This window comes from Streptomyces sp. NPDC093065 (assembly GCF_044754585.1).
In the GTDB taxonomy this organism is placed as follows: Bacteria; Actinomycetota; Actinomycetes; order Streptomycetales; family Streptomycetaceae; genus Streptomyces.
The window spans coordinates 170512-226813 of sequence record NZ_JBIVPJ010000012.1; the positions used below are offsets into that span (position 1 = coordinate 170512).

General features: G+C 72.9%; 50 protein-coding genes and 2 riboswitches (2 of these 52 running past the window's edge). Of the genes, 19 read left to right on the forward strand and 31 right to left on the reverse strand.

All coding sequences use genetic code 11. The annotated features are described in order from the left end of the window. Both ACIQFU_RS21870 and ACIQFU_RS21875 read left to right on the forward strand, forming a co-directional pair. Positions 1–814 carry the 3' portion of a DUF58 domain-containing protein gene (locus ACIQFU_RS21870; protein WP_402553666.1) on the forward strand. The gene continues 551 nt to the left of window position 1, outside the view, so only the last 814 of its 1365 coding nucleotides appear in the window; its start codon lies beyond the left edge, outside the window; it ends in the stop codon at positions 812–814. A 342-nt stretch (positions 815–1156) separates the two neighbouring features. Then, complete coding sequence (locus tag ACIQFU_RS21875) at positions 1157–3499, forward strand: DUF3488 and DUF4129 domain-containing transglutaminase family protein (protein ID WP_402553757.1); 2343 nt, start codon at positions 1157–1159, stop codon at positions 3497–3499. A gap of 167 nt (positions 3500–3666) precedes the next feature. On the opposite strand, the gene ACIQFU_RS21880 is transcribed toward ACIQFU_RS21875, so the two are convergent. The 3 genes from ACIQFU_RS21880 to ACIQFU_RS21890 all read right to left on the reverse strand — a co-directional run bounded on the left by ACIQFU_RS21880 (position 3667) and on the right by ACIQFU_RS21890 (position 5911). Beyond that, the gene (locus ACIQFU_RS21880; RefSeq protein ID WP_007448475.1) at positions 3667–4071 is read right to left on the reverse strand and encodes a spore wall synthesis complex protein; all 405 of its coding nucleotides are present in this window, start codon (positions 4069–4071) and stop codon (positions 3667–3669) included. Positions 4072–4347: 276 nt separating this feature from the next. Beyond that, the gene (locus ACIQFU_RS21885) at positions 4348–5175 is read right to left on the reverse strand and encodes a methyltransferase (protein ID WP_402553667.1); all 828 of its coding nucleotides are present in this window, start codon (positions 5173–5175) and stop codon (positions 4348–4350) included. A gap of 148 nt (positions 5176–5323) precedes the next feature. Further along, complete coding sequence (locus tag ACIQFU_RS21890) at positions 5324–5911, reverse strand: SAV_6107 family HEPN domain-containing protein (protein ID WP_402553668.1); 588 nt, start codon at positions 5909–5911, stop codon at positions 5324–5326. Positions 5912–6094: 183 nt separating this feature from the next. Between ACIQFU_RS21890 and ACIQFU_RS21895 the strand changes: the two genes are divergently transcribed. Both ACIQFU_RS21895 and ACIQFU_RS21900 read left to right on the forward strand, forming a co-directional pair. Further along, complete coding sequence (locus ACIQFU_RS21895) at positions 6095–6724, forward strand: TetR/AcrR family transcriptional regulator (protein ID WP_402553670.1); 630 nt, start codon at positions 6095–6097, stop codon at positions 6722–6724. A gap of 424 nt (positions 6725–7148) precedes the next feature. Next, positions 7149–8669 (forward strand): phytoene desaturase family protein, encoded by a 1521-nt coding sequence (locus ACIQFU_RS21900; protein ID WP_402553671.1) that lies wholly within the window; start codon positions 7149–7151, stop codon positions 8667–8669. 107 nt (positions 8670–8776) lie between these two features. On the opposite strand, the gene ACIQFU_RS21905 is transcribed toward ACIQFU_RS21900, so the two are convergent. The 5 genes from ACIQFU_RS21905 to ACIQFU_RS21925 form a co-directional block, all read right to left on the reverse strand. Then, on the reverse strand, positions 8777–9760 hold the full coding sequence (locus tag ACIQFU_RS21905) for a hypothetical protein (protein ID WP_402553673.1): 984 nt from the start codon (positions 9758–9760) through the stop codon (positions 8777–8779). Between the two features lie 56 nt (positions 9761–9816). Then, complete coding sequence (gene metF / locus ACIQFU_RS21910) at positions 9817–10740, reverse strand: methylenetetrahydrofolate reductase [NAD(P)H] (protein WP_402553675.1); 924 nt, start codon at positions 10738–10740, stop codon at positions 9817–9819. A 124-nt stretch (positions 10741–10864) separates the two neighbouring features. Then, on the reverse strand, positions 10865–11536 hold the full coding sequence (thiE, locus tag ACIQFU_RS21915) for a thiamine phosphate synthase (protein WP_402553677.1): 672 nt from the start codon (positions 11534–11536) through the stop codon (positions 10865–10867). Positions 11537–11747: 211 nt separating this feature from the next. After that, entirely contained in the window at positions 11748–12113 is a 366-nt protein-coding gene (locus ACIQFU_RS21920) for an Rv2175c family DNA-binding protein (protein ID WP_373902016.1), read from the reverse strand. A 41-nt stretch (positions 12114–12154) separates the two neighbouring features. Further along, the gene (locus tag ACIQFU_RS21925; RefSeq protein ID WP_402553679.1) at positions 12155–13432 is read right to left on the reverse strand and encodes an NAD(P)/FAD-dependent oxidoreductase; all 1278 of its coding nucleotides are present in this window, start codon (positions 13430–13432) and stop codon (positions 12155–12157) included. Positions 13433–13540: 108 nt separating this feature from the next. Then, a riboswitch (TPP riboswitch) is annotated at positions 13541–13652 on the forward strand. Here ACIQFU_RS21925 and thiO point away from each other — a divergent pair. The 5 genes from thiO (at position 13650) to ACIQFU_RS21950 (ending at position 19000) form a co-directional block, all read left to right on the forward strand. Beyond that, the gene (gene thiO, locus ACIQFU_RS21930; RefSeq protein WP_402553681.1) at positions 13650–14870 is read left to right on the forward strand and encodes a glycine oxidase ThiO; all 1221 of its coding nucleotides are present in this window, start codon (positions 13650–13652) and stop codon (positions 14868–14870) included. It overlaps the preceding riboswitch by 3 nt. Then, positions 14867–15076, forward strand: coding sequence for a sulfur carrier protein ThiS (gene thiS / locus ACIQFU_RS21935; RefSeq protein WP_402553683.1), 210 nt, complete (start codon positions 14867–14869; stop codon positions 15074–15076). The genes thiO and thiS overlap by 4 nt, the downstream gene beginning before the upstream one ends. Positions 15077–15078: 2 nt before the next feature. After that, positions 15079–15873 (forward strand): thiazole synthase, encoded by a 795-nt coding sequence (locus ACIQFU_RS21940; RefSeq protein WP_402553685.1) that lies wholly within the window; start codon positions 15079–15081, stop codon positions 15871–15873. A gap of 237 nt (positions 15874–16110) precedes the next feature. Continuing rightward, positions 16111–18066, forward strand: coding sequence for a Stk1 family PASTA domain-containing Ser/Thr kinase (gene pknB / locus ACIQFU_RS21945; protein ID WP_402553686.1), 1956 nt, complete (start codon positions 16111–16113; stop codon positions 18064–18066). A gap of 34 nt (positions 18067–18100) precedes the next feature. Next, positions 18101–19000, forward strand: coding sequence for a deoxyribonuclease IV (locus tag ACIQFU_RS21950; RefSeq protein WP_402553688.1), 900 nt, complete (start codon positions 18101–18103; stop codon positions 18998–19000). A 21-nt stretch (positions 19001–19021) separates the two neighbouring features. Here ACIQFU_RS21950 and ACIQFU_RS21955 read toward each other — a convergent pair whose 3' ends face one another. Beyond that, positions 19022–19669, reverse strand: coding sequence for a sulfite oxidase-like oxidoreductase (locus ACIQFU_RS21955; RefSeq protein ID WP_402553690.1), 648 nt, complete (start codon positions 19667–19669; stop codon positions 19022–19024). 191 nt (positions 19670–19860) lie between these two features. On the opposite strand from ACIQFU_RS21955, the gene bfr reads away from it, so the two are divergent. Next, positions 19861–20364, forward strand: coding sequence for a bacterioferritin (gene bfr, locus ACIQFU_RS21960; RefSeq protein ID WP_127894764.1), 504 nt, complete (start codon positions 19861–19863; stop codon positions 20362–20364). 12 nt (positions 20365–20376) lie between these two features. On the opposite strand, the gene ACIQFU_RS21965 is transcribed toward bfr, so the two are convergent. Next, complete coding sequence (locus tag ACIQFU_RS21965) at positions 20377–20610, reverse strand: bacterioferritin-associated ferredoxin (protein WP_030869393.1); 234 nt, start codon at positions 20608–20610, stop codon at positions 20377–20379. Between the two features lie 165 nt (positions 20611–20775). Then, complete coding sequence (locus tag ACIQFU_RS21970; RefSeq protein WP_402553691.1) at positions 20776–22131, reverse strand: class II 3-deoxy-7-phosphoheptulonate synthase; 1356 nt, start codon at positions 22129–22131, stop codon at positions 20776–20778. 293 nt (positions 22132–22424) lie between these two features. Between ACIQFU_RS21970 and ACIQFU_RS21975 the strand changes: the two genes are divergently transcribed. From ACIQFU_RS21975 to ACIQFU_RS21985, 3 genes are all read left to right on the forward strand, one after another. Beyond that, entirely contained in the window at positions 22425–25253 is a 2829-nt protein-coding gene (locus ACIQFU_RS21975; protein ID WP_402553693.1) for an N-acetylmuramoyl-L-alanine amidase, read from the forward strand. A gap of 45 nt (positions 25254–25298) precedes the next feature. Further along, positions 25299–25355, forward strand: a complete 57-nt coding sequence (locus tag ACIQFU_RS21980; protein WP_078516689.1) for a trp operon leader peptide — start codon at positions 25299–25301, stop codon at positions 25353–25355. A gap of 107 nt (positions 25356–25462) precedes the next feature. Then, on the forward strand, positions 25463–27343 hold the full coding sequence (locus ACIQFU_RS21985; RefSeq protein WP_402553694.1) for an anthranilate synthase family protein: 1881 nt from the start codon (positions 25463–25465) through the stop codon (positions 27341–27343). Between the two features lie 62 nt (positions 27344–27405). Here ACIQFU_RS21985 and ACIQFU_RS21990 read toward each other — a convergent pair whose 3' ends face one another. The 5 genes from ACIQFU_RS21990 to ACIQFU_RS22010 form a co-directional block, all read right to left on the reverse strand. After that, entirely contained in the window at positions 27406–28401 is a 996-nt protein-coding gene (locus ACIQFU_RS21990; protein WP_402553696.1) for a 2-hydroxyacid dehydrogenase, read from the reverse strand. Between the two features lie 97 nt (positions 28402–28498). Beyond that, complete coding sequence (locus tag ACIQFU_RS21995; RefSeq protein ID WP_402553697.1) at positions 28499–29527, reverse strand: 6-phosphofructokinase; 1029 nt, start codon at positions 29525–29527, stop codon at positions 28499–28501. A gap of 51 nt (positions 29528–29578) precedes the next feature. Then, a complete protein-coding gene (locus ACIQFU_RS22000; protein ID WP_402553699.1) occupies positions 29579–30271 on the reverse strand; it encodes a response regulator in 693 nt (230 codons plus the stop codon). Continuing rightward, complete coding sequence (gene macS, locus ACIQFU_RS22005; protein WP_402553700.1) at positions 30264–31505, reverse strand: MacS family sensor histidine kinase; 1242 nt, start codon at positions 31503–31505, stop codon at positions 30264–30266. Before macS ends, ACIQFU_RS22000 begins: the two co-directional genes overlap by 8 nt. A gap of 34 nt (positions 31506–31539) precedes the next feature. Beyond that, entirely contained in the window at positions 31540–32259 is a 720-nt protein-coding gene (locus ACIQFU_RS22010; protein ID WP_402553702.1) for a lysophospholipid acyltransferase family protein, read from the reverse strand. Between the two features lie 152 nt (positions 32260–32411). On the opposite strand from ACIQFU_RS22010, the gene ACIQFU_RS22015 reads away from it, so the two are divergent. Next, positions 32412–33215 (forward strand): alpha/beta hydrolase, encoded by an 804-nt coding sequence (locus ACIQFU_RS22015; protein WP_402553704.1) that lies wholly within the window; start codon positions 32412–32414, stop codon positions 33213–33215. Beyond that, positions 33208–33825 (forward strand): hypothetical protein, encoded by a 618-nt coding sequence (locus ACIQFU_RS22020; protein ID WP_402553705.1) that lies wholly within the window; start codon positions 33208–33210, stop codon positions 33823–33825. The genes ACIQFU_RS22015 and ACIQFU_RS22020 overlap by 8 nt, the downstream gene beginning before the upstream one ends. A gap of 49 nt (positions 33826–33874) precedes the next feature. On the opposite strand, the gene ACIQFU_RS22025 is transcribed toward ACIQFU_RS22020, so the two are convergent. The 6 genes from ACIQFU_RS22025 to ACIQFU_RS22050 all read right to left on the reverse strand — a co-directional run bounded on the left by ACIQFU_RS22025 (position 33875) and on the right by ACIQFU_RS22050 (position 39133). Beyond that, positions 33875–34639, reverse strand: a complete 765-nt coding sequence (locus tag ACIQFU_RS22025; protein WP_402553706.1) for an endonuclease/exonuclease/phosphatase family protein — start codon at positions 34637–34639, stop codon at positions 33875–33877. 145 nt (positions 34640–34784) lie between these two features. Next, positions 34785–35738, reverse strand: coding sequence for an ROK family glucokinase (locus tag ACIQFU_RS22030; protein ID WP_019327958.1), 954 nt, complete (start codon positions 35736–35738; stop codon positions 34785–34787). 54 nt (positions 35739–35792) lie between these two features. Continuing rightward, positions 35793–36356, reverse strand: coding sequence for a DUF5304 domain-containing protein (locus tag ACIQFU_RS22035; protein WP_402553708.1), 564 nt, complete (start codon positions 36354–36356; stop codon positions 35793–35795). A gap of 63 nt (positions 36357–36419) precedes the next feature. Continuing rightward, positions 36420–37592: an ArsA-related P-loop ATPase gene (locus ACIQFU_RS22040; protein WP_402553710.1), complete on the reverse strand. Its 1173-nt coding sequence runs from the start codon at positions 37590–37592 to the stop codon at positions 36420–36422. A 164-nt stretch (positions 37593–37756) separates the two neighbouring features. Then, positions 37757–38197 carry an SRPBCC family protein gene (locus ACIQFU_RS22045; protein ID WP_402553712.1) on the reverse strand — a complete coding sequence of 147 codons (441 nt, stop codon included), beginning with the start codon at positions 38195–38197 and terminating at the stop codon, positions 37757–37759. Between the two features lie 138 nt (positions 38198–38335). Continuing rightward, entirely contained in the window at positions 38336–39133 is a 798-nt protein-coding gene (locus ACIQFU_RS22050; RefSeq protein ID WP_402553714.1) for a metallophosphoesterase, read from the reverse strand. 310 nt (positions 39134–39443) lie between these two features. Here ACIQFU_RS22050 and ACIQFU_RS22055 point away from each other — a divergent pair, with 310 nt between their 5' ends. Further along, positions 39444–41240, forward strand: a complete 1797-nt coding sequence (locus ACIQFU_RS22055) for an AMP-dependent synthetase/ligase (RefSeq protein ID WP_402553715.1) — start codon at positions 39444–39446, stop codon at positions 41238–41240. 147 nt (positions 41241–41387) lie between these two features. Here ACIQFU_RS22055 and ACIQFU_RS22060 read toward each other — a convergent pair whose 3' ends face one another. Further along, the gene (locus ACIQFU_RS22060) at positions 41388–42530 is read right to left on the reverse strand and encodes a glycosyltransferase family 4 protein (protein ID WP_402553716.1); all 1143 of its coding nucleotides are present in this window, start codon (positions 42528–42530) and stop codon (positions 41388–41390) included. A 131-nt stretch (positions 42531–42661) separates the two neighbouring features. Between ACIQFU_RS22060 and ACIQFU_RS22065 the strand changes: the two genes are divergently transcribed. Next, positions 42662–43933, forward strand: a complete 1272-nt coding sequence (locus tag ACIQFU_RS22065) for a glycosyltransferase 87 family protein (RefSeq protein WP_402553759.1) — start codon at positions 42662–42664, stop codon at positions 43931–43933. Here the strand turns inward: ACIQFU_RS22065 and ACIQFU_RS22070 are convergent. The 5 genes from ACIQFU_RS22070 to ACIQFU_RS22090 all read right to left on the reverse strand — a co-directional run bounded on the left by ACIQFU_RS22070 (position 43890) and on the right by ACIQFU_RS22090 (position 50787). Continuing rightward, the gene (locus ACIQFU_RS22070; protein WP_402553718.1) at positions 43890–45083 is read right to left on the reverse strand and encodes a hypothetical protein; all 1194 of its coding nucleotides are present in this window, start codon (positions 45081–45083) and stop codon (positions 43890–43892) included. The two genes, ACIQFU_RS22065 and ACIQFU_RS22070, sit on opposite strands and share 44 nt — an antisense overlap. A 1505-nt stretch (positions 45084–46588) precedes the next feature. Next, the gene (locus ACIQFU_RS22075) at positions 46589–47602 is read right to left on the reverse strand and encodes an NlpC/P60 family protein (RefSeq protein WP_402553720.1); all 1014 of its coding nucleotides are present in this window, start codon (positions 47600–47602) and stop codon (positions 46589–46591) included. Between the two features lie 234 nt (positions 47603–47836). Continuing rightward, the gene (locus ACIQFU_RS22080; RefSeq protein WP_402553761.1) at positions 47837–48880 is read right to left on the reverse strand and encodes an NlpC/P60 family protein; all 1044 of its coding nucleotides are present in this window, start codon (positions 48878–48880) and stop codon (positions 47837–47839) included. A gap of 261 nt (positions 48881–49141) precedes the next feature. Further along, on the reverse strand, positions 49142–50485 hold the full coding sequence (locus ACIQFU_RS22085; RefSeq protein WP_402553722.1) for an NYN domain-containing protein: 1344 nt from the start codon (positions 50483–50485) through the stop codon (positions 49142–49144). A gap of 62 nt (positions 50486–50547) precedes the next feature. After that, a complete protein-coding gene (locus ACIQFU_RS22090) occupies positions 50548–50787 on the reverse strand; it encodes a hypothetical protein (protein ID WP_402553724.1) in 240 nt (79 codons plus the stop codon). Positions 50788–50943: 156 nt separating this feature from the next. On the opposite strand from ACIQFU_RS22090, the gene ACIQFU_RS22095 reads away from it, so the two are divergent. Further along, positions 50944–51714: a rhomboid family intramembrane serine protease gene (locus ACIQFU_RS22095; protein WP_402553725.1), complete on the forward strand. Its 771-nt coding sequence runs from the start codon at positions 50944–50946 to the stop codon at positions 51712–51714. Continuing rightward, on the forward strand, positions 51711–51992 hold the full coding sequence (locus ACIQFU_RS22100; RefSeq protein ID WP_402553726.1) for an Lrp/AsnC family transcriptional regulator: 282 nt from the start codon (positions 51711–51713) through the stop codon (positions 51990–51992). The genes ACIQFU_RS22095 and ACIQFU_RS22100 overlap by 4 nt, the downstream gene beginning before the upstream one ends. Before the next feature lie 99 nt (positions 51993–52091). Here the strand turns inward: ACIQFU_RS22100 and ACIQFU_RS22105 are convergent, their stop codons facing one another. The 3 genes from ACIQFU_RS22105 to ACIQFU_RS22115 form a co-directional block, all read right to left on the reverse strand. Continuing rightward, positions 52092–53510, reverse strand: a complete 1419-nt coding sequence (locus ACIQFU_RS22105) for an aminotransferase class V-fold PLP-dependent enzyme (protein WP_402553728.1) — start codon at positions 53508–53510, stop codon at positions 52092–52094. A 164-nt stretch (positions 53511–53674) separates the two neighbouring features. Beyond that, positions 53675–53791: riboswitch (SAM riboswitch) on the reverse strand. Positions 53792–53896: 105 nt separating this feature from the next. Next, entirely contained in the window at positions 53897–54961 is a 1065-nt protein-coding gene (gene trpD, locus ACIQFU_RS22110; protein ID WP_402553729.1) for an anthranilate phosphoribosyltransferase, read from the reverse strand. Positions 54962–55104: 143 nt separating this feature from the next. Further along, a protein-coding gene (locus ACIQFU_RS22115; protein ID WP_402553731.1) for a cytochrome bc complex cytochrome b subunit crosses the window boundary here: on the reverse strand, positions 55105–56302 show its 3' portion. It continues 440 nt past the right edge of the window; 1198 of the gene's 1638 nt are visible here — the last part of the coding sequence; its start codon lies off the right edge, out of view; it ends in the stop codon at positions 55105–55107.

The window sequence follows — 56302 nt, forward strand, 5'->3', positions numbered from 1 at the left end:
GCGTGTGGAGGCGCTGCCGCCGGTGCGGCTGAGCGGGGAGGCGAAGGGGTACGGCGAGGGCCGGCAGCGCTCGCTCGCCCTGGCCGGCGACGACGACGTGATCCCGCGCGGGTACCGGTACGGCGACGACCTGCGCCGCGTGCACTGGCGCTCCACCGCGCGCTACGGCGAGCTGATGGTGCGCCGCGAGGAGCAGCCGCAGCGGGCCCGCTGCACGGTGCTCCTGGACACCCGGGTCGTGGCCTTCGACGGCACCGGCCCCGACTCGGCCTTCGAGTGGGCGGTGTCGGGCGCGGCGTCCGTGCTGGTGCACATGCTGGAGCGGGGCTTCTCGGTCCGGCTGCTCACCGACACCGGCGACTCGGTGCCGGGCGAGGGCGCCGACGGCTTCGCGGGGGCCGGGCAGGCCTCGGCCGACGCGGCCGGCCTGATGCTGGACACCCTCGCGGTGATCGACCACTCCGACGGCACGGGTCTGTCCTCGGCGTACGACACGCTGCGCGGCGGGAACGAGGGGCTGCTGGTGGCGTTCTTCGGCGACCTGGACGAGGAGCAGGCCGCGGTGGCCGCGAAGATGCGGCAGCGCAGCGGCGGCGCCCTCGCCTTCGTCCTGGACAGCGGGGCCTGGTCCCGGGAACCGACCGACGTGCCCGGCCCGTCGGACCGGAGCGGGGAACGGCTGCGCATGCTGCGCGAGTCGGGCTGGAGCGCCGTGACGGTCCCGCGGGGCGCCACGGTCGAGGAGCTGTGGCGCACGGCCGACCACGAACGCACCACCCTCACGACCCCGACCGGCGGAAAGGCGACGCGATGAGCGGGCGGGCGCGGCCGGCGTACTCCGGGCCACCGACCGGGCGGGCCCCGGACGCCGGGCCGGGCGGCCGGGCACGGCTCATGGCTCACGCGTCCGGCACGGCGCCCATGCCACGGCGGCGGCCCGGCGGCACCGTGCGGGGCCGTCCCGCCACCACGGCCACCGGGCAGGAGGCAACTCGATGAGCGGGCAGGCACGAATCGCGGCGCACCCGGACGGCGGGCCGCGGGGGCGGCCGGGTGGGGCCGGTCAGTACCCGCCCGCCCTCACGGCCACCGGCCGGGGAGCGACGCGATGAGCGGGCGGGCGCGGTTGGCGTTGTGTGCGTGGGCGGCCACGTTGATGACGGCCTGTGCGTTGTTGCCGTTGGTCGACCCGGCCACGTGGATCCTGCAGGCGGCGGTCCTGCTGGCGGTGCAGTCCGGGGTGGGCGCGGTGGCCCGGCGGGTGCCGCTGGCACGGCCGCTGACCATCGCCGCCCAGGCCGTGGTCACGCTGTTGCTGCTCACTCTGGTCTTCGCCCGGGAGCAGGCGATCGCCGGGCTCGTCCCCGGCCCGCGGGCCTTCCAGCACTTCGCCGATCTGCTTCAGCAGGGTGGCGACGACATAGCCAGGTACGCGATCCCGGCGCCGTTGGAGTCCGACGGCATCCGGCTGATGCTCGTCGGCGGCGTCCTGGTGATCGGGCTGCTGGTGGACACCCTCGCGGTGTCCTTCCGCAGCGCCGCTCCGGCCGGCCTGCCGCTGCTCGCGCTCTACTCGGTGGCCGCGGGGCTCTCCGAGGGCGGCGCCGACTGGCTCTGGTTCCTGGTCGCCGCGGCCGGCTATCTGATGCTGCTGCTGGCCGAGGGGCGTGACCGGCTCTCGCAGTGGGGCCGGGTCTTCGGCGGCTCGTCGCGCGCGCCGGGCACGGACCAGGGGCGCGCGCTGGCCCCGGTGCGCACCGGACGGCGCATCGGCGCCTTCGCGCTGGGCATCGCCCTGGTGGTGCCGCTCGCCCTGCCCGCGATGGACGGCGGGCTGCTGGACGGCGCCCGCGGCGGCGTGGGTTCCGGGACCGGGGGCGGCGGCACGATCTCCGCGGTCAACCCGCTGGTCTCGCTGCGGGACAACCTCAACATGAACGAGGACCGCGAGGTCCTCTCCCTCCAGACCGACTCCGAGAACCTGGCCGACCTGTACCTGCGCATCGTCTCCCTGGACGACTTCGACGGCACCACCTGGAAGCCGTCCAAGCGGCACATCACGGCCGTGCCGGACGGCACGTTCCCCACCCCGGCCGGCCTAGGCCCCGAGATCAGGCGCACGGAGTTCCGGACCCTGATCTCGGCGGCGGACGGGTTCGCCCAGGACTGGCTGCCGATGCCGTACCCGCCCAGCGGCGTACGCGTCGCGGGCAACTGGCGCTACGAGCCGGTCGGCATGACCCTGGTCGGTGACCACGGCCAGAACACCCGCGGGCTGACGTACGAGGTGCGCAGCCTGAGTCTGCAGCCGACCGCGCAGCAGCTCGCCTCGGCGCCACCGGCGCCGGAGGCGCTCAGGCGCGAGTACACGGAGCTGCCGGACTCGCTGCCCGAGGTGGTCTCCCGGACCGCCCGCGAGGTGACCGCCGGTGCCTCGAACCCCTACGAGCAGGCCGTCAAGCTCCAGGAGTACTTCGCGATCAACGGCGGCTTCGAGTACGACGCCCAGGTCGACATCGGCAGCGGCTCGGAGGCGATCGCCCGGTTCCTGAAGCAGAAGGAGGGCTTCTGCGTCCACTTCTCCTTCGCCATGGCGGCGATGGCCCGCTCCCTGGGCATCCCGGCCAGGGTCGCGGTGGGCTTCGCGCCCGGCTCCCCGCAGGCGGACGGCTCGGTATCGGTGGGGCTGCGGGACGCGCACGCGTGGCCCGAGGTGTACTTCGAGGGCGTGGGCTGGACCCGCTTCGAGCCGACCCCGACGCGTGGCTCGACCCCGTCGTACACCATCACCGACCGGCCGGGCAGCTCGGTGCCCGACCCGGCCCTGCCGTCGCGCAACACCCAGACGGAGCCGTCGGCGGCGCCCTCGGAGAGCGACACCTGCTCCCCGCAGGACAAGAAGCTGGACGCCTGCGCCAGCGAGTCCGCGGTGGCCGTGCCCGTCACCGGCGGCGACGGACCGAAGTGGTACGCGCTGCTGGCCTGGGCCCTGGCCGGGCTCGTCGTGCTGCTGGTCCCGCTGGCGCCGATGCTGTGGCGGCTGCGCGTCAGGGCGTTGCGGCTCGGGGCGCACGGCCGCGGTGAGGCGGACGCCGGCCCGCACACCCTCGCGGTCTGGCAGGAGCTGACCGACACGGCGTGGGACCTGGGGATCCTGCCGGAGGAGTCGCAGACCACGCGCAAGGCGGCGGCCCGCGTCGTCCGGCTGGGCCGGCTCGATGCGCCGGCCGCCGCGGCGGTGCACCGGGTGGCGGACGCCGTGGAGCAGGTCCTCTACGCGCCCCGTCCGCGCCTGACGGCCGGGCTGACGGAGGACGTGCGGCTGGCCACCGCCGGTCTACGGGCCACGGCCGGTCGCGGCACGCGGTCGCGCGCACTGCTCGCCCCGCGTTCGGCCGTACGGGTGGCCTGGGCGGCCTCCGCCCGGTGGACGGCCGTGAAGCGACGGGCCGCGGCGGCCCGTCCGGTGTGGCGCAAGACGTCGGACCAGCAGGGCTGAACAGGGTGGGCGCCGCCCTGCGGGGGCCGGCGCCCACCCGGGCGTCCACGGCCATGGACGGGGCCGGGGACGGCCCCGGATGCTCATGGGCACGCGTGAGGGGGGTGACCACCCGGACGGTGGTCACCCCCCTCACGCGGATGTCCTGGTGAGCGGTGGCTCGGTCGCTACTGACCGCCCTGCTGCTCGTCTCTGCGACGCTGCCAACGCTCGTCGATACGGTCCATCATGGAGCGTTTCTGTCGTCCCTGGCGGCGGGCCGCCTGCGGACCGGCACCGGCCGCCTGCTGCTCGCCCGGCTTGGGGGCCTTGCGCCAGCCGGTCACGGCGAGAACCGCGCAGCCCAGCATGACCAGGAAGCCCACCACACTGAGCCACACCTGCTGGGCGACCATACCGGCCATGAGGAGCGCAATACCTACGAGGAAGCCCGCGACCGCCTGGTAGACCCGTCGCCGGGTGTACGTACGCAGCCCGCTTCCCTCGAGCGCTGTCGCGAACTTGGGATCTTCGGCGTACAGCGCTCGCTCCATCTGCTCGAGCATGCGCTGCTCGTGCTCCGAGAGCGGCACGGAGTCCTCCTCATCGTGCAGTCGCCGGGGCGACCCGGGGGGTCCCTTCAGGATAGGCAGGGAATCGCCCCCGTGAAACCCGCCCCTCTGCGCCAATTGACCAACCGGACTCCGTCATGGCCGTGCCGGCTCGCTGAAGTTCCCATTCCCCAGCGGCCGACCCGTCATGCCGGGCCGTCTCCCTCGATCATACGGCGAGTGCCCCCCGTTCGGGGGGCCTGTGGCGTACTCCATCTGCAGTCGCGCCCCTGATCAGCGCCGTACCCCGCCGGGCACTCAGGCCTCGTCGGTGCCTCGCGTCTCACCGAGCACGTGGAGCTGGGTGGCCACGGAGTGGAACGCGGCGAGTTCGGCCGCCGCGGCCTCCAGCTTCAGCAGCGCCTCCATGGCGCCCGGCTCGGTGTCCACCAGCACGCCGGGGACGAGATCGGCGAAGACCCGTACGCCGTGCACGGCGCCGATCCGGAGCCCGGCGGCCTCGACCAGCCCGGTGAGCTGTTCGGCGGTGAACCGGCGCGGCACGGGGTCGCCCGTGCCCCAGCGGCCGTCCGGGTCGGCCAGCGCCTGACGGGCCTCGGTGAAGTGGCCGGCGAGCGCACGCGCGAGCACGGCACCGCCCAGGCCCGCGGCGAGCAGGCTGAGGACGCCGTCGCCGCGCAGGGCCGCCACCGCGTTGCGGACGCCCTCCGCGGGGTCGTCGACGTACTCCAGGACGCCGTGGCACAGCACGGCGTCGTAGCCGCCGCGCTCGACCACGTCGAAGAGGCCGCGGGCGTCTCCCTGGACGCCTCGCACCCGGTCGGCGACGCCGGCCTCGGCGGCGCGGCGCTCGAGGGCGAACAGGGCGTTGGGGCTCGGGTCGACGACGGTGACGCGGTGACCGAGGCCGGCCACGGGCACCGCGAAGTTGCCGCTGCCGCCGCCGGTGTCGAGGACGTCCAGCGTCTGCCGGCCCGTGGCCTTGACCCGGCGGTCCAGGGCGTCCTGGAGGACGTCCCAGACCACGGCGGTACGAAGGGCCGCCCGGGAACGGGAGGGCTCGGAGCGCGACGACGCCGTCTGCGGTCGGGGATGGGAGGCGGGCGGGCGCATCGGGTCCGACACGGCAGTTGACTCCTCGGCGCGGCACCGCCCCGGACACGGGCGGAGCGAACGGGCTGCCACCCCCGCCCGGTGCGGGGAGGGGGAGGCTTCAGGCGTCTCCCACCCTATTGCCTACGCCGCGCCCGCCGGTCACCCGCTCACCGCCCGCTCACCCCGCGTCCGGCAGGTCCCGGCCCGGGTGACCCGAGTCGGGGCGGCGGGGGTGCTCCGGTCCCGGTGGGTCCGTGTCGGGGCGCGGCTGGGGCAGGACCGGCTGGAGGACCAGCATCCGCTCCACCAGGCGCAGGAACATCGCCACGTCGCGTATCAGGTCGTCGGCGTCCCGGCGGCCCGCCGCGCCCTGGATGCCCGCCTCGGCCCGCGCCCGGCGGCGTGCGCCGGAGGCGAACAGCGCGCTCCAGTCGGACAGCTCGGGGGCGATCTCGGGCAGCACCTCCCAGGCGCTGCGGATACGGGCCCTGGCCCGCGGGCTGGTCTCCGGGCGGCCGCGCGCGGCCAGCACCGCGGCCGCGGTGCGCAGGGCGGCCAGATGGGCCGTCGCGTACCGCTCGTTCGGCGTTTCGAGGACGGCGGCCTCCTCCAGTCCGGCCCGGGCCTGGGCGAGCAGGTCGAGGGCGGCGGGCGGGGCCGTTGTCCGGCGGAGCACGGGGTGCACGTCGCTCGCCGGTCCGGTCAGTGAGGGTGCAGGGCCGGCTGCGCGGCGCCGCCGGGCGGCGGCTGCGGACGAGTGGGCCATGACGATCCTCCTGTCGTCTCCGTGACGGCACGTCCTGGCAGGAGGTGCCGTATGTGCCCATCGTGAGGTATGCCACTGACAATCCGTTCTGACCTGGACCTTTGCTTCGATCGACAGTTCGGTTCGCTTGCTCGGCGGGCCTGCGGTGACATCGCCCCGCGGGGTGCTGTGAGAATCGGGACCATGGAAAGCAGCAGCACCGCCTCGCAGAGCGGCGGTCGTCGCGAGGCCACCCGGCAGAAGCTGTACGAGGCGGCGGTCACCCTCATCGCCGAGCAGGGCTTCTCCGCCACCACCGTGGACGAGATCGCCGAGCGGGCCGGGGTCGCGAAGGGCACGGTCTACTACAACTTCGCCAGCAAGTCCGTCCTCTTCGAGGAGCTGCTGCGGCACGGTGTCGGCCTCCTGACCGCCTCGCTGCGCCAGGCCGCGCAGCGAACGGCGCGGGAGGGGCTCGGCCGGGTCGACGCCCTGGACGCGATGATCCGCGCGGGGCTCGTCTTCATCGACCGCTACCCGGCCTTCACCCAGCTGTACGTGGCCGAGCTGTGGCGCACCAACCGGGCCTGGCAGTCCACGCTGCTGGTGGTCCGCCAGGAGGCCGTGGCGGTGGTGGAGGGCGTGCTGCGCGAGGGCGTGGCGAGCGGTGAGTTCAGTGACGAGGTCGACGTGCCGCTGACCGCCGCCGCGCTCGTCGGCATGGTGCTGGTGGCCGCGCTGGACTGGAAGGCGTTCCAGCCGGAGCGATCCCTGGACGACGTGCACGCCGCGCTGTCGCGGCTGCTCCAGGGGCGGGTGAGCGGACGCCCCTGATCCGGGCACGAAGAACGCCGGTCCGTGGTGGCCGCGTCCCCCGCGGGCCGCCCTCGGACCGGCGCCTTCTCCTGCTCCCCCGTACGTCCCCCCGTCGGGACTCCCGTCGCCGGTCGTCCCTCCGGGCTCCCCCGTCTCGCTCCCGCCGACCGTGGCCGGCGGAAGGAGCGGATCGCGGGCCCGGCTCCGTTCCGGCGCCCCGTGCCGCCGGTTCCGGAGCCGTGCCCCTCTCCGTGTCTCCACTCTCTCGTTCCCGCAGGTCGGAGCCCATCCGCGCGCGTACTCATCTGCCGGCCTAGGTACACCTACTCAGTCCTGCGCACCCCGCCCCACGGCGCGGTCCCGCCGGCCGGTCACGTGGACGTCCGTCGCGGTACTCAGCCCTCGCACCGGAGTGCGGCCGGTGGCGGATAAAGTCCCTGGCATGGCACGGATTGCGGTGATCGGCGCCGGGATGGGCGCGATGGCGGCCGCCGCCCGGCTGGCCGTCGCGGGCCACCGGGTGGTGGTGTACGAGCGGACGCGGACCTACGGCGGAGCCCTGGGCCGCTTCGAGCGGGACGGGTTCTCCTTCGACACCGGCCCCGGTCTGCTTCCGCTGCCCGCGGTCTGGCGCGACCTGTTCGTGAAGACCGGCAAGGAGCCGCTGGAGTCCCGCGTCGAGCTGGTCCAGGTCGACCCGTCCTGCCGGCACGTGTTCGCGGACGGCACGGAGGTCTCGCTGCCGAACGCCTCGCGCGCGGGTGTCGTCGCCGCCCTGGACGCCGCGCTCGGCGCGGGCGCCGGGCAGCGCTGGGGGGAGTTCCTGGTGCGGGCCCGGGAGACCTGGGACCGGACCCGCCGCCCCCTGCTGGAGGAGCCGCTCTGGCCGAACTGGCGGGTGCTGGCCGAGCGCGAGCCCTATCCGGCGGTTCCGCACAAGCGGCTGCTGCGCACCCGCCGGGCCGGCACGCTCGCCGAGGTCGGCACCCTGGAGCTGCGCGACCCCCGTCTCGCCGCACTGCTGGACGGCCACGCCCTCGCGTACGGTCTGGACCCCCGCACCGCCCCGGCGAACGCCGCCGTGCTGCCGTACATGGAGTACGCGTTCGGCATGTGGTACGTGCGCGGCGGCGGGCTGCGGGAGCTGGCGCGGGCGGTGTACGAACGGTGCCTGGCCCGCCGGGTCGAGTTCCGCTTCGGGACCGAGGTCACCGGGATCGTCGAGAAGGACGGCCGGGTGGTGGGCGTGGAGCCGGCCGAAGGGGCCGTCGAAGAGGCCGAGTTCGTGGTCTGCGGGGTGGCGCCGGACGTCCTGGACCGCCTCCGCGGCGGATCACCGGTGCGGGGCGGGGACGCGGTGCCCGCGCAGCGCGGTGGGGCGAGCCGGCTGACGGTGCTGCTGGCGCTGCGGGGCGGCCGTCCCGAGGGCACGGCGCACCGGACGGTGGTGCACGCGCGCGATGCCGGGGCCGAGCTGGACGGCCTGTTCGGTGCCGCCGCCGAGATGGCCGCGTCGCCGACCGTCACCGTCCTGCGGCCCGACGACCCGGCGCTGGTCCCGGACTCGGACCACGAGGCGGTCACGCTCTGTGCGACGGTGCCCGCCCTGGGCGGCGGGCCGGACCGGCCCACGGCCGAGGTGTCCGCCCACCGGGCCGAGCGGTTGATCGACGTCGCCCGGCGGGCGGTGCCCGGCCTGCGCGAGCGTCTCCTGTGGCACGAGGTGCGCACCCCGGCCGAGGTCGCGGCGGACACCGGTGTGCCGGACGGGGCGATTCCGGTGCCGGCGCTGGCGGGGGCCGGCGGACGGCTGCTGCACGCGGCGAACAGCACGCGCACGGAAGGCCTGTTCACGGTCGGCGGCTGGTCGCACCCCGGCGGGGGCCTCCCGCACGCGGGCATGTCGGGCGCGCTGGTCGCCGGACTCGTGGTGGAGGGACCGGAGTTCCGCGGGTCCCAGTGATCCGGTGAGCGGTCTCCGCACGATCCCGGTGAGCGGTCTCCGCTTGACTCCGGTGAGCGGTCTCCGCGAGGCCGCGCGGCCCACCGGCCCGGCACCGGCCGGGAGCGTCAGAAGCGGTACTGCTCGTCGTAGCCCTGGTTCTGACGCTGCGTCTGGTCGTTGCCCTGGTAGGGATAGGGCTGCTCGGCCGGGAGTTCGCCGCCGTAGGGGTCGTCGGTGCTGCGCTGCTGCGGCACCCACACCCCGCCGGCCGGGGTCTCGCCGGCGTAGCCGCCGGGGACGCCGGTGGCGTACGGATCCTGCGCGTAGCCCTGCTGGCCGTACTGCTGCTGCGCCCCGGCCGTGTCGTAGCCGCCGGTGTCGTACGCCCCGCCGTCGTAGGTGTGGGTGCCGATGTACGGGTCGGAGTACGCGGCGTACTGCTGCTGCGCGCCGGTGTCGTAGCCGTAGCCCTGCTGCTGCCCGTAGCCCGAGTAGTCGTAGGCGTAGGCCTGGTCGGCGCCCGGTGCCGCCGCCTGCTGCCGGCCGGTGCCGTAGCCGGCGTCGGCGTACACGCCGTAGGAGCCGGTGTCGTCCGGCATGGGCTGCGGTGCGTAGACGGCGGTGGTCTCGGCGGCCGTGGGGTCGGCGGTGGGGCGGGCCGGGGCGAAGACGTCGTCGCGGTCGTAGTCGTCGCTCGGGTACGGCGGGACGTCCTGGCCCTGGGCGTGGTCCTGGGCGCGCTCGTCGTAGCCGTCGCGAGGGTCCTCGCCCTCGGCGGGTTCGAGCCCGGAGACCTCCAACGTCGGGTCCTGGCGGCCCCGTTCGGGACGCCCGCGTTTGCCGACGAGGCTCGCCGGGGCGTTGACCGCCCAGCCCGCCTCGAAGCCTCGGCGGAACGACAGGGTGACGTAGGTCTGGCCGACCGCGAAGGCGGCCGCGCCGACACCGATGACGAGCACGTTCGACATCAGCACGCCGGCCACGACGCCGACGAAGCCGCCGAAGGCGAGCAGCCGCCAGCGCAGCCGCGCCTTGTACTGCAGCAGCACCTCGCCGAGCAGCCACAGCGCGACGCCGCCGAACGCGATGTAGAGGACCGTCCAGCCCATGTACGCCCCTCTCCCAGTGGCCGTTACGCAGTGTGTCGCAAATACGTGCGGCCGGTCTAGGCCCGCGGTGGGTGGTGCAGGCCCAGGTTCTCGTAGATTTCCAGCGTCGCCGTGGAGTTGTTGAGCGTGATGAAGTGCAGTCCGGGCACACCCTCGGCCAGCAGCCGCGCGCAGAACTCCGTGGCGAACTCGATGCCGATCGAGCGTACAGCCGCCGGATCGTCCTTGACTGCGAGGATCCGCTCTTTCAGCTCCGCGGGGAACGAGGCGTTGCTGAGCTTCGGCAACCTCTCCAGCATCTTCACACTGGTCACCGGCATGACCTCGGGAATGACCGGGGTCTCGCAGCCGGCCGCCGCGACCCGGTCGCGCAGCAGGAGGTAGGACTCGGGCTGGAAGAACATCTGGGTGATCGCGTAGTCGGCGCCGGCCCGGCACTTGTCGACGAAGTGCGTCACGTCCGCGTCCCAGTCCGCGGAGCGCGGATGCATCTCCGGGAAGGCCGCGACGCCGACGCAGAAGTCCCCCGACTCCTTGATGAGCCGGACCAGTTCGGCGGCGTACGTGAGGCCCTCGGGGTGCGCGATCCAGTCGGCGTTCGGGTCGCCGGGCGGGTCGCCGCGCACCGCGAGCATGTTGCGGATCCCGGCGTCGGCGTACTGGCCGATGATGTTGCGCAGCTCGGCGACGGAGTGGTCGACGGCCGTGAGGTGGGCCACCGGGGTCAGCGTGGTGTCGGCGACGATCTGCTGGGTCTCCCGGACCGTGCCCGCGCGCGTGGAGCCGCCGGCACCGTAGGTCACGGAGACGAAGTCCGGGGCCACGGCCTCGACCCGCCTCAGCGCACTCCACAGGTTCTTCTCGCCCTTGGGCGTCTTCGGCGCCGAGAACTCGAACGAGTACGTCGTCTTGCCGGTGGCGAGGATGTCACGCACCGTGCGGGCGCGATCAGTCCTCGTGCTTGCGGTTCCGAGGGCCATACCGGCAGGTTAGCCAGGGTGTGACGGCCACCCAACCGGATGCGGGATATTTGTCCATATTGTCGAGTTGTTGTCCACCTTTTGGACAGTCGGCCCGCGATCGGCTCCGGCGCGGCTCCCGCGGCTACTCCCCCGCCGGGGCCTGCCGCAGCCGCTTCGCGAACTCGGCCGCCGCCGCGCCCGGGTCGTCGGCGGCGGTGATCGCGCGGACGACGACCGCGCGCCGGGCGCCGGCCTCCAGCACCTCGTCGAGGTTGCCGAGGTCGATGCCTCCGATCGCGAACCAGGGGCGGTCGGTGCCCAGCGCCGCCGTGTACCGGACCAGGTCGAGGCCGGGGGCGTGACGGCCGGGCTTGGTGGGGGTCGGCCAGCACGGTCCGGTGCAGAAGTAGTCCACGCCCTGCTGGACGGCGGCAGCGGCGGCCTCGGACTCGGCGTGCGTGGAGCGGCCGACGAGGACGCCGTCCCCGAGGATCGCCCGTGCGGCGGGCACCGGCAGGTCTCCCTGGCCGAGGTGCAGCACATCGGCACCGGCGGCGTGCGCGACGTCCGCGCGGTCGTTGACCGCGAGGAGCTTGCCGTGGCGGGCGCAGGCGTCGGCGAAGACCCTCAGGTGCTCCAGTTCCTCGGCCGCCTCCATGCCCTTGTCCCGCAGCTGCACGATGTCGACCCCGCCGGCGAGCACGGCGTCGAGGAACTCGGGCAGATCGCCCTGGCTGCGGCGGGCGTCCGTGCACAGGTAGAGCCGGGCGTCGGCGAGCCGGGCGCGGGCGGTGGTCGGGGCGGTGTCGGGCATGCGGGTGTCCCCCCGGTTCGGTGGCGTGGGCCCACGACGGGCCGCGCGATTCTGGCATACGGGCCGCGGACCGGGCCTCTCCCGGGCCGTGGTCCGCGGCTCGTACGCCGGGCGGTGCGGCGAATCGCGGATCGGCGACGCGCCGGATCAGCTGTGCACCGGATCATCGGTGCCGCGGATCATCGGTGCGACGGATCAGCGGTGCCGCGGGTCAGACGGCGAGCGCCTGGGCGCGGCGCTTCACCTCCGTACCGCGGTTCTCGGTCAGCGCCTGGGCGGGGGTGCCGGGCAGGCTCGGGTCCGGCGTGAAGAGCCACTCCAGCATCTCCTCGGCCGTGAAGCCGTCGTCCCGCAGCAGCGTCAGGGTCCCTACCAGGCCCTTGACGACCTTGTCCTCGTCGATGAAGGCCGCGGGGACGTGCAGCGCGCGGTTCTCACCGCGGCGGACGGCGATGAGCTGGCCTTCCTTGATCAGCTGGCGTACCCGGGTCACCTCGACGCCGAGCTTCTCGGCGATGTCGGGGACGGTGAGCCAGGCGGGCACGAGAGCATCGGTCTTTGCGTCAATCTCGGTCACGGCACCAGCCTGCCACCTGGCACTGACAGTCGGAAACCGGACTACGCCGCCGCCGTCGCCGCCTTCAGCGGCTTCGCCGGGTCGGCCAGCAGGTCCGGGTCCATCGTCGTGCCCGCCTGGATCAGGCGCTTGCCCTGCGCCAGGTCGCGGGGGCGGCCCACCGCCAGCAGGGCGACCAGGCGGCCCTCGCGCAGCCAGCAGACCGTCCAGGCCGGGGCCGAGGGGTCGCCGCGCCACCGGACGGTGTCGGCGGCCGTGTGGTGACCGGCGTACTGGACGAAGCGGCCGAACTGCTCGGACCAGAAGTACGGCACCGGGTCGTAGGCCGCCGGGACCCCGCCGCCCGGGGAGCCGACGATGTCGGCGGCGACCGTGCGCGGTCCCTGCAGGGCGTTGTCCCAGTGGTGCACCAGCAGCCGCTCGCCGTAGCGGGCGGAAGGGAAGGAGGCGCAGTCGCCCACCGCGTGGACGTCCGGCGCGGAGGTGCGCAGGAGGTCGTCGGCCAGGACCTCGCCGTGCGCGCCCAGGGCGATGCCGGAGCCGGCGAGCCAGCCGGTGGCCGGACGGGCGCCGATGCCGACGACGACCGCGTCGGCGGACAGCCGCGTGCCGTCGTCGAGGACGACCCGGCCGGGCTCGCCGGGGCCGCCGGGTTCGACGCGCTCCACGCGCGCGCGGGTGCGCAGTTCGGCGCCCGCGTCGGCGTACCAGGAGGTCATCGGCGCGGCCACCTCGGCGGGCAGCGCGTCGGCCAGCAACCGGTCGGCGGCCTCCACCACGGTCACCGCGCAGCCCGCCCCGCGCGCGGCGGTGGCGAACTCGGCGCCGATCCAGCCCGCGCCGACGACCACGACGTCGTGCTGCCGGGCCAGCACCGGGCGCAGCCGTTCGGCGTCGTCCAGGGTGCGCAGCAGGTGCACGCCGGGCACGCCCTCGGCGCCGGGGAGCCGGACCGGTTCGGCGCCGGTCGCCAGGACCAGGGCGTCGTACGGCACGGGTCCCTCGGAGGTGTCCAGGACGTGGTCGCCGGGGCGGACACCCAGGGCCTCGCAGCCCAGCCGCAGGGTGATGCCGAGGGCCTCGAAGTCGACGTCGAAGGCAGAGCCCTCGGCGGTGCCGAGCAGAACGGCCTTGGACAGCGGAGGGCGGTCGTACGGTTGGTGCGGCTCCGCGCCGATCAGGGTAACCGGACCGGTGAAGCCCTGTTCCCGCAGGGCGACCGCGGTCTGCACGCCCGCCATTCCGGCGCCCACCACGACCACCCGGCGCTCGGCGTCCGCCGCCGGTCCCTGTCCCCGTTCCCGCGTCTGATCGCTCACCTGATCACCATAGACACCCGGCGTTTCGCCGGTCGGAACGAGACCGTCGTCCGAACCCGCGGAGGCTCCCTTACCCGTGCGACGCGCTGCGGGCTAGGGTGGCCAACGCAAGGCACTCGCGGGAGCCCGGACGCACCGGGCTGAGAGGGAGGCTGGCGGCCTCCGACCGTACGAACCTGATCCGGGTCATGCCGGCGAAGGGAGGGGCTGGACGCCCATGTCGTCTCCACCACACACGCCTCGTACGTCTGCTGCGCCCGACGTGCTCGTCGTCGGCGGCGGGATCGTCGGGCTGGTCACGGCCTGGCGGGCCGCGCAGCGCGGGCTGGTCACGGCCCTCGTGGATCCCGAGCCGGGCGGCGGCGCGGCCCAGGTGGCGGCCGGGATGCTGGCCGCCGTCACGGAGCTGCACTACGGCGAGGAGACGCTGCTCGCGCTGAACCTCGCCTCGGCCCGCCGCTACCCGGAGTTCGCGGCCGAGCTGGCCGAGCTGACCGGCCAGGACCTCGGTTACCGCCGTTGCGGCACGCTCGCCGTCGCGCTGGACGCGGACGACCGCGCCCACCTGCGCGAACTGCACGCGCTCCAGCAGCGCTGCGGCCTGGAGTCGGAGTGGCTGTCGGGGCGCGAGTGCCGGCGTCTGGAGCCGATGCTCGCGCCGGGCGTGCGCGGGGGCCTCCGGGTGGACGGCGACCACCAGATCGACCCGCGGCGCCTCGCCCACGCGCTGGTGACCGCCTGCGAACGGGCGGGCGTGGTCTTCCACCGGGTGTGGGCCGAGCGGCTCACCGTCGGGCGCGGGGACCGGGCCACCGGTGTTGTCACCGGCGACGGCACGGTGCTGGAGGCCGGGCGGGTGGTCCTGGCCGGGGGCAGCCTGAGCGGCCGGCTCGCGGGCGTGCCGGAGGCCGTGCTGCCGCCGGTGCGGCCGGTGAAGGGACAGGTGCTGCGGCTGACGATGCCGGGGACGCACGGACCGCTGCTGAACCGGACCGTGCGCGCCGTGGTGCGCGGCAACCACGTCTACCTGGTGCCCCGGGAGAGCGGTGAGCTGGTCGTCGGCGCCACCAGCGAGGAGCTGGGCTGGGACACGACGGTCACCGCGGGCGGCGTCTACGAGCTGCTGCGCGACGCCCACGAGCTGGTCCCCGGGATCACGGAACTGCCGCTGACGGAGACCCGCGCGGGTCTGCGCCCCGGCTCCCCGGACAACGCCCCGCTGCTCGGCCCGACCGCTCTGGACGGCCTGCTGCTGGCCACCGGCCACTACCGCAACGGCGTCCTGCTCACCCCGGTCACCGGCGACGTGATGGCGCACGCCCTGACCGCCGGGGAGCTGCCGGACGAGGCCCGCCCCTTCACCCCGCGGCGCTTCGACGCCGCCCCCGCACTCCCGGAACTCCCGGCGCCCTCGGAACTCTCGGAGCAGCCCGTATGAGCCCTCTCACCATCTCCGTCAACGGCGAGCCGCACGAGGTGGCTCCCGGCACGGCCCTGGACGCGCTGGTGGGCACGCTCACCGCGGCACCGTCCGGAGTGGCCGCCGCCCTGAACGAAACCGTCGTCCCGCGCGCGCAGTGGCCCGCCACCGCCCTGGCCGACGGCGACCGCGTCGAGGTCCTCACCGCTGTCCAAGGAGGCTGACCATGGCCGACGATCCCTTCGTCCTCGGCGGCACGTCGTACGGCTCCCGCCTGATCATGGGTACGGGCGGGGCGCCCAGCCTGGACGTGCTGGAGCGCGCGCTGGTGGCCTCCGGCACGGAGCTGACGACCGTCGCGATGCGGCGGGTGAACGCCTCGGTGCACGGGTCCGTGCTGTCCGTACTGGAGCGGCTCGGCATCCGGGTGCTGCCGAACACGGCCGGCTGTTTCACGGCCGGGGAGGCCGTCCTCACCGCGCGGCTGGCGCGCGAGGCGCTCGGCACGGACCTGGTCAAGCTGGAGGTCATCGCCGACGAGCGCACGCTGCTGCCGGACCCGGTCGAACTGCTGGACGCGGCGGAGACGCTGGTCGACGACGGCTTCACGGTTCTGCCGTACACGAACGACGACCCGGTGCTCGCGCGGAAGCTGGAGGACGCCGGGTGTGCGGCGATCATGCCGCTGGGCTCACCGATCGGCTCCGGGCTCGGGATCCGCAACCCGCACAACTTCCAGCTGATCGTGGAGCACGCGCGCGTGCCGGTGATTCTGGACGCGGGGGCCGGTACGGCGTCGGACGTGGCGCTGGCGATGGAGCTGGGGTGTGCGGGTGTGATGCTGGCCTCGGCGGTGACGCGGGCGCAGGAGCCGGTACTCATGGCGGAGGGGATGCGGTACGCCGTGGAGGCGGGGCGGCTGGCTCGGCGGGCGGGACGGATTCCGCGGCGGCACTTCGCCGAGGCGTCGTCTCCTGCGGAGGGCTTGGCGGTGCTGGATCCGGAGCGGCCCGCTTTTTAGCGGCCCGGCGCGGTCCCGGGGTCTTTTCTCCCACCCGCGCAGCACCCGTTTCCAGTCGGACATGAGGTGGACCGACCCGTCGTGGTGCCTCGCCGTCGGCGGCAGCCCGTCCCCGGCGGGGCGAGGGCTGCGGGCGTCGCGCGGACGCGCGTCGCGTACGTCACAGGTGCGCTTCAGTACCGCCCCGGTTTCGGACGGCGGCGCGGGGTGTCCGTGGCGGCTCGTAGACTCACCTGCGTGGACACGACCCTTCAGGACCCTCTCGTCGGGCAGGTGCTCGACGGCCGGTACCGCGTCGAGGCGCGGATCGCGGTCGGCGGGATGGCCACGGTCTACCGGGCCGTGGACACCCGCCTGGACCGCGTGCTCGCGCTGAAGGTGATGCACCCGACGCTCGCGACCGACGCCACCTTCGTCGAGCGGTTCATCCGCGAGGCCAAGTCGGTGGCCCGGCTCGACCACCCCAATGTCGTCCAGGTCTTCGACCAGGGGGCCGAGGGGGCGTACGTCTACCTGGCGATGGAGTACATCGCCGGCTGCACCCTGCGGGACGTGCTGCGCGAGCGCGGGGCGCTCCGGCCGCGGGCCGCGCTGGACATCCTGGAGCCGGTCCTCGCCGCGCTCGGTGCCGCGCACCGGGCGGGCTTCGTGCACCGGGACATGAAGCCGGAGAACGTGCTGATAGGGGACGACGGCCGGGTCAAGGTCGCCGACTTCGGACTGGTCCGCGCCGTGAACACGGTGACCAGCACCACCGGCGCCGTCCTCGGTACCGTCTCCTACCTCGCGCCCGAGCAGATCGAGCACGGCACGGCCGACCCCAGGGTCGACGTGTACGCGTGCGGTGTCGTGCTGTACGAGATGCTGACCGGCGCCAAGCCGCACGACGGCGACTCCCCCGCCGCGGTGCTCTACAAGCACCTGCACGAGGACGTACCGCCCCCGTCGGCCGCCGTGCCGGAGATGGCGGTCGAGCTGGACGAGCTGGTCGCCGCCGCGACGGCGCGCAACCCGGAGATCCGGCCGCACGACGCCGTGGCGCTGCTCGCACGGGCCCGCGAGGCGCGGGAGGCGCTGAGCGCGGACCAGCTGGACGCGGTGCCGCCGCAGGCGCTCGCCGCGGAGCACGACAACGCCGACGACCGCACGAGTGTGATCCCGCGCGCGCTGACGATGCCCCGGCCGCTGCCCGTCAACGAGGACGACGAGGGCGACGGCACCGCCGGCGCGTTCCCCTCGGACGGGGTCAGCCGCACGAGTCGGCTCGCGGCACCCCCGCCGGCCCCGCCCAGGTCCCGCCTGCCCCGGCCGCGCCGCGGGCCGCTGACGGTCGTCCTGGCCGTCCTGCTGCTGCTCGGCGTCGGCACCGGCGTCTGGTACATCAACTCCGGCCAGTTCACCAAGGTGCCGCCGTTGCTGTCCAAGACCGAGGCGCAGGCCCGGGACCGGCTGGACGAGGCCGGGCTGGACGTCGGCAAGGTGAAGCACGCCTACAGCGACACCGTGGAGCGCGGCAAGGTCATCAGCACCGACCCGGGGGTGGGCGACCGCATCCGGAAGAACGACTCCGTGTCGCTCACCGTCTCCGACGGCCCCGACACCGTGAAGCTGCCGGACGTGACGGGCTACAAGCTGGACAAGGCCCGGACGCTGCTCGGGGACGAGGGGCTGGAGCCGGGGATGGTGACCCGGGCGTTCAGCGACGAGGTGGCCAAGGGCTTCGTGATCTCCACCAAGCCGGGGTCGGGCACCACGGTGCGCGCGGGCTCCGCGGTCGCCCTGGTCGTCAGCAAGGGCAGCCCGATCGACGTCCCGGACGTCACCGGCGACGACCTGGACGACGCACGGGGCGAGATGGAGGAGGCGGGCCTGAAGGTGAAGGTCGCCGACGAGCGGGTGAACTCGGAGTACGACAGCGGCCGGGTGGCCCGGCAGACACCGGACCCGGGCGGCCGGGCCGCCGAGGGCGACACGGTGACGCTCACCCTGTCCAAGGGCCCCCGGATGATCGAGGTCCCGGACGTGGTCGGGGACAGCGTGGACGACGCCAAGCAGGAGCTCCAGGACGCGGGCTTCGAGGTGGACGAGGACCGCGGGCTGCTCGGGCTGTTCGGCGACACCGTCAAGAAGCAGTCCGTGGACGGCGGGGACACGGCTCCCGAGGGGTCGACCATCAAGATCACCATCAGGTGACGGGGCACCGGCGGCCGCATGACACCCTGGATGGGTGAAGAGTCAACAGTCCGCCCCCTCGGCGGTCCCCGCCGCCCTCCCCCGCAATCCCGTCGGCGGCCACGTCCCGGTGGCCGGCGGGCTGCACTCCGTGGGGCTGTCCTACGCCCGTGAGCTGAAGGCGGAGACCGTGCAGGTCTTCGTCGCCAACCCGCGCGGCTGGGCCACGCCGGCCGGCAACCCGAAGCAGGACGAGGCCTTCCGGGAGGCCTGCGCGGCCGGGTCGATCCCCGCGTACGTGCACGCCCCGTACCTGATCAACTTCGGTTCGCACACCGAGGCGACGGTGGAGCGGTCGGTGGAGTCGCTGCGGCACTCGCTGCGGCGGGGGCGGGCCGTCGGGGCGCTCGGCGTCGTGGTGCACACCGGGAGCGCCACCGGCGGACGGGACCGGTCGGTGGCGCTGAAGCAGGTCAGGGAGCACATGCTGCCGTTGCTCGACGAGCTGACCCACGAGGACGATCCGTACCTGCTCCTGGAGTCGACGGCCGGGCAGGGCGCCTCGCTGTGCTCGCGGACCTGGGACTTCGGGCCGTACTTCGAGGCGCTGGACGCCCATCCGAAGCTGGGCGTGTGTCTGGACACCTGCCACATCTTCGCGGCCGGCCACGACCTGACCGGTCCTTCCGGCATGCACCAGACCCTCGACCTGCTGGTGGAGACGGTCGGCGAGGGCCGGCTGAAGCTGATCCACGCCAACGACTCCAAGGACGTGGCGGGAGCGCACAAGGACCGGCACGAGAACATCGGCGCCGGTCACATCGGCGAGGACCCCTTCCGGGCGCTGATGACCCACCCGGCGACCGAGGGCGTGCCGCTGGTCATCGAGACGCCCGGCGGCAAGCAGGGGCACGCGGCGGACGTGGAGCGGCTGAAGAAGCTGCGCGACGGCTGACCCCGAGGGCGCCCCGGCGGCTCACAGCTCGGGGCCGTCTCCGGGCTCCTCCTGGTAGGAGTAGCGCTGCTCCCGCCACGGGTCGCCGATGTTGTGGTAGCCGCGCTCCTCCCAGAAGCCGCGCCGGTCGGCGGTCATGTACTCGATGCCGCGGACCCACTTCGGGCCCTTCCAGGCGTACAGGTGCGGGACCACCAGCCGCAGCGGGAAGCCGTGCTCGGCGGTGAGCAGCTCGCCGTCCTTGTGGGTGGCGAAGAGGGTGCGCTCGGCGGCGAAGTCGGACAGCCTGAGGTTGGAGCTGAAGCCGTACTCGGCCCAGACCATCACGTGGGTGACGGCGGGCGCGGGCGGCGCGAGGTCCAGGATCGCGGCGGCCGGGACACCGCCCCACTCCGAGCCGAGCATGCTGAACTTCGTGACGCAGTGCAGGTCGGCGACGACCGTGGTGTACGGCAGGGCGGTGAACTCGTCGTGGGTCCAGGCGTGCTTCTCGTCGTCGGTGGTGGCGCCGAAGACCCGGAACTCCCAGCGCTCCGGGCGGAACTTGGGGACCGGGCCGTAGTGCGTGACCGGCCAGCCGCGCTGCAGCCGCTGTCCGGGCGGGAGCTCGAACCGCGACGCTCCTTGCGAACCGTCTTCTCCCGATCCGTCTTCCACCGCCTGACCCATGTCTCCATCCTGACAGACCCGGACCGATGTCCCCGACCCACCCCACTTACATTCGGGCAAACATCAACAATCACGACCAAGCCGACTAAGCCTGTACTTACTTACTAAGTCAACACTTACTGGACGATCTTCGAAGCCGGTGCAATCATGCCGCGCAACACGCATGTTCCCGTTCGAAGGAGCGTCAAGCGATGCAGGGCGACCCGGAAGTCATCGAGTTCCTCAATGAGCAGCTGACCGCCGAGCTCACGGCCATCAACCAGTACTTCCTGCACGCGAAGCTGCAGGACCACAAGGGCTGGACCAAGCTCGCGAAGTACACCCGCGCGGAGTCCTTCGACGAGATGCGTCACGCGGAGGTGCTCACCGACCGCATCCTGCTCCTGGACGGCCTGCCGAACTACCAGCGGCTCTTCCACGTGCGGGTCGGCCAGAGCGTGACCGAGATGTTCCAGGCCGACCGGGAGATCGAGCTGGAGGCGATCGACCGGCTGCGCCGGGGCATCGAGGTGATGCGGGCCAAGCACGACATCACGTCGGCCAACGTCTTCGAGGCGATCCTCGCCGACGAGGAGCACCACATCGACTACCTGGAGACCCAGCTCGACCTGATCGAGAAGCTGGGCGAGTCGCTGTACCTGTCGACGGTGATCGAGCAGTCCCAGCCGGACCCGTCGGGACCGGGCTCGCTCTAGGCGGAGCCTGCCTCAGGCCGCCTCGGGAAGCTCCGCGAGGACCGGCGCTCCCTGGTCGGCCAGCTGCCGGCGGGGACAGGCGCCGCGACCGAGCAGGGCCTGGATCCGGCGTACGCAGCCGCCGCAGTCGGTGCCCGCCTTGCAGGCGGAGGCGATCTGCCGGGGCGTGCACGCGCCGGCCTCCGCGTGGCTCTTCACCTGTTCCTCGGTGACACCGAAGCAGCTGCAGACGAACACGCGGTTCACCTCCCGGGCGGGGTACAAGGTCGTGCCGTACCGACGACCGGAGGGCCCGACTGATCGGTGAGGCAAACCTAACCTTACCCATCGCGCAAGGCCGGCAAAAGTGGGAGGGGCGCGGATCCCGTGTGACCCGCGCCCCATTTCACCCGCCCCTCCGGGGGCGGACCGTCACTGGTCCCGGTACATCTCCGCCACCAGGAACGCCAGGTCGAGCGACTGGCTGCGGTTGAGGCGCGGGTCGCAGGCCGTCTCGTAGCGCTGGTGCAGGTCGTCGACGAAGATCTCGTCGCCGCCGCCCACGCACTCGGTGACGTCGTCGCCGGTCAGCTCCACGTGGATGCCGCCCGGGTGGGTGCCGAGCGACTTGTGCACCTCGAAGAAGCCCTTGACCTCGTCGAGCACGTCGTCGAAGCGGCGGGTCTTGTGACCGGAGGCCGCCTCGTAGGTGTTGCCGTGCATCGGGTCGGTGATCCAGGCGACGGTGGCACCGGACGCGGTGACCTTCTCCACCAGCTCGGGAAGCCGGTCGCGGATCTTGTCCGCGCCCATCCGGACGATGAAGGTCAGCCGGCCGGGCTCGCGGTCCGGGTCCAGGCGCTCGATGTACTGCAGCGCCTCCTCGGCCGTGGTGGTCGGGCCGAGCTTGATGCCGATGGGGTTGCGGATCCGCGAGGCGAACTCGATGTGCGCGTGGTCCAGCTGCCGGGTGCGCTCGCCGATCCACACCATGTGCCCGGAGACGTCGTACAGCTGCCCGGTGCGCGAGTCGACGCGGGTGAGGGCCGACTCGTAGTCGAGCAGCAGCGCCTCGTGCGAGGAGAAGAACTCGACGGTCTGGAACTCGGCCGGGTCCGTCCCGCAGGCCCGCATGAAGTTCAGCGCGTTGTCGATCTCCCGGGCGAGCTGCTCGTAGCGCTGGCCGGAGGGGGAGGACTTCACGAAGTCCTGGTTCCAGGCGTGCACCTGGCGCAGGTCGGCGTAACCGCCGGTGGTGAAGGCGCGCACCAGGTTCAGCGTGGACGCCGAGGCGTGGTACATCCGCTTGAGGCGCTCGGGGTCCGGGATCCGGGCCTCTTCGGTGAAGTCGAAGCCGTTGACGGAGTCGCCGCGGTAGGTCGGCAGCGTCACGCCGTCGCGGGTCTCGGTCGGCTTGGAGCGCGGCTTGGAGTACTGGCCGGCGATCCGGCCGACCTTCACCACGGGGACGGACGCGGCGTAGGTGAGGACGGCGCCCATCTGGAGGAGGGTCTTGAGCTTGGCCCTGATGTGCTCGGCGGACACCGCGTCGAAGGACTCGGCGCAGTCGCCGCCCTGTAGGACGAACGCCTCTCCCCGGGCGACCGCGGCCATGCGGGCACGCAGCTGGTCGCACTCTCCGGCGAAGACGAGCGGCGGATACGACTCGAGCTCGGCGATCACATCGCGCAGAGCCTCGGCATCCGGGTACTCGGGCTGCTGCGCCGCGGGCAGGCTTCGCCATGTCGCCTGAGCGGCGACGCTTCGGGAATCAGCGTTCACGGTCACGCGCCCAACAGTACGCGGTCGGTCGGAGCGTCCATTACCACGCCCAGTCCGTGAGACGGGCGTAGCCCGTCGGCGGGGTACGCCCGTCAGCCCCGCGCGTGCGGGGAGCAGAAGGCGCCCACCACAGCAGTGCCTCGAGCTTCCGGAACACGGCTTTCCGCCTGGCCCGACGAGTGGGACGGGCCCCCGGCGCGGGCCGCCGCGGCCGGGTTGGTAACCTCACGCGCCTTCCGAGTTCGCGTCACAGCCGACTCGCGGACATATTCATATCGAGCGCACACCGGGGTGGGGTTTTGAGCGCGGAGCACCGAAGAAACCGCAACAAGAAGAAGCTGCTCGTCTACGGCATCGCCTCGGCGGTGGCCGTCGCCGCCACGGCCGGCACCCTGGCCCTGGCCTCGCCGGGCCTGCTGGGCTCCGACGCCGCCCAGGCGGCCGTGCCCCCGGGGGCCCGCCTGCAGAGCGAGTTCGAGCGGGCCGCCGAGGAGTTCGACGTCCCGCAGAGCGTGCTGATGGCCGTCTCCTACCGGCAGACCCGCTGGGAGGACCACGACGGGCTGCCGAGCACCACCGGCGCGTACAACGTCATGGGTCTCACGGACGTCGACCCGGACAGCCTGGACAACGGCGGCGCCGCCGAGGATCGCGAGCACCGGCTCGAGCACATGAACCGCAGCGGCGACCCGGTCGTCGAGAAGCACTTCGACGCCGACAAGGCGCTCGACAGCCTCGACGAGAAGCCCGTCGACACCGCCGACCCGCGGCTGCACACCCTGGACGAGGCGGCCGAGCTCATCGACGCCCCGGCCGACAAGGTGCAGAGCGACACCGGCGAGAGCATCCGGGCGGGTGCCGCGCTGCTGGCCAAGTACCAGAAGGCCGCGACCGGTTCGCTGCCCGAGGACCCCGGCGCCTGGTACCCGGCCGTGGCCCGCGCCAGTCAGGCCCCCGACCACAAGGGCGCCCAGCTCTTCGCGCAGCGCGTCTTCGAGTCGATCAAGACCGGTGAGGAGCGCGTCACCGCCGACGGCCAGTCCCTCACCCTGCCGGCCGACCCGGCGGTGGAGCCGAAGAAGACGACGGACCTGGAGCTCGCCGCGGCCTCCGCCGCCCCGGCCCCCGAGTGCCCGTCCGGCCTGAACTGCGACTTCCGTCCGGCCGCCTACAAGCAGAACGGCGGCATCGACGACTGGGGCAACTACAACGTCGCGAGCCGCCCCACGACCGGCGACGAGATCACCTCGATCGTGATCCACGACACCGAGGGCAGCTACAGCAGCGCGCTCGGCGTCTTCCAGAACTCCCTGTCGTACGCGAGCGCCCACTACCTGATCCGCGCCTCCGACGGTCTGGTCACCCAGCTGGTCGAGACGAAGAACGAGGCGTGGCACGCGGCCAACAAGACCCTCAACATGCACTCGATCGGCATCGAGCACGAGGGTTACGCGATCAAGGACGGCAGCTGGTACACCGAGCCGCAGTACGAGTCCTCGGCCGCGCTGGTGAAGTACCTGGCCGGCAAGTACGACATCCCGCTCGACCGTGAGCACGTCCTCGGCCACGACGAGGTGCCGGGCGTCCTGGACGGCAACGTGAAGTCCCAGCACTGGGACCCGGGCCCGTTCTGGGACTGGAACCACTACATGGACCTGCTGGGCGCCCCCACCGGCGCCGAGGGCCCGGGCGGCCCGTACAAGGCCGGCCAGGTGATCCGCGTCGTCCCGCCGTTCACCACGGCGAACCAGCCGAAGATCACCAACAACGGCTCCTCGGTCCCCGCGCAGCCGGCGAACTTCACCTACCTGTACTCCTCGCCGTCCACCTCCTCGGCCACGCTCACCGACCCGTACCTGGGCAGCCAGTCCTGGACCGAGGGCTGGAACTGGGCCAACAAGGTCCTGGCCGGCGGCGAGTTCGTGGTCGCCGAGGCACAGCAGGACTGGACGGCCATCTGGTACGGCGGCAAGAAGGCCTGGTTCTACAACCGGGGCGGCCAGTCCGCCACCGCCGTCGGCACACCGGACGTGGTCACGGCCAAGGCGGGGTCCGGCTCCGTCCCGGTGTACGGGCGCGCCTACCCCGAGGACAGCGCGTACACGGGCACCGGAGTGCCGGTGCAGAGCAAGAACAACGAGTCGCTGACCAAGTACGGCGTCCTCGCCGGGCAGAAGTACGCCCTGGCCGGCGGCGCCCTGAAGGGCTCGTACTACAACAGCGGCAACATCGACGGTTCGGGCGCGGGCTCGCGCACGGTGGTCGTGGGCGACACCACGTACTACCCGATCCGCTACAACCACCGCATCGGCTACGTGCGCACGGCCGACGTCCAGCTGGTCAAGGGCACGGCGCCCGACCCGGGCATCGACCGGTACGACGTCCTCGGCCGGGACTCCTCGGGCGTGCTGTGGCAGTACCAGGGCACCGGCAGCGCGTCCTCGCCGTTCTTCGGCCGCTTCCGCGTCGGCGGCGGCTGGAACACCTACAACGCGGTGACCACGCTCACGGCGCTGCGCGCGGACGGCACCGGCGACATGGTGGCCCGCGACAAGAGCGGCGTGCTCTGGTACTACAAGGGCAGCGGCGACCTGACGGAGCCCTTCGCGTCGCGCACCCGGGTCGGCGGCGGCTGGTCCGTCTACGACACGATCACCGGCGCCCGGGACCTCACGGGTGACGGCAGGCCCGACCTGATCGCCCGCGACAAGAGCGGTGTGCTCTGGCTCTACAAGGGCACCGGCAGCACCTCCGCGCCCTTCGGGACCAAGACCAGGATCGGCGGCGGCTGGTCCGTCTACAACACGCTGACCGACACCGGCGACCTCACCGGTGACGGCAGGCCCGACCTCGTCGCCCGCGACAAGAGCGGTGTCCTGTGGCTCTACAGGGGCACCGGCGACGCGTCGGCCGTGTTCGAGGGCCGCACCAGGGTCGGCGGCGGCTGGTCCGTCTACGACGTGCTGCGCGGCCCCAGCGACCTGAACCGCGACGGCGTACCGGACCTGATCGCCCGCGACAAGGACGGTGTGCTCTGGTTCTACCAGGGCACCGGCAGCGCCTCGGCGCCGTTCAAGGGCCGCACCAGGATCGGCGGCGGCTGGAACACGTACGGCATGATCATCTGAGACACGGGCCGTCGGCCCGGGCGCGGATGCGCTAGGGTCGGCGGCATGTTCGCGCACTCGACCCAGAACTGGTGGTGGACCGCTCATCCGGCGGCCCGCTGACTGCGCGCGACTCAAGACTCCGCGAAGGCCGCCCGAGGGGCGGCCTTCGGCGTTTCCGAGCCCGGGTCCGTTCCTCCTCTCCGACGAACCGAGAAGGACACGGACCCATGACACCGCTCGACAGCCTCCTGACCGATCCACGCCCGTTCGCCCTGCTCCGCCGCCGCGCCCCGGGCCACGACCACGACCTCGTCGAGCTGCTGCTCGGCCCGGTCACGGAGTACGACGGACTCGCCGAACTGCCCGGCGAAGGGCTGGCGCTCGTCCCCTTCCGGCAGATCCGCGAGCGCGGCTTCGACGTCCGCGACGACGGCACCCCGCTGCTGATGCTCACCCCCGAGGAGCGGTACGGCATCCCGCTCGCCGAGGCGCTGGCGCAGCTGCCCGCGCACGAGGTCCGGGTCGAGGGCGGCGGCTTCGACGTCGGCGACGAGGAGTACGCGCGGATCGTCGGCCGGGTCCTGGACGAGGAGATCGGGCGGGGCGAGGGCGCCAACTTCGTGATCCGCCGGACGTACGAGGGCCGGATCCCGGGGTTCGGGCGGGCCGACGCGCTGGCGCTGTTCCGGCGGCTGCTGGAGGGCGAGCGGGGCGCGTACTGGACGTTCGTCGTGCACACCGGGGACCGCACGCTGGTGGGGGCCAGCCCGGAGGTGCACGTGCGGATGTCCGGCGGCACGGTCGTCATGAACCCGATCAGCGGCACGTACCGCTACCCCGCCGAGGGACCGACCCCAGAGCACCTGCTGGACTTCCTCGCCGACGGCAAGGAGATCGAGGAGCTGTCGATGGTCGTCGACGAGGAACTGAAGATGATGTGCACCGTCGGCGACATGGGCGGCGTGGTCGTCGGCCCGCGGCTGAAGGAGATGGCGCACCTCGCGCACACCGAGTACGAACTGCGCGGCAGGTCCTCCCTGGACGCGCGGGAGGTGCTGCGGGAGACGATGTTCGCGGCGACGGTCACCGGCTCCCCGGTGCAGAACGCCTGCCGGGTCATCGAGCGGCACGAGTCCGGCGGCCGGGGCTACTACGCGGGCGCGCTGGCGCTGCTCGGACGGGACCCGGGTGCCGGACCGCAGCTGCCCGGTCCCCAGACCCTCGACTCCCCCATCCTGATCCGTACCGCCGACATCGACGCGCGGGGGCGGCTGCGGGTGCCGGTCGGCGCCACGCTGGTGCGGGGCTCCGACCCGGCGGGCGAGGTCGCGGAGACCCACGCCAAGGCGGCCGGCGTACTGGCAGCGCTGGGCGTACGTCCGTCCCGGCCGCGCACGGAGGCAGGGCGGCCGGGGCTGGCCGACGATCCACGGGTACGGGCCGCGCTGGACGGGCGGCGCGCCTCGCTGGCCCCGTTCTGGCTGCGGATGCAGGAGCCGTCGGCCGAGCTGACCGGGCACGCGCTGGTCGTCGACGCGGAGGACACCTTCACGGCGATGCTCGCGCACGTGCTGCGCTCCTCGGGGCTCGCGGTGAGCGTACGGCGGTACGACGAGCCGGGGCTGCGCGAGGCGGTGCTGGGGCACGAGGGCGGCCCGGTGGTGCTGGGCCCGGGGCCCGGTGACCCCTCGGACCCGGCCGACCCGAAGATGCGCTTCCTGCGCGCGCTGACCGCCGAGGTGATCGCGGGGCAGCGGCACGGCGTCCTCGGCGTCTGCCTCGGGCACGAGCTGATCGCGGCGGAGCTGGGGCTCGACATCGTCCGCAAGGAGGTGCCGTACCAGGGCGCGCAGACGCAGATCGACCTGTTCGGGCGGCCGGAGACGGTCGGCTTCTACAACAGCTTCACCGCGCGCTGCGACGACGCGGCTGCCGCCGAACTGGCCGCGCACGGCGTCGAGGTGAGCCGCTCGGCGGGTGGCGAGGTGCACGCGCTGCGGGGGCCGGGATTCGCGTCGGTGCAATTTCATCCCGAGTCCGTACTCACGCTGAACGGTTCGGCCATCACTGCGGCGCTGCTGGCCGAACGACTGATCCGGCAGCCGTGACGATGCCGGGGGCGCCGTCGTTGTCGTGGCGTACCGCTCCCCGCACGCGCGGGGATCGTCGCTCAGCTGCGCGGCACCAGCACGTTCTCCGAGCGGCGGCCCTCGCGGTAGTCGAGGACGTTGCGCACCGTCGTCTCGACGATCTGGCCGACGGCGTCCTCGGTGTAGTACGCCTGGTGCGAGGTGACCAGGACGTTCGGGAAGGTGACGAGGCGGGCCAGGGTGTCGTCCTCGACGGCCTCCAGGGACTTGTCGAGGAAGAACAGGCCCGCCTCCGCCTCGTACACGTCCAGGCCCACTCCCGAGAAGCGGCCCGCGCGCAGTTCGCCGACGAGGGCCGCGGTGTCGATCAGGCCGCCGCGGCTGGAGTTGATCAGGATGGCGTCGTCGCGCATCGCCTTCAGGGCGGCGGCGTCGATCAGGTGCCGGGTCTCGGCCATCAGCGGAACGTGCAGGGTGATCAGGTCGGAGCGGGCGAGCAGCTCTTCCTTCGGGACGTAGCGCATGCCGAGTTCGGCGCAGGCCGGGTTCTCGGCGACGTCCCAGCCGAGCAGGCGCATGCCGAAGCCGTGGGCGATCCGGGCGAAGGCCTCGCCGATCTTGCCGGTGCCGAGGACGCCGGCGGTGCGGCCGTGCAGGTCCCGGCCCATCAGGCCGTCGAGGCGGAAGTCGAAGTCGCGGGTGCGGATGGAGGCGCGCACGATCCGCCGGTTGACGGCCATGGCGAGGGCCCAGGCGAACTCGGCGACCGAGTACGGCGAGTAGTACGACACCCGGGCCACGGTCATGCCGAGCCGGTCGGCGGTGTCCAGGTCGACGTTGTTGAAGCCGGTGGAGCGCTGGGCCACCATCCGGGTGCCGCCGGCCGCGAGGATCTCCAGGACGTCCGCACCGAGGTCGGCGTTGACGGACGTGGAGACGATCTCGTGGCCGGCCGCGATGGGGGCGGTGTCCTCGTTGAGGAAGACGTCCAGGCAGCGGACGTCCTCGTGGTCGCGGAAGGCCCGCTCGATCAGGGGTTTCTCGTCGGCCTGGACGCCGAAGGCAAGGATCTCCATGACCGCTCCCGTCGTGGTGGGCTCCGGGCCGAATATACGACCCTCGGCCCACCGTCGCCGGTCAGCGGCCGGCCAGTGGCCGGTTGCCGGTGGCGGGTCAGCCGAAGAAGACGCCGACCTCCTCGTACAGCGCCGGGTCGACGGTCTTCAGGCGGGCCGTGGCGTCGGCGATCGGGACGCGGACGATGTCCGTGCCGCGCAGGGCGACCATCTTGCCGAAGTCCCCGTCGTGCACGCAGTCGACGGCGTGCAGTCCGAAGCGGGTGGCGAGCCAGCGGTCGAAGGCGCTGGGGGTGCCGCCGCGCTGGACGTGCCCGAGGACGGTGGTGCGCGCCTCCTTGCCGGTGCGTTTCTCGATCTGCTTGGCCAGCCACTCGCCGACCCCGGACAGCCGGACGTGCCCGTAGGAGTCCAGTGACTCGTCCTTGAGCACCATGTCGCCGTCGCGCGGCATCGCCCCCTCGGCGACGACCACGATCGGGGCGTAGGACGCCCGGAAGCGGGAGGTCACCCAGTTGCACACCTGTTCGACGTCGAAGCGCTGCTCGGGGATGAGGATGACGTTGGCGCCGCCGGCCAGGCCCGAGTGGAGGGCGATCCAGCCGGCGTGCCGGCCCATGACCTCGACGACCAGGACGCGCATGTGGGACTCGGCGGTGGTGTGCAGCCGGTCGATGGCCTCGGTGGCGATGCCGACGGCGGTGTCGAAGCCGAAGGTGTAGTCGGTGGCGGACAGGTCGTTGTCGATGGTCTTGGGGACGCCGACGCAGGGCACGCCGTACTCGTCCGCGAGGCGGGTGGCGACGCCGAGGGTGTCCTCGCCGCCGATGGTGACGAGCGCGTCGACGCCGAGTGCGGCGAGGTTGTCCTTGATGCGGCGGATGCCGTCCCGCTCCTTGAGCGGGTTGGTGCGCGAGGAGCCGAGGACGGTGCCGCCGCGGGGCAGGATGCCGCGGACGGCCGGGATGTCGAGCGGGACGGTGTCGCCCTCCAGGGGGCCGCGCCAGCCGTCCCGGAAGCCGGTGAAGTCGTAGCCGTACTCCTGGACGCCCTTGCGGACGACGGCCCGGATGACGGCGTTGAGCCCGGGGCAGTCGCCGCCTCCGGTCAGTACTCCGACCTTCATCGCACAACCCCTTTGTCAGGGTGAGTGGTTGAGGCCACTGTCCCGCGTGGGTCAGGCGTCGTCCAGACCCCGTTCTATCGCGTACCGCACCAGCTCCACCCGGTTGTGCAGCTGGAGCTTGCCGAGGGTGTTCTGGACGTGGTTCTGCACGGTGCGGTGGGAGATGACGAGGCGTTCGGCGATCTGCTTGTAGCTCAGGCCCTTGGCGACCAGGCGCAGCACCTCGGTCTCCCGGTCGGTGAGGCGGGGCGCGCCGGGGTCGTCGGTGCCGGCGGCGGGCGCGGGTTCGGAGGCCAGGCGGCGGTACTCGCCGAGGACGAGTCCGGCGAGCCCCGGGGTGAAGACCGGGTCGCCGGCGGCGGTGCGGCGCACCGCGTCCCGCAGTTCCTCGGTGGAGGCCGACTTCAGCAGGTATCCGGTCGCGCCGGACTTGACCGCCTCCAGCACGTCGGCGTGCTCCCCGCTCGCCGAGAGGACGAGCACGCGCAGCTTCGGATCGGCGCCGACGACCTCCTTGCAGACCTGGACGCCGGGCTTGCCGGGCAGGTTGAGGTCGAGCACGAGGACGTCGGGCGCGGCGGCCGCGGCCCGGCGCACCGCCTGGTCGCCGTCGCCGGCGGTGGCGACGACGTCGAAGCCGGACTCGGCCAGGTCCCGTGCGACGGCGTCGCGCCACATCGGGTGGTCGTCGACCACCATGACCCGGATCGGATCCTGTCGTCCGGGGTCCTGTCGTTCACTCATGGTCCGCTGCCTTCCCCCGTGCGGTGGTGCCGACGGTGTTCTTCGGTGCCTTCAGTTCGACCTCGGTGCCCTGGCCGGGCACCGAGATCAGCTCGGCCGTGCCGCCGAGGTCGCGCAACCGGCCGCGGATCGACAGGGCCACGCCGAGCCGTCCCTCGCCCTCGGCCTCGGCGAGCCGTCCGTCCGGGATGCCGGGTCCCTCGTCGCGGACGGTGACGATCACCTCGTCCGGTTCGTCCTCGACCAGGATCCACGCGCGGGCCCGCTCGCCCACGTGCTCGCGGACGTTGTCCAGGGCGGCACCCACGGCGGCCGCCAGCTCCCGCGCGGCGAGGGGGGCGAGGAGCACCGGGGCGCCCGGCTCGGCGAGGTTCACCAGCGAGCCGGCGTACGGGGCGAGCAGGGCGCGCAGGTCGACGGGACGGTCCGGGTCCGCGCCCTCCGGTTCCTCGACCATCCGTACGACCGCGCCCTCGGTCGCGTCCTCCGACACGCGGGAGACGGGTACCAGGCCGCCGGAGACCAGGGTGCGCAGGGCCACCTCCTGCTCACCGGCGAGCCGGCCCAGATCGGCCGCCTCGCCGCCGATGACGGCGCCCCGGCGCTGCACCATGGCCAGCACCTGGAGGACGCTGTCGTGGATGTCCCGGGCGAGCCGCTCGCGTTCCCTGGTCGCCGCCTCGATCTCCAGGGCGCGCGCGAGGGTGCGCTCGGAGGCGCGGGCGACCTCGACGACGTAGCCGATGGCGATGGAGGCCACCCAGACGAGGATGACGTTGTGGACGGTGTCGCGGGCCGGGGTGCCGCGTTCGACCAGGTTGGCGACGGCGACGAGGGTGGAGGCGACGGCCGCCCAGCGCCAGCCGCCCTTGATGGCGAAGGCCAGCACGGAACCGGCGGTCCATATCGACGGCAGGGTCGGACCGCCGTCCATGACGCGTTCGTGGGCGTCGGTGAAGGGTGTGAGCAGGATGCCGGTCAGGGCCACTGTGAGGTCGGCGGCGAGGAACCGCTTGGTGCAGCTCGCGGCGTTGGTGACCTTGGGAAGGGTGGCCAGGGTCCAGACGAAGAGGACGGCGTAGTAGGCGACGGCCGGCCAGGGGCGGGCGAAGCCGGAGTAGGCGGTGGCGAAGAAACCGATCGCGTACAGCATGGTGAGCACGCGGTAGCCGGCGAGCGCGCGCCACAGCGGCAGCTCGACCGACATCCTCATGACCCTCTCGCGCCTGGCCATGTCCCCCCCCTTGTCCCCCTCCCGGGCCATGTCGCTATGTCCTGGCCCGGTCCTTCTCGGCCTTCGCCGCCTTCTCGGCCTTCGCCGCCTCCGCGAGCTGCCGCTTCATGGCGGTCGCGTACACGTCGACGTACTCCTGGCCGGAGAGCTTCATGATCTCGTACATGACCTCGTCGGTCACCGCGCGGAGCACGAAGCGGTCGTGCTCCATGCCCTGGTAGCGGGAGAAGTCCAGCGGCCTGCCGATGCGGATGCCGGGCCGCATCAGCTTCGGCATCACCTGACCGGGCGGCTGGATCTTCTCGGTGTCGATCATGGCGACCGGGACGACGGGTGCGCCGGTGGCGAGGGCCACGCGCGCCAGGCCGCCCGGCTTGCCCCGGTAGAGACGGCCGTCCGGGGAGCGGGTGCCCTCGGGGTAGATGCCGAACAGTTCGCCGCGCTCCAGGACCGCTGTGCCGCTCTTGACCGCGGCCTCCCCCGCGCCGCGCGCGCCGGAGCGGTCCACCGGGAGCTGGCCCACGCCCTTGAAGAACGCGGCGGTCAGCCTGCCCTTGGCCCCCGGCGTGTTGAAGTACTCGGCCTTGGCGATGAAGGTCACCTTGCGGGTGAGGACGGCGGGCAGGAAGAACGAGTCGGAGAACGACAGGTGGTTGCTCGCCAGAATGGCGGGGCCGTCGGCCGGGATGTGCTCCAGTCCCTCCACCCAGGGCCGGAAGGCAAGCTTCAGCGACCCCCCGATGGTGAGCTTCATCGTGCCGTACAACAACCCAGCGCCTCCCGTGTGTGTGGCTCAGACCTTAACCCGCGGGCACCGTCAATGGCCCCGACGGCCCTGGTCGGTGTCGGTGCGGTCGCGTACGGTGAAAGACCCGCGAGTCCCCCTTGACGACAGGAGACCGAGACGTGCCGGTGCTGCCCGGAGCCGAGCCGTTCCGCCACGAGGGCGGGGAGGCCGGCGTCCTCCTCTGTCACGGTTTCACCGGTTCCCCGCAGTCTCTGCGCCCCTGGGCCCGGTACCTGGCCGCGCGCGGCCTGACCGTGGCGCTGCCCCTGCTGCCCGGGCACGGCACGCGCTGGCAGGACATGCAGGTCACGGGCTGGCAGGACTGGTACGCGGAGGTGGACCGCGAGCTGCGCGCCCTGCGCGAGCGCTGCACGCGGGTCTTCGTGGCCGGCCTGTCCATGGGCGGCGCGCTGGCGCTGCGGCTGGCGGCGAAGCACGGCGACGCGGTCGAGGGCGTCGTCCTCGTGAACCCGGCGAACCGGATGCACGGCGTCGCCCAGCACGCCCTGCCGGTCCTGCGCCACCTGGTGCCCGCCACGAAGGGCATCGCCAGCGACATCGCCAAGCCGCACGGCGCGGAGCTGGGGTACGACCGGGTGCCGCTGCACTCGGCGCACTCGCTGCGCGCCTTCTTCCGTCTGACCGACGGCGACCTGCCGCAGGTGACCCAGCCGCTGCTGCTCCTGCGCAGCCCGCAGGACCACGTGGTGCCGCCGGCCGACTCGGCGCGGATCCTGGGCCGGGTGTCGTCGACGGACGTGACGGAGATCCTGCTGGAACAGAGCTACCACGTGGCGACGTTGGACCACGATGCGGACCGGATCTTCGCGGAGAGCGTCGCGTTCATCGGCCGGCTCGCGCCCGGTTCCGTCGGGGAACCGGAGCCCGGTCTCGGCAAGGAAGGGACGGCCGCAGGTGGCTGAGCACGACTCCGACCGTGAGGACCGCGAGGAGCGGGACGTGGAGCGGGAGCACCACGAGGGGCGGGAGCGCGCTGTGGATGGCGGGCCCGAGGCGCAGGGCGTGCCCTTCGACGAGAACGCCGCCTGGGACGCGATCGTCGCCGGGTACGGGGAGGAGCCCCCGGACCCGCCGGGCTCGAAGCCGTTCAAGTCGGTCGAGGACCTGGCGCTGCTCGAGCCGGAGGTGAACGACGAGAAGCCCACGGCGGACCGGCCCGCCTCGGACCGGCCGCTGGGCAGCTCCGTCGCGTTCGCACCCGGCGTCGGTCCCCGCGACCACACCCCCGCCGAACCGTCCGACGACGACTTCGACGCGGACGACGAGGGCCACTTCGTGCCGCCCGAGCCGCCGCCGCTGCCCGACACGGACCCCACCTCGAAGTTCGCCTGGCTGGGCGTGCTCGGCGGTCCGGTGCTGCTCCTGCTTGCGGTGGTGCTCGGCTGGGACATGACCTGGTGGCTGACGACCCTGAGCATCGGCGGCTTCCTCGGCGGCTTCGCCACCCTGGTCATGCGGATGCGGACGGGCGACGAGGACGACGACGATCCGGGGCGCGGCGCGGTGGTGTAGCCCGCGGGGCCGCGATCGGGCCGGACCCGCAACCGGGCGGGGCCAGCGGTCAGGCGGTCGCAGCTGGTACGCGGAGGGCGGTCAGGACCGGGAGGTGGTCCGTGGCCGCCCTCAGGTCGTCCTCCGCCACCCCGGGCAGCCCCGACGGCACCCCGCAGCCCAGCACCTCGACGCCCTCGGTGACGAAGACCGCGTCGATGCGGCGGTCCGGGGCGGTGGCGGGGAAGGTGTACTCGCCGCCCCAGGGCGCGGCGGTCCAGCAGTCGCGCAACCCGTCGCCGAGCCGCCGGAAGGTGGGGCCGCCGGGGCGCTCGTTCAGGTCGCCGCCCGCCACGGCGTGCGTCACGTCCAGGGCGCCGAGCCGGCCGAGGAGCAGGCCGGCCTGCTCGTGGCGCTCGTCCGGCCGCAGCGACAGATGGGTGCTGAGTACGCCGAGCCGGGCCCCGCCGATCCTGACCACGGCGGTGGCCAGGCCCCTGCGGTGCTGACCGGGGGTGAGCGGGAGCAGCACGTCCTCGGTGCGCTCGACGGTGGCCCGCAGGGAGCAGAGCAGCGCGGGGCCGGCGGCGGTTCCGCCGCCGGAGAGCAGGACCAGGTCACAGGCGGCGGCGAGCCGGGTGATCTTCTTGCGCCAGCGGAAGAAGCGGGGGGCCTCCTGGAGGAGGACGAGGTCGGGTGCGCAGGCCGTGATGACGCGGGCGAGGGCGTCGGTGTCGTCCTGCATCGAGCGGATGTTGTAGCTCAGGACGCGGACGACCGCGGAACCGTCGGGTTCGGTGCGGGAGTTGGGGAGCGCGGGGAGGGACGTTGCCATGCCGTCAATTTACGGGACCGCATGATCGGGCGCCTTATGGGTCGGGGCGCGGGGATCGTGGGCGACTGCCGGTTCGTCGTGGCTGGTCGCGCAGTTCCCCGCGCCCCTTGGGGTGGGACGGGTCCCGTCGATCAAAAGGTGATCGTCACATGATCGGGTCGGGCTCCCGGGCCAGGTCGGCCGCGCCGACCAGGCCGGCCTTGTTGCCGAGCCGGGCGGCGATCACGTCGGCGACCGGGCGCCAGTTGCCCCCGACCAGCCAGCGCTTGTACGACTTGCGGATCGGGTCGAGGACCAGGTCGCCCTCGTCCGAGAGACCGCCGCCGACGATGAAGGCGGACGGGTCGAAGAGCGAGGCCAGGTCGGCGAGGCCGGCACCGGCCCAGCGGGCCAGCTCCCGGTAGGAGTCGACGGCGACCGGGCAGCCCTGGCGGGCGGCGACGGAGATGTGCTTGCCCTCGATGCCGTCGGGGGTGCCGTCACCGAGCGCGAGCAGCACCTCGGCACGCTCGGGGGTGGCGTTGGCACGCTGCTTGGCGTACCGCACCAGCGCCCGGCCCGACGCGTACTGCTCCCAGCAGCCCTGCGAACCGCAGCCGCACAGCAGGCCGTCGGGCACCATGCGGATGTGGCCGAACTCGGCGGCCACGCCGAAGTGACCGCGGCGCAGCTTGTTGCCGATGATGATGCCGCCGCCGAGGCCGGTGCCGAGGGTGATGCAGATGACGTTGCGGTGGCCCTTGCCGCCGCCGAACTTGTACTCGCCCCAGGCCGCGGCGTTGGCGTCGTTCTCCACGACGACGGGGAGACCGACGCGCGCCTCGACCTTCTCCTTGAGCGGTTCCTGGCGCCAGTCGATGTTGGGCGCGAAGTAGACCGTCGAGCGCTGGCGGTTGACGTATCCGGCGGCACCGATACCGACGCCGACGATCTCGTGCCCCACGCGCGCGCCCTCCACCGCGGAGGCGATGGCGTCCACGATGGCCTCGGGTGTGGTGGGGGTCGGCACCTTGTGGGTCGAGAGGATGTTGCCTTCCTCGTCGACCACGCCGGCCGCGATCTTCGTGCCGCCGATGTCGACGCCGATGGTGAGTCCCATGAATCCCTCAGTTCGGTCGAGCCCCGCTAAGGGCAACCGTACCCGAGGCGGGGCTCAGTCCAGGTCGATGCGCTGTCCCGGGCCGGTGCCCCCGTCGTCCTCGTCGCGGCCGTCGCCGTCGCGTTCGTCCAGGTCGCGCGGATTCTCGGACGCGGTGTCCCCGGTGGTCCAGCGGCGTTCCTGGTTCTGGACGGCGGAGCGGTAGGCGGCGAGGAGTTCGCCGCCGGCGGCGGCGAGGTGGTCGAAGACGTCCGGGTTGCGCTCGATGACCGGTTCGACGGCGGCCTTCGCCTGCTGGACGACCTGCCGGACCACCTGCTGGGCGGCGGGCCCGGCGACCTGGCCGAGCAGCGGGGACTGGAGGCCGGACAGCTTGTCCGCGACGGTCTCGACGAGCCGGCGCAGCTCCTCGGCGGCGGAGCCGGGCGGCGGCCCGTACTCGGCACGGCGGCGGGCCTTCTCCGCCTCCAGGTCCTCGGCGCACGCCGTCGCCCAGGCGTCGCCGTCGGTCGCACGCGCCTCGTCGGCCGCTCGCGCCTCACCGGTCGCACGTGTCTCGTCGACCGTGTCGGCCTCGTCGGGGCGGGGTGCCTCGGACGGGGGGAGCTCTTCGCTCATGACGGACTCCTGACTACGGTTCGTCCCTACGACGTTACCCGAACGGGCGCGGCCCCCGTCGGGTCATCGTCCCCGCGGCCACAGTCCCGGGTCGGGCGCGAACCGGACGGCGAGTGTCCCCTCCCGCAGCGCGGCCCCGTCGACGGTGCAGCGGCGCAGCGCGGACGGCAGCGGGACGGTGCGGCGGAACGGGCCCGCCGCGACGACCAGTTCGTCCCCACGGCGGATCAGGTCGAGCTCCTCGCGTACGGCGCCGGGCAGCGGGATGTGCCAGACCAGGACGCCGTCCTCGGTCAGCCGGTCGGTGACGGGCCACTCGACCGGGGAGGCGGCCGGGCCGGCGCCGGGCACGTCGAGGGCGGCGAGGTCGTCGGTGCCGCGCGGGTCCCGGCCGAGATGGGCGACGGCCCGGACGTCGTACGTGCCCCGCCACTCCTCCAGTGTCTTGCGCTGCTGGGCGAGGGGGCCGCTGAGCCAGCTGTCCGCCGGGGCGTCCTCGGGCAGGACGCGGTTGGCGACCAGCAGGTCGGTGCGCAGGCCGCGCAGGGCGAGGCCGAGGGTGGTGGCGCGGACGGCGTCGGCGCCGGCCGGTCCGGGTTCGGCGACCAGCCGTACGGTGGTGTTCCGGTCGGCCAGGACGGCCTCGGCGGCGGCGAGTTCCAGGTCCCAGCGGGCGGTGGCCTCGTACAGCGCCTCGGCCGGCATGGGGACGCCCGCGAGCCGGCCGAGGACGGGGCGCAGGGCGCGGGCGGCCTGCCTCTCGGGCGGGAGCAGGCGGCGCAGGGCGCGGCGCAGTTCCTCCGGCGCGGCGAGCAGGGCGAGGGCGCGGGGCGCGGGCGGGAGGTCGACGACGAGGAGGTCGTGCGCCTCGGCGAGGGCGGCCTCGCGCAGGGCGCGCAGCAGGGCGAGGTCGTCGGCCCCGGGCAGCGGGGTCAGCTCTTCGGGGTCGAGGCGGGAGGCGCCGAGGAGGTCGAGTGCGGAGGCGGCGCGGTCCTGGAGAGCGGCGAGGGCGTCCCGGAAGCCCTGGGCGGTGTCGGGTCGCCAGGCGGTGAGACCCGGTCCGACGGGGGTCGGCGCGGGGCCGGTGGGCACGCCGAGCGCGGCGCCGAGGGTGTCGTCGCGGTCGGTGCCGAGGAGGAGGGTGCGGGTGCCCTGGCGGGCTGCGGTGAGCGCGGTGGCGGCGGCGACGGTGGTACGGCCGGTGCCGCCGGGGCCTGTGATCAGGAGGGTGCGCATGGGGGTGAACGGTACCGGTGCGTGGGCGGCGCCGGGTGCGGGCTCGGGGGTGCGCGGGTGCCGGGGGTGCGCGGCCCGGCGTTGCGGGGTGCCGCCCGCGCCCACCCGTACCGCCCCGGCGGCACGACTGCCCGCAGCGACAGCGGCGTGGCGGCTGCGCGCAGTCAGGGGTGCTTCGACTCGACTCGCTTCTTCAGGCCTGCCAGGGCTCGGTCGATGATGACCTTTTCCGCTTTGCGCTTGATCATGCCGAGCATGGGGATCTTGACGTCCACCGTGAGGCGGTAGGTGACCTCCGTGCCCGTGCCCGCCGGGCGCAGGAGGTAGGAACCGTCGAGGGAGCGCAGCATCTGGGACTTGACCAGCGTCCAGGAGACCTCGTGCTCGCCGGTCCAGGTGTAGCCCAGCGTCTGGTCGTCCTTGATCGCCCCGGCGTCCATGACCAGCCGGACCTGCTCGGCACGCCCCTGCTCGTCGGTCGCGAGGACCTGCGCCTCCTTCACCTCGCCGGTCCAGTCCGGATAGCGCTCGAAGTCGGCGATCACCGCCATGACGTCGGCCGGTGCCGCCTCGATGGTGATGCTCGAGCTGGTGTGTTCCGCCATCGCCGTGGCTCCTCCGGATGCGGGCCGCTACTGAGGTCGTCCGTGCGCCCGTCGCGCGCACGTGTGTGCCGCGTGAAGGCTATCGCGCACGGGGAGGGCTCATGTCACCACCCACCTGCGCGGGTCCGCCGCCCGCGGTCACCACTCCAGCGCCCACGGCCGTCCCGTCGACGCGAAGTGGCCGACGTTCACGCACTCGGTCGCGCCGACGCGCATCCGCCGGGTCAGCGGCTGGTGGACGTGCCCGAACAGGGCGTAGCGGGGGCGGGTGCGGCGGATGGCCTCCAGCAGCGCGCGGCTGCCCCGCTCGAAGCGCCGGGCCACCGTGTCGTAGAGCAGTTCCGGCACCTCCGGCGGGATGTGCGTGCACAGCACGTCCACCTCGCCGACGGCCTCGATCTTCGCGGCGTACTCCTCGTCGCTGATCTCGTACGGCGTGTTCATCGGGGTCCGCAGGCCACCGCCGACGAAGCCGAAGACGCGGCCGCCGATCTCCACCCGCTCCCCGTCGAGCACGGTGGTGCCGGGGCCGGCGTACTCGGGCCACAGCGGCGGCACGTCGACGTTGCCGTAGGTGGCGTACGTCGGGGTGGGGAACGCGGCGAACAGTTCGGCGTACTGCTTGCGCACCGCCCGCTCGATCAGCTCGCGCGGCTCCCCGCCGGCCTCGGCCCACAGCCGCCTGCCGAACTCCCGTGCCTCGTCGAAGCGGCGGGCGGTGCGCAGCGCGACGATGCGGTCGGCGTTCTCGACGCCGAACAGGTCGGGGAAGATGCCGCGCGAGTGGTCGGCGTAGTCGAGGAAGAGGACGAGGTCCCCGAGGCAGACCAGGGCGTCGGCGCCCTCGCCGGCCCTGGCCAGGTCACGGGCGTTGCCGTGGACGTCGCTGACCACGTGGACGCGCGTGCTCGTGTTGTGGGGCGGTGTGGGTGCCATGGCGATCAAGCGTAAGCAGCGCGCGCGTGATGTGAACAGTGGCGGTCGGACCTGCGGTTACTGGCTGGTCGGTTGATACGTCGACTACTGTGCGCAAAGCAAACCCCATCCGTGTGACGCAGCGAACATCTCGCGGGGACCCCCTGTCGGAGAACGCATACCGGCGGGTAACGTCCGGGCAGTCCAGTCGTGCTCTGGATTTCAACATGTGAATCGCGCATGAGTTCTCCCGAGCACTTGCCCGAGCCTTGGACCGCACCGTCGCATCACACAGTGTCGTGGCGCCGGCGCCCTATGAGGAGCAGCAGTCTTGCGCGAGTTCAGCCTTCCGGCCTTGTACGAGGTCCCCGCGGACGGAAACCTGACCGACATCGTCCGCAGAAACGCCGCGCAGCATCCCGACGTCGCCGTCATCGCCCGCAAGGTGGGCGGCGCCTGGCAGGACGTGACCGCGCGCGCCTTCCTCGCCGAGGTGCACTCCGCCGCCAAGGGCCTGATCGCCTCCGGTGTCCAGCCGGGCGACCGGGTCGGTCTGATGTCCCGCACCCGCTACGAGTGGACCCTGCTGGACTTCGCGATCTGGAGCGCGGGCGCGATCACCGTGCCGGTGTACGAGACCAGCTCGCCGGAGCAGGTGCAGTGGATCCTCAGCGACTCGGGGGCCACGGCGTGCGTCGTGGAGTCTGCCGGGCACGCCGCCGCCGTCGAGTCGGTGCGCGAGCAGTTGCCCGCCCTCAAGAACGTCTGGCAGATCGACGCGGGCGCCGTGGAGGAGCTGGGTCGTCTGGGCCAGGACGTCACGGACCGGGCCGTCGAGGAGCGCGGCTCGATCGCGAAGGCCGACGACCCCGCGACCATCGTCTACACCTCCGGCACCACCGGCCGCCCCAAGGGCTGCGTCCTCACCCACCGCAGCTTCTTCGCCGAGTGCGGGAACGTGGTGGAACGACTGCGTCCGCTCTTCCGCACCGGTGAGTGCTCGGTCCTCCTCTTCCTCCCGCTCGCCCACGTCTTCGGCCGCCTGGTCCAGGTCGCGCCGATGATCGCGCCGATCAAGCTGGGCAACGTCCCCGACATCAAGAACCTCACCGACGAGCTGGCCGCCTTCCGGCCCACGCTGATCCTCGGTGTGCCGCGCGTCTTCGAGAAGGTGTACAACTCGGCGCGCGCCAAGGCGCAGGCCGACGGCAAGGGCAGGATCTTCGACAAGGCCGCGGACACGGCGATCGCGTACAGCAAGGCGCTGGACACCCCGTCGGGCCCGTCCGTGGGCCTGAAGGTCAAGCACAAGGTCTTCGACAAGCTCGTCTACAGCAAGCTCCGTACGGTCCTCGGCGGGCGCGGTGAGTACGCCATCTCGGGCGGTGCCCCGCTCGGCGAGCGGCTCGGCCACTTCTTCCGCGGCATCGGCTTCACGGTCCTGGAGGGCTACGGCCTGACCGAGTCCTGCGCGGCCACCGCCTTCAACCCGTGGGACCGGCAGAAGATCGGCACGGTCGGCCAGCCGCTGCCCGGCTCCGTGGTGCGCATCGCGGACGACGGCGAGGTGCTGCTGCACGGCGAGCACCTGTTCAAGGAGTACTGGAACAACCCGGGCGCGACCGCCGAGGCGCTGGCCGACGGGTGGTTCCACACCGGCGACATCGGCACCCTCGACGAGGACGGGTACCTGCGGATCACCGGCCGCAAGAAGGAGATCATCGTCACCGCCGGCGGCAAGAACGTCGCCCCGGCCGTCATAGAGGACCGCATCCGCGCGCACGCGCTGGTCGCGGAGTGCATGGTGGTCGGCGACGGGCGGCCGTTCGTGGGCGCGCTGGTCACCCTCGACGAGGAGTTCCTGGGCCGCTGGTGCGCGGAGCACGGGAAGCCGGCCGGCTCGACGGCGGTGTCGCTGCGGGAGGACCCGGAGCTGCTGGCCGCGATCCAGGACGCGGTCGACGACGGGAACGCGGCGGTGTCGAAGGCGGAGTCGGTGCGGAAGTTCCGGGTGCTGGGGGCGCAGTTCACCGAGGACTCGGGGCATTTGACGCCTTCGCTGAAGCTGAAGCGGAATGTTGTGGCGAAGGATTACGCGGACGAGATCGAGGCGATTTACGCCAAGTAGGGCGCCGAGTGGGGTGCCTACTAGTGGGGTGCCTAGTGGGGTGCCCCGTTGTCGCCGTGGGCGGGTGCGGGTTCGTCGTGGTTGCTCCCGCAGTTCCCCGCGCCCCTGGGTATATCTCCAGTGCCCGTGCTTACAAGGCGTCCCGCGTCAGAGCAACGCCTTCAGGTGCTCCGCCAGCAGGTCCCAGCGCCACTCTTCCTCGACCCACGTCCGGCCCCGTTCGCCCATCCTGCGGCGCAGTTCCGGGTCGGCGAGGAGGGTCGTGATGCGGTCGGCGGACTCGTCCGGGTCTTCGCCCCGCACCACCCAGCCCGTCTCGCCGTCGAGTACCGCGTCGGGCGCGCCGCCCGAGTCGCCGGCGACGACGGGCAGCCCGGTCGCGGAGGCCTCCAGGTAGACGATGCCGAGGCCCTCCACGTCCAGGCCGCCCCGGCGGGTGCGGCACGGCATGGCGAAGACGTCGCCGGCGCCGTAGTGGGCGGGCAGCTCGGACCAGGGCACGGGGCCGGTGAAGTGCACGGAGGCGGCGACGCCGGTCTCCTCGGCGAGGCGGCGCAGGTCCTTCTCGTAGGGGCCGCCGCCGACGATCAGCAGGACGGCGTCGGGCTCGGCGGCCAGGACGCGGGGCATCGCGCGGATCAGGGTGTCCTGGCCCTTGCGCGGGACCAGGCGGGAGACGCAGACGACGACGGGGCGGTCGGTGAACCCCAGGCGGGCGCGCACCTCGTCGCCGCCGCCGGCCGGGTGGAAGGTCTTCTCGTCGACGCCGGGCGGCAGTTGCACCATCCGGGCGGCGGCCTCGGGCGTGAGGGCGCCCGCGATGCGGGAGCGGGTGTACTCGCCGAGGTAGGTGATCGTGTCCGTCGACTCCCCGATCCGGCGCAGAAGTTGCCGGGCCGCGGGCAGCTGGGCCCAGCCCGCCTCGTGGCCGTGGGTGGTGGCGACGAGGCGCTCGGCGCCCGCCTTCCGTAGGGCCGGGGCCATCAGGCCGAGGGGTGCGGCCGCCCCGAACCACACCGAGGTGCAGCCGTGCTCGCGCAGCAGGCCCACCGCCCGCCGGGTGGCGCCCGGCGTCGGCAGCAGCATCGTCGTACGGTCCCGTACGACGGTGAAGGGCTGCTCGGCGTCGAAGGCGGCGGTGGCCTCGACGCCCTCGCGGCTCCGCTTCCAGGTGGAGGAGTAGACGACCAGCCGCTCGGGGTCCAGCCGTAGCGCCATGTTGTGCAGGAAGGCCTGGATGCCGCCCGGGCGGGGCGGGAAGTCGTTCGTTACGATCAAGGTCTTGCGCACGCCGCCGACCCTACCGAACCGGCCGTCGGGTGCTGGGCCCGACCGCCTCCTGTGGCACGCCCACAGGTGTCCGGGTCATCATGTCCGCACCGGCAGGCACGGACCGGCGGGCACGGACGGGCAGGGAGCACGTGGAGACGAAGGACGCGAAGCGGTCACCGGTGTGGCTGCTGACGACCTGGGGCGCCTCGCGGCTGGTGCTGATGCTGGTGGTGCTGAAGGTGCTGGTCTTTCCCGGCCCCGACGTCACGAGCGACGTGTCCGTCATCTACCGGGGCTGGTCCGACGTCCTGCGCACCGGAACGTTTCCGCTGGACGACGTCACCTGGCAGTACCCGCCTGCCGCGGCCTTCGCGATCCTCTCCCCCGCCCTGCTGCCCTTCCTGGAGTACGCGACGGCGTTCTTCGTCCTCGTCTGCGTCACGGACGCCGCCGTCCTCGCGCTGCTGTGGCATGCGGGCCGGGGAGCGGGGCGCTCGCCGCGCGGCGCGTGGGTGTGGGTGGTGGGCGTACCGCTGCTCGGTCCGACGGTGTACGCACGCTACGACGTGATGGTCACCGCCGTCGCGGTGGCCGCGCTGCTCGTCGCCGGGCGGCATCCGCGCGTGGCGGGGGGCCTGGCGGCGCTCGGGGCGCTGCTGAAGGTGTGGCCGGCGCTGGTGCTCCTCGGGATGCGGGGGCGGGCGCCGTGGCTCGCCGCCGTGCTGAGCGGCGTCGGACTGGCCGTGCTGTTCGCCGTGTCGATGCCCGGGACGTTCGCGTTCCTGACGTTCCAGCAGGAGCGTGGGGTCGAGGTGGAGTCTCTGGGCTCGCTGGTCTTCCACGTCGCCCGGCACTTCGGCTGGGAGGGCGGGGTGCTGCTGAACTACGGCTCGATGGAGTTCCTGGGCCCGCACGTGGGCACGGTGGGCACGGTCTCGCTGGGGCTGAGCGCGGTGGCGTTCGGCTGGCTTCTGCTGTGGCGGCTGATGGCCGCACGGCGGCCGGCGGCACCGCGCTTGGCGGCGCACACGGCGGCGGACGCGGCCTTCGTGGCGGTGCTGGTGTTCACGGTGACGAGCCGGGTGATCAGCCCCCAGTACCTGGTGTGGCTGATCGGTGTCGGTGCGGTCTGCTGGTGCTTCCGGGCGAGCCGGATGCGGGTGCCGGTCACCCTGGTGCTGGTGGCGAGCCTGGTGACGGTGCTGGAGTTCCCGCTGCTGTTCGGCGACGTCGTGACGAGCACCCCGCTCGGCATCACGCTTCTGTTCGTCCGCAACGGCCTGCTGGTGGCCGCCTCCGTCGTCGGCGCCCGTGCGCTGTGGCGGGACACCGTGCGGCGCGGGGCCCCGGACCCGGCCGGGGAGGCGTCCGGAGACCTCAGCCGAGGCCCGTCCGCAGATACTCCCGCCAGCGCGCCGTGAAGTCCTCCAGGGTCGTCCCGAGCACCTTCCTCATCGCGTCCTCGACGGCGCCGGCGCGCTCGTCGTGGGCGCCCACGGAGCGGTAGAAGGCGTCCAGCCGGTCCTCGCCCCACTGCTCGGCGATCATCCGGCAGGCCAGCCAGCCGCCCTCGTACGCCCGGGCCAGTTCCTCGGCGTCGGCGGTGAAGCCGAAGTCGTCGTCCGTCGGCAGCCGCGCCGGAACCTCGCCCGCGGCGACCGCGGTGGCCAGTTCGGCGGCGGACTGGGCGGCGGAGCGTCCGCTGTCGCGGTAACCCACCCAGTCGGCGTAGCCCTCGGAGAGCCACAGCGGGGTGGCGGAGGTGGTGTCGGCGCGGGTGGCGACGTGGGTCGTCTCGTGGGTGAGCACGACCTGTTTGCCGAGGTCGCCGAGGAGGCCGTACGCGTCGGGGTTGACGATGATCCGGTCCGCGGGGGCGCGTTCCCGGCCGCCCGTCTCCCCGGTGGTGACGGCGGCGATGCCCCGGTAGGAGGACGCGGGTGAGCCGAGCAGGCCCGCCATGCCCTCCAGGGACCGGGGGACGACCACGACCACCCGGCGGGCCCAGTCGCCGTCCCAGGCGTCCGAGACGGCGGGCACCGCCCGGTCGGCGAGGCCGGCGAAGCGGCGGAGGTTGCCGGCGGGCTGCCCGACGCCGAGGACGAGGCTGTGCTTCCCGCGGACGACCTGGACCGCACCCTGGTCCCAGGGCTGCTGGCCGGACTTCTCCGCGGGCCGGTCGGAGTCCACGGACCACTGCCCGCCGGTCCCGTCCCGGCTCAGCCGCACCGTGCGGCCGGTGGCGACGGCGCCCCGGTCGTAGCCCTCGACGCGGTAGCGCAGCTCGACGTCGGCGGTGGCCCTGTCTCCGGTGCGCCGCACGTCCCGTACCCGGTACGACCAGGCGGCCAGCGGGATCGCGTCCAGGTTGCCGAAGCCGGTGCCGGTGCCGGTGCGGTCGTAGGCGGCCGCGTCGTGGGCCAGGACGGCCGCCGCGCGCCGGTCCAGGACCCGCTGGACGTCGGCGCGTGCGGGGTCGGCCACGCTCCGGCCGCCACAGCCCACGAGCCCGACGAGCAGCAGGCACAGCCCCACCACCGAGAAACCCGAAACCCGCCGTCGACCAGCCACCTTCCCGATCGTACGGGCGGGGCACACCGGAAGGCACCGGGCACGAGCACCGGGCGCCAGGCGGACCGGAGGGCCTGCGGGGCCTGCGGGAGCGCCAAGGGGGGCGAAGGCCACACGGGCGCCGGGCAGGACCGGGCTACAGGGGCGGGAGAGACCCAACCGGCCGCCCCGGCCGCAGACCACCGAGCCACCGACTGCCAGAAGGATCAGAGGGGCCAAGAGGCCGAACAAACCGCCAGGCATCACAGGCCACAGAGCCACCGGCGACCACAGAGGCGCAGGGGCGGGAGGACCGCAGGGCCAGCGGGGACCGGAGAGCCGGGAGGACCGGGAGGGAGGACCGCAGGGCTGGCCGGCAGCAACCGCAGAGCCGGACGGGCCGCAGAGACCAGCGAGCCGGGAGGGGAGAGAGGGCCCCACAGGGGCGGCAGGGCCAGCAGGGACCAGAGGGCCGGGAGACCGGGAGACCGGGAGACCGGGAGACCGGGAAGCCGGGAGACCGGGAGACCGGGAGACCGGGAAGCCGGGAAGCCGGGAGACCGGGAAGCCGGGAGACCGGGAGACCGGGAGACCGGGAAGCCGGGAGACCGGGAAGCCGGGAAGCCGGGAGACCGGGAGACCGGGAGACCGGGAAGCCGGGAAGCCGGGAGACCGGGAGACCGGGAGACCGGGAAGCCGGGAAGCCGGGAGACCGGGAAGCCGGGAGACCGGGAAGCCGGGAAGCCGGGAGACCGGGAAGCCGGGAAGCCGGGAAGCCGGGAGACCGGGAGACCGGGAAGCCGGGAAGCCGGGAGACCGGGAAGCCGGGAGACCGGGAAGCCGGGAGACCGGGAGACCGGGAAGCCGGGAAGCCGGGAGACCGGGAGACCGGGAAGCCGGGAGACCGGGAAGCCGGGAAGCCGGGAAGCCGGGAGGACCGGATGGGCCACAAAGACCGGAGGGGCGGGAGGGCCGAGAGGAACCGGAGAGCTGGGAAGACCAGGAGGGCCACATAACCGGGAGGAACCGGAGCGCCGGATGGGCCACAAAGACCAGCGAGCTGGGAGGGGAGAGAGGGCCGCAGGGGCGGGAGGGCCACAGGGCCAGCAGGGACCAGAGGGCCGCATGACCGGCCGGGAGCAACCGGAGAGCCGGACGGACCGCAGAGACCGGACGGGCGCAGGGCCGGGAGGGGGCAGAGAGGCCATCGAGGCCACCGGAGCCGGAGAGGCCAGAGAAACCTGAGGCCCAGGAGCCGCAGGAGCCGCAGGAGCCGCAGGAGCCGCAGGAGCCGCAAGGCCCGGATAGGCCGGATAGGCCACACCGGCCGCGCGAGGCCGCTGGGCCCCGTGGGCCCACATAGGCCAGTGGGCCCGCATGAGCCAGTGGACCCGCATAGGCCAGTGGGCCCGCATGAGCCAGTGGACCCGCATAGGCCAGTGGACCCGCACGAGCCAGTGGACCCGCATAGGCCCGTGGACCCGCACGAGCCAGTGGACCCGCACGAATCCGCCGCCCCCTCGGTGTCACACCCTGGTGATCGAGGAGATCGGCATCATGCCGACCGGGTCGTAGCGCACCGGTGCGCCGGGGTAGGGCGCGTGGATGACCTGGCCGTTGCCGGCGTACATGCCGATGTGGCTGGCGTCGCTGCGGTAGGCGACCAGGTCGCCGGGGCGCGCCTCGGACAGGGACACGCGTCGCCCGGCGCCGGACTGTGCCTGGGAGGTGCGCGGGATGCCGACGCCGGCCTGCGCGTAGGCCCACTGGGTCAGGCCCGAGCAGTCGAAGCCGGAGGGGCCGTTGGCGCCCCAGACGTAGGGCTTGCCGAGGGCGGAGCGGGCGGCGGCGAAGGCGGCCGCGGCACGGCCGGAGGCGGGGGCGGCACCGGCGAGGGCGGTCAGGTCCTCGCGCCCGGAGCGGGACCCGCGCTGGTAGGCGGCGCGTTCGTCGTCCGGCAGGGCGGCCAGCAGTGCGCGTGCCTTGGCGAGCTTGCGCTCCACGGTCTTCTTGTGCGCGGCCACCGCCTTGCGGCCCTGCTCCAGCTCGGTGAGCTTGCGGGCCGCCTCGGCACGGTCCTGGGCGAGGTCGCGCATCGCCTGCTGGAGCTCCTTCAGCTCGCCGGCCCGGCGGGTGGTGATCCGGTCCAGCACGGAGGCCCGGTCGAGGTAGTCCTCCGGTTCGGCGGAGAGCAGCAGCGCCAGCGACGGGTCGATGCCGCCGGAGCGGTACTGGGCGCCGGCCAGTGAACCGAGCGCGTCCCGCATGGTGTTGATGTGCTGCTGCTGCCGGGCGATGGACTCCTGCGCGGTGGAGACCTCCTCGCGCAGCGCCTCGGTGCGCGCGTCGGCCTTGTTGTAGGCCTCGGTCGCCTGCTCCGCCTCGGTGTGCAGCCGGTCCACCTCCGCCCGCCGGTCGTCGTGCGGAGCGGCCGTGGCCGATACGGCGCCCAGGAGTGCGGCGGCGACGGAGAGCAGGCCGACGGCGGCGGTGGAGCCACGGTCGAACCCGGATGGTGCAAGGCGGCGATGGGACCCCACGGGAAGCCGCACTCCTTCCGCTGGCGGACGGGGAAACGCGGCAGACAGTAACCCCGCGGCGGGGCACCGGCCAACGACCTCCGGGGCCGCGCAGCGCGACGCCCCGCCGCTGACGCAGGTCACCGGCGGGGCGGGGGGTCACAGCGCCCGGCCGTGATTCCCTCGAACGGGGGCACGGCGGGGGTGACTTCAGGTGGCGCGGGGCGTCGGTTCAGCCCCGTGCGCGGCACACGGTCAGACGCGTACGCCGAACATGAACGGACCGCCGATGGTGCTCATCGACTCGTAGCGGACGTTCGTGCCGGTGCGCGGCGCGTGCAGGACCTGGTTGTTGCCGGCGTAGAGGCCGACGTGGTGCAGGTCGTTGAAGAAGAAGACGAGGTCGCCGACCTGGAGGTCGCTCATCGAGGAGATGCGGGTGCCCGCGCCGGTCTGGGCCTGGGAAGTGCGCGGGATGCCGACGCCGGCCTGGGCGTAGGCCCAGGAGGTCAGGCCCGAGCAGTCGAAGGAGGACGGGCCGGTGGCGCCGTAGACGTACGGCGTGCCTATCTTGCTCTGGGCGGCGGCGAACGCGGCGGCGGCCCGGCCGGAGGCGGGGGTGGACTTGCCGCCGGTGAGGACCTGGCGCTCGCTGGTGCGGTTGGCGCGCTGCTCCTCCTGCTGGAGGGCGGCCTTCTCCTGCGCGGTGAGCGTGTTGAGCAGCTTCTGGGCGGAGGAGAGCTTGCCCTGGACTTCCTTCTTCTTCTTGCCCAGTTCGGTGCGGGTGGCCGAGAGGTCCTTGAGCTTCTCGGACGCCTCGGAGCGCTGCTGCGCGAGGTCGCGCTGCTTGACCTGGATCTTCTTCAGCGCCTCGACCTGCTGACCGCTCAGCTGGTCGAGGGTGGAGGCCTTGTCCAGGTAGTTGTCCGGGTCGGCGGACAGGAAGAGTTGCAGGGAGGGGTCGATGCCGCCGGAGCGGTACTGGGCGCTGGCCATCGAACCGAGGCCGTCGCGCAGGTCGTTGAGCTCCTCCTGGCCGCGGGCGACGTTGTCCTGGATGGTGGAGATCTCCTTCTGGAGCTTCTCCTGCTTCTCCTTGGCGCCGTTGTACTTCTCGGTGGCCTGCTCGGCCTCCTCGTAGAGCTTGTCGACCTTGGCCTTGACCTCGTCCTTGCTCGGCTTCTCGCTCGGGGCGGCGTTGGCGGCCTGGGAACTCAGAGCGACAGCGGCGGCGGCAGCGGTGGTGAGCACGGTCACGCGCGTGCGACTCGGCTGCTTGGGACGACGGTGGGACGCCACGGAGACGAGCTCCTTCTTGAGAGGGATCACCCGTTCGAGGGTTCGAAGGGTGACCCTAGTGACCCACTCGTGATCAGTTCAAATCCTCCGCCGAAAAATCACGGTTACGCACTGCGTTTTTGCCCACAACTCACCTGCAGTGACACTCATCTGACACTACGTTGCGTGACGGTTCCGTCAATTCGGGCATGCCGCGCCTATGTTGCGGTTGGTAAGGAAGCGAAGAGAAGTGACCGGAACCCGACGAAGGGCGACGGGCGGCTAGGAAAGGCGCTTGAGGAGCACCGCGGACGCCACCGGGCGTGCGCCCGCGCGCGCCACGCCGTCGGCGACCTCGCGGTCGGTGGAGACGACGATGACCGGCCGGCCCGGCGGCTCGGCCCGCACCAGCTGGCGGATCAGCTCGTCGGCGGTGACGCCGGGCTTGGAGAACAGCACCCGGACCCCGCGCGGCGGCGCGAGCAGCACGGGTGCCACGAGTTCGGCCCCGTCGAAGACACAGGTCATCTCGGCGCCGGTCTGCGCGGCGAGCTGGGAGAGCTGGCCCAGCAGCCGCAGTCGCTGCTTCTCCAGCGGCATCTGCGGATAGCCGGTCTTGGTGACGTTGTAGCCGTCGACGACCAGGTGCGCCTGGGGCAGCGCCAGCAACTGGTCGAGGATCGCCGGGTCGTTCTCGGACAGGGCCCGGTTGGCGATGTCCTTCGGCGTCATCCGGCCGGGCTCGACCGCGTCCACGGTCTCGGCGGGCCGCACGGACACCGGCGGCAGCGCCAGCTCGCGGCGCAGCCCCTGAGTGGCGTCCAGCAAGGTGTCCAGAAGCAGCCGCACGCGCATGTCCTCGACGCTGCGCCCCTCGCGGGCGGCCTTGCGGGTGGCCTCCAGGGCGGCCTCGGCCTCTCCCAGGCGCGCCTTGAGCCGGCGGGTCTCGCTCTCGGCTGCGGACACCTGGGTGTGCGCCTCGGCGCGGACGGCGTCCGTCTCGGTCCGGAGCTTGCGCAGCGCCGCCTCGCCGCGCCTGACGTCGCTGAGGGCCGAGCGCAGCTTGCGGTGCAGCGACTCGGTCTCCCGCTTCGCCGCGTCCAGCTCGGCCCGCAGCCGCTCGGTCTCGGTCCTGGTGTGCTCCCGGGCCCGGGCCAGCTCCTCGTGCAGCCGCTCCAGCTCGGCGCGGCTCTCCTCGTCGGCGCGCTCGGCGTCCGCGCGCTGCGCCTCCTCGCCGGCGGCGGTCACCAGCTTGACCCAGCCGTGCGGGCGCAGCACGTAGGCGGCGGCGGCCACGTCGAGGGGGTCGGCGGCCGGGAGCGTGGACCCGGCGTCCAGGGCGCCGGCCAGTTCCGGCTGGGCGTCGCGCAGCTTCTCGCCGATGCGCTGCCGGAAGAGCGGGTCGGTCTCCACGGCGGCGGCCATGGCGTTGCCGGCGAACTTGGCCCGGCGGTTCGGGGCGAACCTGGCGTACTGCCTCAGCTGGGCGGGCAGCTCGCCGAGGGTGAGCGAGCCGAAGCCGTCGGACACGATCTGCACGACCCGGCGGCGCACGCCGTCGGGCAGCGGGCGGTCGAGCACCTCAGCGGCGCCGTCGCCCGGCCCCCCGCCGTGTGTCTCCACCATCCGTCACCCCAATGTCTCAGGGCGATCCCGGGCCGGAATCGCCTTGTGCGGGGCCGCTCCGCTCAGGAGACGGCATCCGGCCTGTCCACGAGTTCCACCTGGTCCACGGCGTTGCACCAGCGGCACCGCACCGACTCGATGGTCTCACTGAGCACCTCGCGCTCCTCCACCTTCGGCTCGCCGGCCAGATCGAGGTGCACGTACTCGACGACCTTCGAGGCCCGGGTCACGTCGAAGCGGGTGAGGTTGCCGCAGAGGGTGCAGCGCCACCGCGTCGTGTCGGTCGGCAGGGGAACCGTCATCGTGGCTGTTCACTCTCTTCCGGTGTCGGTGACGCGCCGGGCTCCCCCGGTGCGTGTGGCTCGTAACCCTACGGCCTGGCGGGTACCCGTCGCCCGCGTGTCCACGGCGGCGAGGCGCTATGGCCGCTCGCGCCCGTTACGTCATGCTCTGTGTTCATGATCCGCAACTGGAGCACCGCGGCCCGCAGAACGCTCGCGGCGGTCGGGACGCTCGCCCCGGCCCGCCCGCCCCGGCGCCGGGCGGCACCGGTGACGTACACGCTGATCACGCTGTGCTGTCTGCTGTTCCTGCTCAGCCCGGCGGCCGGCCTGAATCCGGTGTACGGCACCGGGGAGGAGCTGCTGGCGGCGCAGCGTGCCTACTTCCGGCGCTGGGGCGTGATCCCCGCAGAACTGTTCGAGGACTCCCCCGGGTCCGCGCTCACCCCGGCCACGGCGCTGTTCGTCCACGGCAGCTGGGTGCACCTGCTGGGCAACATGCTCTTCCTCTACGTCTTCGGCGCGATGACCGAGCAACGGATGGGGCGGCTCCAGTTCGCCCTGTTCTACCTCGGCTGCGGCTACCTGGCCCTGGTCGGCTACGCGGGCGCCAACGCGCACTCCCAGGAGTCGCTGGTCGGCGCCTCGGGGGCGATCTCCGCGGTCCTCGGCGCGTTCCTGTTCCTCTTTCCGCGGGCCCGCGTGACCAGCCTCCTGCCCTTCCTCTTCTTCCTGCCGCTGCGCTTCCCGGCGTGGGTCGTGCTGCCGTTCTGGGTGGCCCTGCAGTGGCTGGCGGCGGGGCGGGCAGGCGACGGTCCGGGGGTGGCCTACCTCGCGCACCTGGTGGGCTTCGGCCTGGGCTTCGCCTTCTCCTGGGTGCGGTTCGGACGTGCGACTAGAGTTGGTGGCGTTCCAGTGGCGGCGCCCGAGGGAGAGAACCAGCCGTGATCAGCGCGATCGTCCTCATCAAGACCAGCGTGGACAGCATTCCCGAGATCGCGGAGCAGATCGCGGCGCTGGAGAGCGTCAGCGAGGTCTTCTCCGTCACCGGCACCTACGACCTGATCGCCATGGTGCGGGTGAGCCGGCACGAGGACCTGGCCGAGGTCATCCCCGGCCGGATCAGCAAGATCCCCGGCGTGGAGGGCACGGACACCCACGTGGCGTTCCGCACGTACTCCCAGCACGACCTGGAGGCGGCCTTCGCGATCGGCCTGGACAACTGAGGCGACACCGGCCGGCGGATCGACGGCCCGCCCGCCCGGGAGACCGGCGGGTTCGCGACTTCGACGAGCAGGGCTTCGGCCCCGGGACCGGCCACCCGTTCACCGGCCCGGGCCGCCGCCGTCCGCCTCGTCACCGACGAGTTGGACCGGACGAGCCGCGCCGTCGGGCACGCACCGGCCGTCCTCGGTGCGGTAGTTCCACCGGGCGCCGTCGCTCACCAGCTCCCTGACGGCGTCTACGAACCGCTCGACGTGCTCGTCCGGGGTGCCCGCACCGAAGCTCACGCGGACGGCGTTGAGGGACTTCTCGCCGGGTGCCGCCTCGGGGGCGCCGCACTCGCCCTGTGCCTGCGGGTCGCTGCCGAGCAGGGTGCGCAGCAACGGGTGGGCGCAGAAGAGGCCGTCGCGCACCCCGATGCCGTACTCGGCGGAGAGCGCGGCGGCGAAGTGCGAGCTGTTCCAGCCCTCCACGACGAAGGAGAGCACCCCGACACGCGGCGCGTCGTCGCCGAAGAGGGAGAGGATCCGCACCTCGGGCACCTCCGCGAGGCCCTCGCGCACCTTGCGGATCAGGTACTCCTCGCGGGCGACCAGCGTGTCGAACCCGGCCTCGGTGAGCGCCTTGCAGGCGGACGCGATGGCGTAGGCGCCGATGACGTTGGGCGAGCCGGCCTCGTGCCGGGCGGCGCTGTCGTGCCACTCGACGTCCACCCCGCCGTCGGCACGCCGGCTCACCCTGCGGCTGGCGCCGCCGCCGGCGAGGTACGGCTCGGCCTCGCGCAGCCAGTCGGCGCGTCCGGCCAGCACACCGGAGCCGAAGGGGGCGTAGAGCTTGTGCCCGGAGAAGGCGGCCCAGTCCACGTCCAGCTCGCTCACCGAGACCGGGTGGTGCGGGGCGAGCTGGGCGGCGTCCAGCACGATCCGGGCGCCGTGCGCGTGGGCGGCGGCGGCCAGTGCACGCACCGGCCACAGCTCGCCGGTGACGTTGGAGGCGCCGGTCACACAGACCAGGGCGGGCCCGTAGGGCTCACGGGCGGCCAGGGCCCGCTCCAGGGTCTCGACGGCCTGCGCGGGGGTGCGCGGGGCGTCCAGGTACGTCACGTCGGCCTCCCGCCAGGGCAGCAGCGAGGCGTGGTGCTCGGTCTCGAAGACGAAGACCCGGCTCCCGGCGGGCAGCGCGGCGGCGAGCAGGTTGAGGGAGTCGGTGGTGGACCGGGTGAAGACGACCTGGTCGTCGTCCCGGCAGCCGAGGAACCCGGCGACGGTCTCGCGGGCGTTCTCGAACAGGTCGGTCGACAGCTGCGACAGGTACCCGGCGCCGCGGTGGACGCTGCCGTAGTAGGGGGCGTAGGCGGACACGTCGTCCCACACCCGCTGGAGCGCGGGCGCGCTGGCGGCGTAGTCGAGCGCGGCGTACGTGACCTCCCCGCCGGTGACGAGTGGCACGGTGACGTCCCGGCCGAGGACGGGCAGCGGGGTGGCGACAGCGGTGGCGGAGGCAGGCGCGGGTACGGACATGGCGGACTCCCGTGAGGAACCGGCGCGCGGAAGCGCGCTGTGAAAGAAGAGAAAAGGGGTGTGCGGAGGCGGGGCTCTGCGGCCCTATCGCATTCGCTGGTTCACGGGAGACTCCCTCGGACGACCAGGACCCCTGGCCCCACACTTTTCACAAGCGTGCGAGGGGTCCGCGCTTGCCGTGGACCTTGCTGTCCACGACCTGGTCTTCACCCGGGGCACCCCGCCACGGACGGAGGGTTGCCGGACAGTCGGCCGGGGCCTCATGACTGTCACTCATGACCTGTCGAAAAACTTAGGGGAAGTGATCGGCGCCCCGCAACCCGAGTCCGGATCGCGGGACGCACGTCACACGGGGAGGCGTTCGCGGCAGGAGCCGCCGGACAGCCCTACGCCTGGGTCGCCGCCACCCAGCGCTCCAGGACGCGCCTGGCCGCGCCCGAGTCGATCGACTCCGCGGCCCGGTCCATCCCGGCCCGGATCTGCTCGGCCAGCGGTCCCCCGCCCGGCTCCAGGGCCACCAGGGCCGCCGCCGAGTTCAGCAGCACCGCGTCCCGTACCGGGCCCGTCTCGCCGGCCAGCAGACGGCGGGCGACGTCGGCGTTGTAGGAGGCGTCGGCGCCGCGCAGGGCCTCTACCGGCACCACCTCGATGCCGACGTCGCTCGGGTCGAAGGTCTCCTCGGTGACCCGGCCGTCCCGTACCACCCAGACGTGGGAGGTTGCGGTCGTCGTCAGCTCGTCGAGGCCGTCGTCGCCGCGGAAGACCAGGGAGGAGTGGCCGCGCTCGGCGAAGACACCGGCGATGATCGGCGCCATCCGGGCGTCGGCCACCCCGATCGCCTGGGCCCGGACCCGGGCGGGGTTGGTCAGCGGGCCCAGGAAGTTGAACACCGTGCGGATGCCGAGCTGGCCGCGGGCCGTCGCCACATGGCGCAGGGCCGGGTGGAACTTCACCGCGAAGCAGAAGGTGATGCCGGCCTCCTCGGCGACCTCCGCCACCCGCTTCGGCGTCAGCTCCAGATTGACCCCGAGCTTCTCCAGGACGTCGGAGGCCCCGGACGCGGAGGAGGCGGCACGGCTGCCGTGCTTGACGACCTTCGCCCCCGTACCGGCCACGACGATCGCGGACATGGTGGAGATGTTGACCGTCTTGGCGCCGTCGCCGCCGGTGCCGACGATGTCGACGGTCTCCCCCGGCACCTCGATCACCTTGGCGTGGTCGTACATCGTGCGGACGAGACCGGAGATCTCCTCGACGGTCTCCCCCTTGGATCTCAGGGCCACCGCGAAGCCGGCGATCTGCACGTCGGTCGCCTCGCCGCGCATGATCACGTCCAGCGCCCAGGCGGTCTCGTCCGAGGACAGGTCACGGCCGTCCAGCAGCCCGTTCAGCAGGGCGGGCCAGGAGCGGCCCGCCGCGGTGTCGCCTCCAGCGGGGGTCACAGCGCTCATGAGCCGCTCCTGAATCGTGTGTGTGGCGGAAAAGTCCTGGACGGGGGATTGCGCTTCCACCCTATCCAGCCCGGACACGCTCGAAGGGCCCCGTCCGAGGAACGGACGGGGCCCTTCGAGCGTGGTGTGGCGACGCTGGAGGGTCAGTGGTGGCCGTGGCCGCTCGTGATCTCCTTGTACTCGTCGACGGTCGGCTTCGGAATCTGCGACTCCTCGCCGAAGTAGGCCTCGCTGAGCTTGGCGCGGAGCTTCTCGCTGCCCTTCACCTTGCGCTCGACGCCGTTCTCGTCGACCGTGGGGCCGATCTCGGCCGGCTCGTACTGCTCGTGCGCCGTGAGCGTGTGCAGCTGCTCCTGGCTGAGCGGCTCGTGGACCTCGATGAACTCACCGTGCGGCAGGCGCTTGATGATGCCCGACTCGCGGCCGTGCAGCACCTTCTCCTTGTCCCGGCGCTGGAGGCCGAGGCAGATCCGCTTGGTGATGACGAACGCGATGACCGGGCCGAGGAAGAAGCCGATCCGCACGAACCAGGTGACCGCGTTGATCGACAGGTGGAAGTGCGTGGCGACGATGTCGTTGCCACCACCGATCAGCATGATCATGTACGCGGTGACCCAGGCGACGCCGAAGGCCGTACGGGTCGGGGCGTTGCGCGGCCGGTCCAGGATGTGGTGCTCGCGCTTGTCCCCGGTCACCCACGACTCGATGAACGGGTAGAGCGCGATGAGCGCGAGGAAGATACCGAAGATCACCAGCGGGATGAACACACCGAGGACCAGTGTGTGACCCCAGAAGTTGATCTCCCAGCCAGGCATGGCGCGGACCAGGCCCTCGGCGAAGCCCATGTACCAGTCGGGCTGGGCGCCGGTCGACACCTGGTCCGGACGGTAGGGGCCGATGGCCCAGATCGGGTTGACCGACACGATGCCGGCGACCGCCGCGATGACACCGAAGACCAGGAAGAAGAAGCCTCCCGCCTTCGCCATGTACACCGGCAGCAGCGGCATGCCGACGACGTTCTTGTTGGTCTTGCCGGGACCCGCGAACTGCGTGTGCTTGTGGTAGAAGACCAGGATCAGGTGGCCGACCACGAGTCCGAGCATGATGCCCGGCAGCAGCAGGATGTGGATCGAGTAGAACCGGGCGACGAAGTCGGTCCCGGGGAACTCCCCGCCGAACAGGAACATCGAGATGTACGTGCCGACGATCGGCATGGACAGGATCGCGCCCTGGGTGAAGCGGACACCGGTGCCGGAGAGCAGGTCGTCCGGGAGCGAGTAGCCGGTGAAACCGGTGAACATGCCGAGGACGAACAGCAGGAAGCCGAACAGCCAGTTGATC

Excerpts from the sequence above, each read along its gene's own strand:
- ACIQFU_RS21875 (WP_402553757.1), top strand. The coding sequence starts at position 1,157 with ATGACGGCCTGTGCGTTGTTGCCGTTGGTCGACCCGGCCACGTGGATC.
- ACIQFU_RS21890 (WP_402553668.1), bottom strand. The coding sequence starts at position 5,911 with ATGGCCCACTCGTCCGCAGCCGCCGCCCGGCGGCGCCGCGCAGCCGGC.
- ACIQFU_RS21895 (WP_402553670.1), top strand. The coding sequence starts at position 6,095 with ATGGAAAGCAGCAGCACCGCCTCGCAGAGCGGCGGTCGTCGCGAGGCC.
- ACIQFU_RS21900 (WP_402553671.1), top strand. The coding sequence starts at position 7,149 with ATGGCACGGATTGCGGTGATCGGCGCCGGGATGGGCGCGATGGCGGCC.
- ACIQFU_RS21905 (WP_402553673.1), bottom strand. The coding sequence starts at position 9,760 with ATGGGCTGGACGGTCCTCTACATCGCGTTCGGCGGCGTCGCGCTGTGG.
- metF (WP_402553675.1), bottom strand. The coding sequence starts at position 10,740 with ATGGCCCTCGGAACCGCAAGCACGAGGACTGATCGCGCCCGCACGGTG.
- thiE (WP_402553677.1), bottom strand. The coding sequence starts at position 11,536 with ATGCCCGACACCGCCCCGACCACCGCCCGCGCCCGGCTCGCCGACGCC.
- thiO (WP_402553681.1), top strand. The coding sequence starts at position 13,650 with ATGTCGTCTCCACCACACACGCCTCGTACGTCTGCTGCGCCCGACGTG.
- thiS (WP_402553683.1), top strand. The coding sequence starts at position 14,867 with ATGAGCCCTCTCACCATCTCCGTCAACGGCGAGCCGCACGAGGTGGCT.
- ACIQFU_RS21940 (WP_402553685.1), top strand. The coding sequence starts at position 15,079 with ATGGCCGACGATCCCTTCGTCCTCGGCGGCACGTCGTACGGCTCCCGC.
- ACIQFU_RS21955 (WP_402553690.1), bottom strand. The coding sequence starts at position 19,669 with ATGGGTCAGGCGGTGGAAGACGGATCGGGAGAAGACGGTTCGCAAGGA.
- bfr (WP_127894764.1), top strand. The coding sequence starts at position 19,861 with ATGCAGGGCGACCCGGAAGTCATCGAGTTCCTCAATGAGCAGCTGACC.
- ACIQFU_RS21985 (WP_402553694.1), top strand. The coding sequence starts at position 25,463 with ATGACACCGCTCGACAGCCTCCTGACCGATCCACGCCCGTTCGCCCTG.
- ACIQFU_RS21990 (WP_402553696.1), bottom strand. The coding sequence starts at position 28,401 with ATGGAGATCCTTGCCTTCGGCGTCCAGGCCGACGAGAAACCCCTGATC.
- ACIQFU_RS21995 (WP_402553697.1), bottom strand. The coding sequence starts at position 29,527 with ATGAAGGTCGGAGTACTGACCGGAGGCGGCGACTGCCCCGGGCTCAAC.
- ACIQFU_RS22000 (WP_402553699.1), bottom strand. The coding sequence starts at position 30,271 with ATGAGTGAACGACAGGACCCCGGACGACAGGATCCGATCCGGGTCATG.
- macS (WP_402553700.1), bottom strand. The coding sequence starts at position 31,505 with ATGGCCAGGCGCGAGAGGGTCATGAGGATGTCGGTCGAGCTGCCGCTG.
- ACIQFU_RS22010 (WP_402553702.1), bottom strand. The coding sequence starts at position 32,259 with ATGAAGCTCACCATCGGGGGGTCGCTGAAGCTTGCCTTCCGGCCCTGG.
- ACIQFU_RS22025 (WP_402553706.1), bottom strand. The coding sequence starts at position 34,639 with ATGGCAACGTCCCTCCCCGCGCTCCCCAACTCCCGCACCGAACCCGAC.
- ACIQFU_RS22030 (WP_019327958.1), bottom strand. The coding sequence starts at position 35,738 with ATGGGACTCACCATCGGCGTCGACATCGGCGGCACGAAGATCGCGGCC.
- ACIQFU_RS22035 (WP_402553708.1), bottom strand. The coding sequence starts at position 36,356 with ATGAGCGAAGAGCTCCCCCCGTCCGAGGCACCCCGCCCCGACGAGGCC.
- ACIQFU_RS22040 (WP_402553710.1), bottom strand. The coding sequence starts at position 37,592 with ATGCGCACCCTCCTGATCACAGGCCCCGGCGGCACCGGCCGTACCACC.
- ACIQFU_RS22045 (WP_402553712.1), bottom strand. The coding sequence starts at position 38,197 with ATGGCGGAACACACCAGCTCGAGCATCACCATCGAGGCGGCACCGGCC.
- ACIQFU_RS22050 (WP_402553714.1), bottom strand. The coding sequence starts at position 39,133 with ATGGCACCCACACCGCCCCACAACACGAGCACGCGCGTCCACGTGGTC.
- ACIQFU_RS22085 (WP_402553722.1), bottom strand. The coding sequence starts at position 50,485 with ATGGTGGAGACACACGGCGGGGGGCCGGGCGACGGCGCCGCTGAGGTG.
- ACIQFU_RS22090 (WP_402553724.1), bottom strand. The coding sequence starts at position 50,787 with ATGACGGTTCCCCTGCCGACCGACACGACGCGGTGGCGCTGCACCCTC.
- ACIQFU_RS22095 (WP_402553725.1), top strand. The coding sequence starts at position 50,944 with ATGATCCGCAACTGGAGCACCGCGGCCCGCAGAACGCTCGCGGCGGTC.
- ACIQFU_RS22105 (WP_402553728.1), bottom strand. The coding sequence starts at position 53,510 with ATGTCCGTACCCGCGCCTGCCTCCGCCACCGCTGTCGCCACCCCGCTG.
- trpD (WP_402553729.1), bottom strand. The coding sequence starts at position 54,961 with ATGAGCGCTGTGACCCCCGCTGGAGGCGACACCGCGGCGGGCCGCTCC.